Raw genomic sequence first — 56877 nt, forward strand, 5'->3', positions numbered from 1 at the left:
GTTCTCGGTCATCCCGTAGATCCAGCCGGACGCCCGGTAGGTCGGGGTGCCGGACACCGCCGAGAAGTTGACGCTGATGGACTCATCGGCGGCGTCCCCGCTTGGACTTCTTCCATTAGCTCCGGGATGGATGCCACAGCTACGCATCGATGAGAGTGAGATTGCCAGATTGTTTCGAGGCGTTCAAGAGGAAGCAGTCGATACGCGCGCGAAAGTCGTCTCATGAAGGCATGGGACTTCCGAAGTTCGCCATCGATAACACGTTCTCAACACGCATCTGAATAGTGGGCGCGTAAAGGGTCGCTACGTTTTCTGTTACGGAGCCGGCTGCCCGATGGTCGCGGCTGCTGGTCGCCACGACGACCTGTCTGAGTCAGGCCGCCGCGCCCGAGTTGGCGTAGCGCAGCCTGGCGGCCGGCGCCGCGTGCGCGCAGCGTGTCGTAGTAGGCGCGGGCGCCGGGTGATCCTTTCAGCGCGCAGAAGGAGCGTTGGTGCAGCACGCGGACTCAAACCTGAGCCGAGGCCCGCGGCAGCGATTGCCTCGCTGGCGCCTAGCGGGATGCGGTGCCTGATGGCAGACGCGCGGATGGTCGCGTACCGCGCTGGTATGCGACCGTCCGCGTCCAAACCTTCCGCGTCAAGAACTCTGCCTAGCAATCGCCCAAAGGCTAGAGGCAGATGCCCGGCGGCGTCGCGTTCGGACCGATGTTGAGGATCCACCTGTTGGCTGTGCCATCGGTGCCCGAGCCGGTGGTGCTGTCGCGGCAGTCGCGCATGCCGTTGTGGAGGGCGATGTTCGAGACCAGGCGGTTGCCCCCGTTGCCCCCGGCATCGATCCGGATGCCGTCGCCCGCGTTGCCCGTGACGAGGTTGCCGGAGATCTCGGAGTTCGTGAGGGAGTTCGCCGCCACGCTGATGCCATGGCCGACGGTGGTCGACTCAGAACCGCTGATGACGTTGCCGGAGATGGTGACGTTGACGTTGGGTGCAAGGCCGAAAGCGTTGGCCCGCACACCCAGGAATCCACGCTGGATGGTGTTGGAGACGATCTGCGTATTTGTGTTGCTGTCACCGAGGAAGATCCCGGGGGCGTCGACGTTGTCTCGGATGGTGTTACCCCGCACGACGGCATTGGTTGACTTGAAGATGAACGCGAAGGCCCGGTCTTCCAACGAGGTGTTCGTGTTCACCCGGACGTTGGTGACGCCGCCGGCCGCTGCAGCGTCCAGAAGCACACCGGCGTTCAGGTTTCCGTTGAAGGTGTTCTTTTCGATGTCGGCATTCCTCAAGCCCGCGTCCGAGTAGATCCCGTTACCGCTCGCGGAACCAGGTGCGTTGTTTCGGCGGATGCAGTTCCCTTCGACCTTGGAGAGTTGCGTCCCGCTGGCGTTGAGGTAGAGCCCGACCACATTGTCCTGGATCAGGTTCTGGCGGATCTGGTGACCCGAGTGCGCCGCGCTGGTCACGACGCCATAGCTGGAGGTGTTGTTCTGGACGGTGAATCCGGAGAACCGGATGCCGTTCTCCTGGAGGCGGACAGTGCCTGAACCGCCCGTCGACTGGATGATCGCCTGCCTGGAGGGGTTAGGGGCCCCGGCGCTCCGGCACGATGTTCCGAGGGGGGCGGCGGCCGGCCCGACCAGGCGTAGGTTCGCCTTGTTCACGGTGACGACCTCGTTGTAAGTTCCGGCACAGACCTTGATCGTGTCGCCGGGTGAGGCTGCCGTAATCGCTGACTGGATCGTAGTGAAGGCCGCGCCTGGACACTGCGCTCCGTTGTCATCCACAACGCGCACTGCCGCCGCCTGGCCGGGCGCCGCCGGGAACGCTGTTGCCATTGCAACGCACGCCGCGACAAGCATCGTCCTCTTCATACCGTCTCCTCGGCGCCAGGCGCCCCCGTGGCTTAGCTTACGAACCGTCACGATAAGGTAATTAGCTCGCCTTTATGGCGAAAACCGGCAAGGATCTCATAGGACGCCGCCCCGCCCATCCGCCCCCGCCGCGGCGTGCCGAGGCGGCCCCGTCGGGCACACCGTGCTTGGCCGGCCGCCCGGGTCGCCAGAGGACTGTAGCCACTCAAGCTCGTTGATCAGGTTCTCCAGCGACGGCTGAGATCGTCGATCTCAGTCGCGAGTTCCGCCATGCGGGCGTCTGATTGTGGGTCGCTGCGTTTGGTGCGGGGCCATGGCAGCGGGGAGGTAGGCCTCACGGGCGGGATCTCCAGTTGCCGTTGACGACGCAATCACCGACGGGCGGTGCCGCAATTGTCCTGACCGGCTTGATCATCGACGGGACCGACGCCGCGAAGCGTCGGATCATCTGACCACCGCCGCAACTATTGCGGCGTTTTGTCCGTTTAGTGAAGGACAGCCTGTGTGGTGGCTGTGAGCCGCCGCACGCCATACCCGCCTACCCGGTGTCGGGAACCGTGATCCGGCAGCCCCGGTAGGTGCTCACAGGAGGCACTTTCTGTTGTTCACGAGAATTCGTCACCTTCGACGGGATACGAAGCTCCGGCTTGCTGGGCTTGCTGGGTTGGGAACGGCTGCGACGCTGCTCGTCGTCAGCATTACCGGCGCATCGGCGGCGGAAGCGCCAGTGGGCTTGGGAACGGCGGCCAACTTCTCGGTGCTCGCCGCATCTACGGTCACCAACACCGGCCCGACCACGCTCGCCCAGGATCTGGGCCTCAGCCCGGGGAGCTCCGTGACGGGTTTTCCCCCAGGGCTCGTTGGCGGGGCGACCCATCTCGGTGACGGGGTCGCGATGCAGGCTCAAGATGACCTGACGACCGCGTACAACGACGCCGCCGGTCGGACGCCGTTCACAAACCTCGACGATGAGCTCGGCGGCTCCACGCTCATCCCGGGCGTGTACCGCGTAGCCGCCGCAGAGATCACCGGGCAGCTAACGCTGGACGCGCAGGGCAACTCGCAGTCGGTGTTCATCTTCCAGGTCAACTCCACGCTGGTCACGGCGGTGAACAGCAGCATGCGGTTCATCAACGGCGCCTCGCCATGCAACGTGTTCTGGAAGATCGGCAGCTCGGCGACGCTGGGCGTGGGCAGCACCTTCATCGGCACCATCATGGCCCAGGCCTCGATCAGCATGAACACGGGCGCACGCCTGCAGGGACGTGCACTCGCCCGCACCGGCGCGGTCACCCTTCAAAGCAACGTGATCATTCAACCGATCTGCTCGGGCCCGTCGCCCACGCCCACGACCGCGACCCCTACTGCCACGCCGACGGCCACGCCGACGGCCACGCCGACGGCCACTCCAACGGCAACGCCGACCGCCACGCCGACGGTAACGCCGACCGCCACGCCGACGGTGACGCCGACCGCCACGCCGACGGTAACGCCGACCGCCACGCCGACGGTAACGCCGACCGCGACTCCCACGGTGACACCGACCGCGTCACCAACCCCGACCGGCTACGGACACCACGACTACGGTGACGACTACGACGTCGAGCAACCCTGAACGGCTGTCGGACAACACTGGGATTTCACGGCACTGCCGATGTAGGTCTCATCTCGACGGCAGCACATAACGACGATCGCCCGGGCCGACCGCCCGGGCGATTCGTCGTTGGCAGGAGGTATGCGCCGTCGTCGGCGGTCCCCTCCGACACCGGATCGGATGTACGGGCACGCTGGCAACGAGCAGCATCGCCAGGCCTGGCTGACGACCGCGGGCGATGTCACCGGTCCGGCCGCGCGCCGTGCGACCGTCGCAAAAGGACGCCGGCAAAGCCAGGGTCAGGGCCCCAGCTCAGCGGCGGGTCGAGGAGGGAGGCGTGTCGCCGGAGTAGAGCGACGACGTCACCGTCGGCGCCCTCGGCGCGATGGGCGCCCTGGAACGACAACAGCCGGGTCGTTTACGGATCGTGACGCTGACCGAGCCGTCACGCGCTTGTGCGCAGGGCGCCAGGAGTACCGCGTTCCCCTTGGCGTTGTTGCCGATCGCACGGGTAGTCAATGCTGGCGCGACCAAGACCCGGCTGCCGCTGGACGCCCGAGAGCATCGCGAAACGCAGGCGGGAGCAGCAGGCCGAACGCGGCCGGGTGATTCGATCAAGCGGGTGACTCCTGAACCGACGCGGTCGTTGAGCTAGCGTGACCGCCATTGCTCTGCTGCGAAGAATGCCCTCCCGCCGTTTCGTATCCGTCGCCGCGATAGCCCTGGCTTTAGCCGCCGCCGGAATCGTCTTATGGTTCCAGCGTGCCGACAGCGGCGTCCAGGCCTGCGAGAGGATCGCCTCCGGTAACGCATCCTTGACCGCGATCCGCCCGATGTTCGCCGCCTCCCGCCACAACGACCTCCGCAACCACGGGACAAGGATGATCGATGCCGCTCACGCATACGCGAACCCGGAAACCGGGTTGGATGCCTGGGAACGGCTCGATTCGGAAATGAACATCGAGCGTCAGGCGGTCCAAGCGGCGTGCGCCGACCACGGGGTGACGGTCAAGCTGGTCTAGTAAGGCTTTCGCACGGACGTTCTACGTCATGCCATCGCTGATCACGGACACCGTCACCGCTGCCTGGCACGTGCTTACCCGAGTCGGTAGGGACTGTGGCGAGCATCGTGTCGGGCAATGCCGTTACCGGCGGTAGCCCAAACCGGCGGTCGAGTACCCGATGTGAGAGAAGAGGGCAGATTGCCAGCGCCGGCTGCGCGGCGGTCGAGTTCTGCGGCGCAGCGGTCCTGTGATCGCCGCGACGCCGCCGCACGCGGGACGGTACTACGAGTCGTGCGGCGGCGTCGGGGTCGGCTCGAGGATTACCAGCAGTGCTCGTGTATCGCATGCTGGACGCCTTCGGGCCTTGCCGTCTACATCGGAGGCTTCATCAAGACTCCTTTACTCGGCTGGTCTATGCTTTGCACGACCTGGGAAAACGTAGCCGAGCATGCCGCTCCCCCGTCCAAGAGCTGGGGGTCAAGGGGTCGTGGGTTCGAATCCCGCCGTCCCGACAGCGTGGAGGTTTCCGCAGTTCAGCGACTTGCGGAGGCCTTCGTTTCATAGCTCGGCATCGATGCGTGTCTGGCACGCCATTTCCAGAACCCTTGACCCGCTTTGTGTGATCATGTCGGCCATCGACATTCGTAAGATCACCGCTGGGCTGTCCCCCACCTGATCGCCCTCCATCGGCGACGCGCAGAGCACGTCGGCCAGCTGCCGGAGGTCGCGCGCATCACGGAGCTCGCCCGTGACGGGTTTGCTCAGCAGCAGCCAGGGCCCTGCTCCCCGGGTTTGGGTAGAGTCGCAGGGCGAGGATGTATGCTCAGCCGCGGCGCAAGCCGGGTTCCAGCACGCGCATGACCCAAGCGTGCACGCCCTGACGAATCGGCGACTTCAGGCCCCACCTCTTCAACAGAGTGTGTTCGTCGACTGAGCTCGCCTCCTTGATGAGGACGCGCCATCCACCGACCGTCCCCATCGGAGGCACAGAGCCGACGAAAGCCAGTGCCACCGCGACGACGATGAGGAGAGCTCCCGCGACGCCGCCGACCCGCGCACCCCGCGAGATCACGGCCAGCACCGGCAGCAGCACGAGGCCAAACCAGGCGACGAACAGGCCAGCGCGGCGGCGGTCGAGTCACCGGTTCGCGACAATTCGCGTATGACTCGTCGGGAAGCGGCGCCACGGCAGTCTCTCATTGACATCGTCACGCGTCGTCGCTGACGGCTCCTCATGCACGGCTCAGTACGAGGCCACATTACCGACGAGTTCCAATCACCTACAGGCGGGACGTCAGTCCTCGGGAGTTCTCAGTCAGTAGCAACCGGCGTCACCGCGCCGGGTTGGCAAGCTCAGCTGACGTCCTCGGCTTTGAGCCAAGCGCTCCTGGTCAGATCCCAGATGGAGTCGACCACCTCCAGGAACTCCGGGGAGCGCCGCATCTCCGGCACGCGCTGACGCTCCAGAGCGATCGGCACGATGTGCTTGACCACCGAACGCGGGCCTGCCGAGAGCACCACCACCTGATCGGACAAGAACACCGCCTCGTCGATCTGGTGCGTGATCAGCACCGCGGTCTTGGCAGTGGCCTCCCAGATGCGCAGCAATTCGCCACCCATGACCTCACGGGTCTGGCTGTCGAGCGCCGAGAACGGCTCATCCAGCAGCAGCACGTCCGGGTCAACTGCCAGTGCGCGAGCGAGGTTCACCCGTTGCTGCATACCGCCGGAGAGCTCGTGCGGGTAGCGGTCGACGAACTGGGTCAGGCCGACCATCTCGAGCATCTCGCGGGCGCGCCGGTCTGCCTCGGGGCGCGCGTGGCCATGCCCCTCAGCACCGTAAGCGGCGTTGCGCAGCACCGTGCTCCACGGCAGGAGCGCCGGATTCTGGAACACGACGGCACGGTCCCGCCCGGGGACGGTGATCGGCGAGCCGTTCCACGTGATCTCACCAGTGGTGTAGGGCACCAGACCCGCGATCGCTCGGAGCAGCGTCGACTTGCCACACCCCGTCGGACCGACGATCGAGACGAACGAGCCCGCCTCCACCGTGAACGTCGCATTCTCGACAGCACGAAAAAATGCCTGGTGCCGGTCGACGTAGTACTCGATGCCGACGTCCTTTACCTCCAGGCCTGAGCCGCTCTGCCGGTGGTCGGCCGCCTCAGGCACTGGCATGACGCTCGAAATCCCTTGCATGTGAACTCCTGTAGTCCCTTCGAGAGCCCACTGTAAGGACTCGTTATTCAGGACGCAATGCCTGATAGCCAGTACTTAGAGGTAGCCCTTGGCGGTCCAGTAGCGCAACGCGGCGGGGTGCAGCGGCACGTCCAGCGGGGCATCCTGGTGGTTGCCGCACATCCTCTCCAGCGGCAGGGGGCCGGGTCCGTCCCACGGAATCACTTCGCGCTGTTCGTCGAGGGCCGCGCAGAAGCGCTCCACGAGTTCGTCGCTGGCCTCCGCGTGGCAGAACAGTGGCCAGCCGCTGAAGTCGACGACTTCGACGGGACGGTCCAAGCCGGGCGCCAGCTCCGGTGTCACCGTGGTGGTGCGGTAGCCCATGGCGGTGAGCCGCGCGAGGGTGCTCTCTCGCAACGACAGGAAGGTCATTCCCTGTTGCAGCGCCTTCCGCCCCCACACCGGCCAGGCCTCGTCGAAGATGGCGGTGCGTTCCCCGGTCGCCACCGCACCCAGCCGGTTCGCGCCGCTCGCCATTCCGGCGTCGTAGAAGATCTCACTGCCCCACGACTGCATGTCCGCCATGGGAACGCCGGCGGCGGCCAGAATGTCGGCCATCACCAGGTGTACGGAGTGGTTCGTCTCCTCACCACGGATAGAAATCTTCAGTGGGTAGCGCCGGTCGGCGAGCTCCTCCACGTATTGCAGGCCGCTGTCAGCCGGCACCGCGAACATGAAGAAGTCGAACTGCGGCAACACCGTGATCGCTCTGACGGGAAGCGGGCGCCGGAAGACGCCCGCCCCGCGGTAGGCCAACGTCAGCACCGCCGACGGGTTGATGATCGCCAGATCCGCCTCACGGTTGGCGACCGCCTCGATGCCTTCCGGGGTGTCACTGGCCAGGAACCGGGCGTGCCAGCGGTTGTCTCCCTGCGGGCGCAGCGAGATCTCGACCTGTGTACCGAAGCTGGGACGCTTGCGACCGCGCATCATCGCGGCGGTCGCTTCCAGCATGACCAGCGAACGAATTGACGGCGGCCGCTCGAACCGTCCGGGCTCCGGCTTGTCTAGTGGCTGGGTCATCAGTCGATCTTGCCGACGATCGCCTGGTAGTCGGCGAAGATGCGCGGGTCCTCGATCTCGAAGTCGATGGAGGTGCCACCCTCACGGATGCTCGTGCGGGTCGGGACGATGTCCTTCGTCTCCGGTGTTTTGAATCCCTGCGCGAACCCGGCTGGGTTGTCCGAGCTGCCATACCGCACGGCGACCTGCAACGCGGCGTCGTCACCAGTGTTGAAATGCTGGTGGAACCACTGGTCGGGCGGGCAGAAGGTGGAACCCTCACGCCACTCGACGCGCACAACCTGGTCCTCGTGGCCGTCCTCGTACGGGCGCAGACCCGCCTGGCTCGGCCACATCAGGCTGTAACCGTGCGACTTCGCGATCAGCAGCACCGCACCCGGCGCGTGGTAGTGCGCCTTCTGCCGGCGACGCGGAGGCCACTCGGCGAGGTGGCCGGCGAGGGTGCTGTCCGCCATCTCGAAGACGGTGATCTTGGAGTTGACACCGCGCCGCTCGTCGGTGTCGATCGGCAAATTCACGACGTCCTGGATGATGTTCGTCCGCAGCGCGGCAACACCGGTGGTCGCGGCGTACCGCGCGGCCTGGCCGGCGTAATCGGCTGAGGGAGAGAAGCGCGACGTGAAGTAGTGGTCGTTGTTGAAGACGAAATCGTGGTCGTGGAACAGATCCATCACCATCGGCGCGGTGGTGACACTGGTGAACACGGCCGGGACGTCGCCGGTGTTGCGCATGACGTACCAGCAGTTCAGTGGAATGCTGAACAGCGAGTACTGCTGCCACTTGACGATCTCACGGGCGTTTGTCTCGCCAGGCGCCCAGATCTCGATCTCACCGGTGCCTTCGAAGATCATGACGACCTCTTCGAAGAGGTGCTTCTGCGGCTTGGTCTCCTGACCGGGGCCGAGGTCGGCGACGTACATGCCGGTGTAGCCCTCCATGCCGAACAGGTCGATGAACGACGCGTTGCAGCCGACCGCGTCCCACGGCTTGCGCACGACATCGCGGACGTTCGAGACGCCCCACGTCTGCAGGATTGGAATGTGCTGATCGGCCATCCACCGCTCGTACGGCGTCGGCGGGGTGAACGGTTTCTTGCCGTGGTCGTGCCCTGCGCTCATCTTTCGATCCTTCCGGGTTTGCTAGTTGTCAAGTCTCAGCAGCGCCGCGGCGCTGCCCCCGAGGATCGCGTCACGCTGCCCGTCGGTAATTGGCAGATCGCGAATGTGCGCCAACCGGCTGGCGAATTCCTCGCTGGTCTTGGTGTACGGGTAGTCGGTGCCGAACATCAGTCGATCGGCGCCGATGGTCTCCACGGCGCAGGTCAGCGCGGGGACGTGCCGGGTAGCGGTGTCCCACCAGAGCCGGGCCAGACCTCGGTGCGGGGCGTCGTCGGTGGTCAGCCCCTCGGCCAACCAACGCTGCTCGGCCAGCTGGATGTGCCGACGGACCCGGCCGAAGATGAAAGGCAGCGTCCCACCGAGATGCGGCACGATGAAATTGATCTTCGGATAGCGGACGACCACCCCGGAGAGCAGCAGCCGGATCCCGGCGATGGTGTCTTCGAACATCCCACCGATGGAGCGCTGCATGCCCAGGTCGTTGTCGCCGAAGCCGTCGAAGGCCATCGAGGGGTGAACGAACACCGTGGTGCCACGCTCGTCGAGAGCCTCGTAGACCGGGGACAGCGCTTCGTCATCCAGGTCGAGGTCGAGGACGCTGGTGCCGAACGTGACGCCGACACAGTTCGCGTCGCGTCCGATCCGGTCCAGTTCGGACAGTGTCGCATCGATGTGCGGCAGCGGCAGGACCGCCCAGGTCATCAGCCGCCCGGCCGAGTCCGCCGACGCCTCCAGGTAGGTGTCGTTGGCCTCACGAGCAAGGGACACCGCGGTGGCGGCGTCGTGGTGGTAGGGCTGCAGTACGCCGACGGACAACAGGCCGACGTCAACGCCGGTCTCGGCCATCAGCTCGAAACGCTCACCCAGCGACATGCTCTGCTGGGGCGCCGCGCTGAGCTGCGGCAGCCGACCTCCGGCCTTGCTGATGCTATCCATCAGGCTCGGCGGGAAGAGGTGGGAGTGGACATCGATGATCATCGGAGGTGAGATCCGTCAGTTCGTGAGGAAGTCGGTGACGATCCGCGCGTATTCGGCGGCATGCTCGGTGAGCACGAAGTGGCCGCTGCGGTCACCCCAGATCACTGCGCGAGAGCGCGGGATCATCTTCAGGGCGTCCAGAGCGGTGGTCACCGGGATCATGCCGTCGTCGTTGCCGCAGACGTAGAGCACCTCGGCCCGCAGCTTGGACAGCACGTCGGTCAGGTCGGAGTTCGCCGCGTTCGGAAACTCCCTGCGGGACGCCAGGTGATCCGGCGCCATGGCCTTCTCGAAACGGTTGTCGACCACCGACGCGGGCCGGAATTCCGCACGTGGGGTGAAGTATTCGAAGATGGTCTGCATCTTGTCGCGGCTGGGCCCCTGCGCGAAGGCGATCAGCGACTTGATGCCGGGGCCAGGGTCCGCCGGTAACGGTCCGAACTCGGACGACTGGACGACTATCTTGCCGACGCGGTCGGGGTATTCGATGCCGAAGCGCAGGCAGGCCGGCGCGAACTGGGATGAGCCGTACTGGTGCGCCTTGTCGATGCCCAGCTCGTCCATGAAGTCGCGCAGCAGCTTGGCGACGTAGACGTCCAGCGGGACGTCACCGCGCTTGACCAGCTTCTGTGACTCACCCCAGCCCGGCAGGTCCAGCAGAATGACCCGGAAGGTCTTGCTCAGATCGTCAATGACGTACTTGCTGTTGTCCCACGCATTCGCGCCCGGGCCACCACCGTGGGTGCAGATCAGGGCCGGACCACTACCCGCCTCGTTGTAGTGGAGCTCGATACCGTTGACGGTGACGAACCGATCGGTCTCTTCCTTAGTCAGTCCCATGTCCTTGCTCCGTTCACGCGAATTCGGTGGGCAGGTCGGCCACAAACAGCTCGTCGACGTCGTAGCGGCGGGCGACCAGGCCCTGGTCGGCCGCAGCGGTCAAGAAGCTTTCGAGCGCCGGACGGTTCGCGGCCAGACCGTAGGGCCATGGGTCGCCGAGCAGCGCGCGCAACTGTTCCACCGTGTGCCCTAGCGGCGGCACCGGCCACTCCGTCCGCGGATCGGCAACAGCGATCTGCTTGGCCTGGGCATATGCCTGCAGTAAGGCCGCCACGATCTCGGGGCGCCGCTCCAGCAACTCCTGCTTGATCACCGGCACGTGCATCAACGGGAACACACCGTCACGCTCGTAGTACGCGCGCTCGGCGGCGACGAGGTCCGGATAAGCAGGCACGGTCAGGTCGGCGAGCTCGGCCGGCAGTGGACGGCCGCCCTGCAGCATGCAGGCATCGATCTGACCGTCGCGCATGAGGCCGGCCAGATCGGCGCCGGGAACCGTGCGTAGCCGGACGTCGGCAGGCAGGCCGCCATCGAAGCGCTCCGCTTCGATGGTCACCCACTGCACCTTCGACGGAGCGACACCATGCATGCGCGACAGCAGGTGTCGCTGCCAGACGCAGGAGGAGATCCAGTACTGGGGCAGACCAATCGCCCGCCCGGCCAGCTCGTCTGCGGAGGACAGACCGCTGGCCCTTGACAGGTAGATGCCGGACTGCACGAAGCGGCGGCCGGAGGTGAAGACGGGGATCGCCTTCAGCGGCAAGCCCAACTCCAGCGCCTTGGTGTAGGCCGCGATCGACATCTCGGCCACGTCGAACTTGAGCTCGAGCATGGCGCGGGAGTTCTGGTCCGTGGTCTTGGGCGTGAAGATCTCCAACTCAACGCCCTCGACCTGAACCGCGCCTGACGTGATCGGGGCCGTGAGACCCGTCGGCATGACCGAGAACGTGACGCTCACCGGAACAGGGCCACGCACTTGGAGGAGTTGAACACGTAGGTCTCGGCGTAGCCGAGCACCTCGACGTCTCGGCCTTCCAACGCGCCGGCCAACGCCACCCAGTTGCGCATCTCGTGCTGGCCGCTGACCTGCATCTGCTCGGCAGACATGTCCCGCCACTTGGCGAACTGCCCGGAACGAAGTTCCTCGAGGTGCACGCGATCGGACTCCACATCGCCCCACAGGTATCCGTGCATGGGCGTCAGCGACGCGTGCGACCAACTTGCCGAACCGATGATCAGGGACCGATACGGGCTGGCCTCCAGGATCTGCGCCACCTCACGACCGATGTCATAGCAGCGCTTCGGCGTCGGCGAATCCGGCGGCGGGATGTCGACGTCATCCTGCAGCCGGCCCGGCGTGATCGGTCCCAGCGATGGCACCTTGAGGTTGGTGCCATAGCAGCTGACGTGGAACGGGATGATCGGGTACGGAAAGCCCTTGCGCTCCCAGTCCAAATAGTCAACTGAGTGGCTGAAGGCATGCCCCAGATGATCCATATGATGCAGCTTCCACGCACAGGCGACGTCGAAGTCGTTGCGCACCAGTGCGTTGGCCAGATAGGTGCCGATGGCCTTACTGCCCCGAACGGTCGGCTGCAGCGGCGGGTGCGGCAGCGGCTCGGGCGCCAGGCCACTGCTCACCTTCGGGGCGCCCTTGGCGAGGTCCGCCAGGTCGAACTCATCCGCCGCGTAGACACAGAACGGAGGCAGGACGTCTTCCTTGAAGTTCTCGTACTGGTCGTCGGCGAAGATCACCACGATGTCGGGGTTGAACTCGTCGACGGCCTTGCGCGCCTGCAGACAGGCGTCGATGGCGACCTCACGGTGCCGCCGCGCGGCCGCGACACCCTCGTCGGCGCCCCATTCCTCGATCAGGCCCTGCGGCCAGTTCGCCCGATCGAGGACGTCAGCGGGCGTCCGCGGATCCTGCAGGACCCGCTTGAAGTAGACGTTCGCCATGGTCTCGTCGGTGAGACCCGGGTGCGGACCGTGAAACATCCCCAGGCCCATGATTTCCGCCATTGTCGAACCGCCTGTCAGCACATACTTGGTGAACACATTGCAAATGGATCGTGGAAGCGTCCGCCCGGTCGGGGCTGTGCTCGCTTTCAGTTGCCCTGCAGCAGCACGAACTCGAGCTGCTCGTCGGGCTGCCCGGTGACCTGCCGCCATCTCCGCCGAACGATCGTCTTGGTCCGCTCGATGGCCTCGTCGGCTGAGTCGCCGACCTCGTTCGCATTAGGACACTCAGGCACTTCGGTCCAGTGCGCGACCCTGGCGTCGATCGCCGACGAGGTGTGCAGGATGATCCGGAAGACCGGGTCGGGTCCGGCCTTGGCGCCGTCAGCGCCGTCCGTGGTCTCACTCATGACTTCGCGTTGAGCCCAACCGCGTGCTCGGGCCGCGCGTAGTCGAAGGTGATGACGTCGTTCTTGGCTTCGTCCCAGACCAGGGCCATGGGCGAACCGCCCTGCTCGACCAGGTCGATCTGTTCGGCGAGCATCCGGCGCAGCATCGCGATGCCACGGTCGGTGGCGCCCAGGTGCTCCTTGGTGCGGTCGGTGATCCGGCCCTGCGTCTCCCAGGCCATCTGGTCCTGAACCGGGAACGTGATCATGTCGAAGCCACCGTCCGGGGTGCGGCCCTCCTCACGTGGCATGACCCGCGACTCGCGGATCTCCGCCTCGGGGTCGGCGTCGATGTCGTCGGACAGGTTCAACGTCATCTCGAACGTGATGGTGTTCTCGTCGTCGATCGGAACGCGCCAGTGCATCATCTTGTCTTTGACGTTGTTCCCGATCCGCAGGATGTTCGGGAAGATCAGCGGCGGGCGCCGCTCGACGCCAGGGTTGTCACCGCCGTACACGGCCGTCTTCTCGATGCCCCACTCGCACCGCTCGAAGTCAAAACTTTCGATCGGCCGCTCGTAGTAGGCGGCCGCGATGCGGTCGCGCTCGCCGTTGGGGTAACCCATCTCGCGCAGCATGCGCGCGTGCAGGTAGTAGGTGTGGATGGTGTCGGCGGTGTTCTCCTGGATCTGCAGCCAGTTGCACTCGATCGTCCGGTGCCAGAGCGCACGCCAGCCGTTGCGATCGACCAGCACGTCCCAGCGCGGCAGCAACGGCGCCGGGTCCGGGCCCATATAGGCGAAGATCAGGCCGCAGAGCTGCTGGACCTTGTATCCCTTGATGCCCGAGCGGTCGAGGAAATTCTGGTTCGGCGCCTCGAACGGCTGTTCCACACACTCGCCGGAGTACGCGAACTTCCAGCCGTGGTAGGGACAGCGCACACCGTCCTGCTCCAGGAAGCCGTAGAACAGCGAACAGGAACGATGCGAGCAGTGCTCGCTGAACAGTGCGTATTCGCCGTTCGGCTGCCGCGCGAGGATCAGGTCTTCGCCGAGAATGCGTACCTTGATCCTCGGCTTCTCCGGCGTGATCTGGCTGGCCAGCGCCACCGGATGCCAGTAGCGCCGTAGCAGTTCGCCGGCCGGGGTTCCCGGGCCGACGCGGGTGAGCCGCTCGTTCATCTCATGACTAAGCATCTGACCTCCACCGACGCTGACTGCCTTGTCCTGAATTGCGGGATAGGATTTCTATGTTACAGGATTGATTCGAGCACAGGAAGGGTTAGCGGGCCTCGGCGATCACCCGGTTGCGCACCGCGCCAAGCCCGTCGATCTCGATCGAGACCTCGTCGCCGGGCTTGAGGAAGACCTTCGGATCGCGGCGGAAGCCAACGCCCCCAGGGGTTCCGGTCAGGATGACGTCGCCAGGCAGCAACGTGGTGAACTCGGAGATCGTCGAGATCAGGGTCGGGATGTCGAAGATCATCAGCGACGTGTCGGAGTCCTGCATGGTGGAGCCGTTCAGGATCGTCCGCAGCCCGGCGGAAGTGACGTCGACTTCTTCCGGCGTGTAGAGGTAGGGGCCGATCGGCGTGGATGCGTCCCAGGCCTTGCCCTGCAACCACTGGTGCGTCTTGTACTGGTAGTCGCGCATCGTGACGTCGTTGGCTACCGAGAAGCCCATCACGTGCGCGATGGCGTCTCGCTTGGCGATCCGCCGGCCGGCACGGCCGATCACGACGGCCAGCTCCCCCTCGTAGTCGCACTGGGTCGATTCGGAGGGAACGCTGATCGGGTCGAATGCGCCGACGAGCGACGACGCGAACTTGTTGAACAGCACCGGATACTCGGGCGTCTCGCGGCCCGTCTCTCCAATGTGCGCTTTGTAGTTCAGCCCGACACAGATGATCTTGTCTGGCTGCGGTACGACCGCGCGTAGGTGCACATCGCTCACCGCGACCGCGGGTCCCGCCGCTGCCAGCTCGCCGAGCACATCGCTCGGAGTCTGGCGACCCAACTCACTGGCGCCGGCCAGCGGGACCAGGCTGTCCCCCTCGACGCGCCCGAGATAAGAGCGGCCGTCAATTTCATAAGACGCAAATGGCATGAGGCATTCCTCCAGTTTTGCTTTAAAGCGCCCGCGAGAGCCTTACAGGTCCACGGTCCAGGCGTCGTTGCCGCGGATGAGTGCATCGAATGCGGCATCGTCGGTGGTGGTCCCGGTGGCCGCCCCGGCGAGCTGGTCGGCCATCAAGGTGTCGTAGACGGGGCGTCGCACATCGCGGAACACACCCATGGGGGCATATCGAGCGTCGAAGCTGCTGAGCCGCGAAAGCGCGAAGGAGTAGGTGGGGTCGTCGCCGTGGGCGTCGTGGACGACGACGCGGGGTTCGTCGTCGCTGACGTCCTGCTCGACGGTCAGTGATCCGTCGGGATTGCGGATGACCGCCTTCGTGCCGAAGCGCAGCGGCGCGCCGTGTTCCAGGTTGATGATCCAGGCTTGCCTGGATTCGCTGTCTTTTATGACGTCGAACGCGCCGTCGTTGAAGATGGGGCAGTTCTGGTAGATCTCGATGAGCGCCGTGCCCGGGTGTTCGGCGGCGGCTCGGAGTGTGGAGATCAGGTGCTTGCGGTCGCTGTCCATCGTGCGGGCGACAAAGGTCGCCTCGGCTCCGAGGGCAAGGCTGATCGGGTTGAACGGGGCGTCGATCGAGCCCATCGGCGAGCTCTTGGTGATCTTGCCAAGTTCGGAGGCGGGCGAGTACTGGCCCTTGGTCAGCCCGTAGATGCGATTGTTGAACAGCAGGATCTTGAGATTCACGTTCCGGCGCAGCGTGTGGATGAGGTGGTTGCCACCGATCGAGAGGGCGTCGCCGTCCCCGGTGACGACCCAGACCGACAGGTCCGCGCGGGACGTCGATAGCCCGGTCGCGATCGCCGGCGCACGCCCGTGGATCGAGTGCATCCCGTAGGTGTTCATGTAGTACGGAAACCGGCTGGAGCAGCCGATCCCGGAGATGAACACGATGTTCTCGCGGGGGATCCCGAGCTCGGGCATGAACGCCTGGACACCGGCCAGGATCGCGTAGTCACCGCAGCCCGGGCACCAGCGCACCTCCTGGTCCGACTTGAAATCCTTCGCCTTGAGACCCAGGTCGGTCATGTCAGCGGTCCTTCACCAGCAGCGCGCGGACCTGAGCCGGGTCGTTCGAGGTCTGCCCGATCTTGCTGGCGCCGCCTGGTGAACCCAGTTCAGCGAAGAAGTCTGCGTTGAACTGACGGTAGTCAGCCCACTTCTCCGGCAGGTCGTCCTCGTAGAAGATGGCCTCAACCGGGCACACCGGCTCGCAAGCGCCGCAGTCCACGCATTCGTCCGGGCTGACGTAGAGCATCCGGTCACCCACGTAGATGCAGTCGACCGGGCACTCCTCGATACAGGCCTTGTCCAAAACATCGACGCAAGGCTCAGCAATTACGTAGGTCACGCGAGCACTCCGAGTTCAATGATCGATTGCAGTGACCGGGCTAGTTCATCGGCCCTGAACGGCAGTCCTTTGACCTGGGTGATCGACACCGCGTCAACGAGATACTTCGCGCGGATCAGGGTGGCGAGCTGGCCCAGGTTCATCTCTGGAATGACCACACGCTCGTAGCGACGCAGGATCTCGCCCAGGTCCTTGGCGAACGGGTTGAGGTGGCGCAGATGCAGTTGCGCGATCGCCGCACCGCGACTGCGGACGGTGCGGCAGGCGGCGCCGATCGGGCCGAAGGTGGAACCCCAGCCGAGCACGAGCACCTTGGCGTCATTGCCGGGGTCGTCCACCCGCAAGGGGGCAAGGCTGTCCGCGACCGCGTCGACCTTGGCCTGCCTGGTCCGGACCATAAAATCGTGGTTGTCCGGGTCGTAGGAGATGTTGCCCGTCTTGTCGGCCTTCTCGATACCACCGATGCGGTGTTCCAGCCCGGCGGTCCCGGGCACTGCCCAGGCCCGCGCCAACGTTTCCGGATCCCGTAGGTATGGCAGGAACTGCCCGTCCGGCCCGTTCGGCTCGGTCGCGAACTCCACTCTGAGGTCCGGTAGATCGGCCAGCGACGGGACCGGCCATGGTTCGGACCCGTTCGCGATGTATCCATCCGAGAGCAGGAACACCGGTGTGCGGTAGGTCAACGCGATCCGCGCCGCCTCGACCGCGCACTCGAACGTATCCGCGGGGCGACTGGCCGCCACGATCGGGACCGGTGCCTCACCGTTGCGCCCGAACATCGCCTGCAGCAGGTCGGACTGCTCGGTCTTGGTCGGCAAACCGGTGGACGGCCCGCCCCGCTGAATGTCCACGATCACCAACGGCAACTCGAGCGATACCGCCAGCCCGATCGTCTCAGCCTTGAGCGCGATTCCCGGGCCAGAACTCGTGGTCACACCCAACGCGCCGCCGAAACTGGCCCCAAGCGCCGCGCCGATGCCCGCGATCTCGTCCTCGGCCTGAAACGTCCGCACGCCAAACCGCTTCTGCTTGGACAGTTCGTGCAGGATGTCCGACGCGGGCGTGATCGGATACGCGCCCAGGAACAATGGCAACCGGCTCTTGCGCGACGCCGCGAGCAACCCGTAGGCCAACGCCAGATTCCCGCTGATGTTCCGATAGAGGCCCGCCGGCGCCGGAGCCGGCGCCACCTCGAAGCGCACCGCCAACGCCTCGGTCGTCTCGCCGTAGTTATAGCCGGCTTTGAACGCCGTCACGTTCGCCGCCGCGATATCCGGCTTATTCCGGAACTTCGCGGTGATGAACCCGATCGTCGCCTCCGTCGCCCGCGAATACATCCACGATAGCAACCCCAAGGCGAACATGTTCTTCGATCGGCCGGCGTCCTTGCGGGACAAATCCGAGCCGGCCAGCGCATCTAGCGTCAGCCGCGTCAGCTCGAGTGCAACCACCTGGAACGACTCCAGCGAGTCGTCCTCAAGCGGGTTGGACAACCACCCCGCCCGAGTCAGCGCACGCTGACCGAAGTCGTGGGTATCGACGATTATCATCGCGCCCTTCGGCAAATCCGGGAGATTCGCCTTCAACGCCGCCGGATTCATCGCCACCAGAACATCCGGACGGTCACCCGGCGTCAAGATATCGTGATCGGCAAAATGCAGCTGAAAGGACGACACCCCCGCCAACGTCCCCTGCGGAGCACGAATCTCCGCCGGAAAATTCGGGAACGTCGCCAGATCATTGCCGAACAGCGCCGTTTCCTGGGTGAACCGATCACCCGCCAACTGCATCCCGTCACCAGAGTCCCCGGCGATGCGAATAACGACCTGATCAAGCTGTTCGACATTCTTCATTGTGCTGCGTGGCTCCTCGACGCGCTTTCTCTCATACGACGGCCGGCGAGTGGATGGCTCCCCGCCGACCGTCGTTGCGAGCTTCTCAGTGCCGGTTGGTCAGCTCTTGGCGCAGACATCCGGGCAGTTGAGTTCCTTGAAGACCTCTTCGGTCAGGGTGGTGTCCCACGTCGCCTTGGCCTGCTCGGCGGTGATCGTCTTCTCCAAGGACACCGAGTCGTTCGAGGCGTTGGTCGCGAACTGCGCGTCGGTGGGAGTAGGGATCAGCACGATGAAGTCTTTGATCTGCTCGTAGGTCTCCTTGGCCTGATCAGGCGTGTCACCGAAGGCCTTCGCATAGATCGGCAGAACCTCGTCCTCGTGCTCGAGGGTGTATTTGGTCGCCTCCAGCGAGGCACCGATCATGGCCTTGACGGTGTCCGGGTGGTCCTTCAGGAAACTCTTGGACGTGCCCAGACCGGCCTGTGCGCCCTGCGGCAGGTTCAGCTGTGCCGGGGTGGCGAGGATCTTGCTGCCGCTGACCTTGCCCTGGGCCTTGATGACCGAGTCCAGGTTCAGGAACAGGCCATCGACCTGGCCGCTGGTGAAGGCGGTCTGTTGCGCCTGCTCTCCCTGCAGCGACACGATCTTGACGCTGTCCGAGAGACCGTGATCCGCGAGGTACTTCTTGGCCAGTACGGTCGGGGTCGAGTTGGCCGCCGCGGAGGCGATCTTCTTGCCCTTCAGGTCGTCGGGGGTATTGATGCCGGGACCGACGACCAACGCCGAGGTCGCGGCGGTCAGCGCACTGAGCACGTTGACGACGGGCTGGTCCTGCAGCGCGGCGCGCTCAAGCGTGCCGGCCTGTGGGACGAACTGGAACGAGCCCTTGACCAGGCCAGGAATCTGCGCGTTGTTGCTGACCTCTTCCAGCTTCACGTTCAGGCCGTACTTGGTGAAGATGCCCTTTTCCTGCGCGACGTAAAGGAAGCCGAAGGCCGAGGAGGTCCCCGGGATGCCGACGGTGACATCGGTCAGCGCCGTCGAGGTTGAGGAGGATGCGGTGTCATCGCCACCGCTCGAAGAGCAGGCGGCGAGGCCGGCGACAAGGGCCATCGCCGCGATGCCCACGACAGCGCGTCTACCGCGACTGATGAATGGTGCGGACGAACTCATTGATCCTCCAGGGGGGTGGAGACGCAAGGGGGTGAGATGGGGTGTGGCGTCGGATCAGCGGTGGAGAATTCACGCAGGCATCGACGGATGACGTCGGTGGGGGCGCCGCACGGCGCGGGGATGCTATCGGCGAACCGGGCGCCAGCGGTCGAACCGCTGTTCCAGCATCCGGGCAAGCTGGGTCAGGATCACGCCGATGAGTGCGACGATCACCACCCCGACGAAGACCTGCGCGGTTTTGAAGTTCGCGCCGGCGTTGGTGATCATGTAACCCAGGCCTTCGGTGGAGGCCTGGAACTCGGAGATGATGACGCCGATCAGACCGGTACCGACGGCGAGTCGAACGCCGGACATGATCGATGGGACAGCGCCGGGCAGCAACACCGTGCGGAACAGGCGCCAACCCTTGACGTTCATGGACGAGGCCATCTCCAGCAGGTTGTGGTCGATGCTGCTGATACCGCTCGTGGTGTTGACCAGAACCGGGAAGATGGTCATCAGGATGACCAGCGCGATCGAGGCGTGCGAGCCGATGCCGAACCAGACGATCAGCAGCGGCACCAGCGCCACACGCGGGGTGGCGTAGGCGAAGGCCACCACGTATTCGGCCAGCCGGCCGATGCGGGTGTACCAACCGATGATCAGTCCGGCGACGATGCCGCCGACCACACCGATGCCGAAGCCGAAGAGGAAGTCGCGCGCCGAGGCGCGAAGGTCGTCGAGGAACTCGGGCGTGCGGACGTAGTCCCAACCGGCCTGCGCGACATCCCAGGGAGAACTCGCGTAGAGCTTGTCGACCCAGCCGGCGGACGTGGCGATCTGCCACGCGGCGATCACGATGACGATGCCCAGGGTGCCGAGCAGCGGGCGCTCGTAACGGGAGAAGAACGAGCGCCTACCCCGTCGCTCCATGCCGGGCGGCAGAGAGGACTCGGTCCGCCGGGCGCGGACCGGGTTGCGCCGGGCTATCACTTGCGTCATTGTTCGGCTGCTCCTTGAAGAACGGGGCCATGTCCTGCCATGTGAACTAGACGACCTGAATCGTGACACGACCTAAAGTTTGAAGCAAGACTTTCCCAGGCTCGCTTGCGCCGAATTGACCTAATTCAGTAGACCGATTCGGCTCACCGAGAGCGACCGTCCGACTGCTCAGACAACGGGCTGATAGGCAAGGCCGCCGTCGTTCAAAAGGCGCTCAGCTTCCGCGTAGACAGCCTCGGGCTCCTGATCGAGGTTGATCGTCTTGCGGAATGGCTGCCGCACGTCCCGCTTGATCTGCAGGTAGACCTCGTTCCGGTTTCCCTCCGGATCGAAGAAGTAGATGCCGAACGCGTTCCCGTGGGTGACTTCCTGCTGCACGCGGACGCCTTCTTCGGCGAATTTGCGGTGGAAGTCGCGCAGATCCTCCAGCGACTCCACTCGCCAGGAGATCTGATGCGTCAGCTTGACGTCCGGCGGCGCGTTACGACCTCGCTGCAGGACGAACTCGTGGTGTTCCTCTTCGGGGCGGGCGCTGAGAAAGACGATCCCTTGATCGGGGTCTTCGTCGGTGACCGTCAACCCGAGCAACCGGGTATAGAAGTCACGCATCTTCTCGAGGTCGTCGACCCACAGGCCGGTGTGTCCCAGACCGGTAATCATGATTCGCTCCAATCAAAAATCGCTACGTCGCCTACAGGCTCGAGGCGAACAGGTCCATCGCCAGGCCCCAGGCCTTCTGCGCCTGCTCGGCGCGGTACATCGCCGGCCGGGCGTCGCAGTGGAAGGCGTGACCCGCACCGGGGAAGACTTCGATCCGCACGTCCTTGCCCGCCGCCTGCCCGGCCGCCCGGATGGCGTCCAGGTGCTCGGCCGGGATGGTCGGATCCTCGTCACCGGACAGGTGCAGCACCGGGCCAGTCACCTCGCCGAAGCGGTCCAGCACCGCGTGCTGGCCGGCGGCGACACCCGGGCCGTAGAAGGCGGCCGTGGCGCCCAGGCCGGGCAGCGCCGTCGCCGCGGTGATCGCGGCGCGTCCCCCGAAGCAGAATCCCATCAGGCCGATCTGCGGCAGTGCGATCCCGTCAGCGCTCGCGAGGTGGTCACACACCGCGGTGATGTCGGATGCGATCTCCTCGCGGCCCAGCGCACCGATCAACTCCATCGCGGCGGGGTGGTCGGAGTATTCGACGGTGTCCGTCCCTGTCCGGTGGAACAACTGCGGTGCGACCGCTACGTAGCCGGCGGCTGCGGCACGGTTGGTGACGTCCTGAATGTGTGCGTTGACGCCGAATGCCTCCTGCAACACCACGATCGCGCGCTGCGGTTGCGCACCCTGCGGCACCGCGCGGTAGAGCCACATGACGCCCTGTGGCGTCGCAAGCTCGTGCCAACTGGTTGCGACGGGACGGTTCGATTCCACGCGACATCAGTCCTTCGTTCGGGAGACGGTGAGAAGGCCCTTGCGCAGCCGGTCCACCGGTCAACACACACACATCGATCAGATCTCCAGAGTGCGAGTAGCATACGGCAGGACATGCAACCTGACAATCGCGAACGACGACTGGAGGGCGACGATGCCGGAGCAGCTCGACGAACTACTCACCGCCTGCGATGTCCTGGGTTGGTACGGCCACGAAGACCTGATCTGGGGACACGCGGCGGTTCGCGACAAAGGCGGGCGCGGGGTATGGATGAAATCCTCGGGCTTCGGATTCGAGGAGATGTCCCGCGATCTGTTGGTGCTGGTCGATGACGACGGCAACATCCTGGCCGGCTCCGGACGTCGGCACATCGAATTCCCCATCCACACCGAGATCCTGCGTGCCAGATCCGATGTCGGCGCTGTGGTGCACACGCATTGGCCCCAGGTGGTGGCGTTCGCCGCGACCGAGATGCAGCTCCGGCCGATCTCGCATGACGCGACCCTGTTCGTACCGGACCGCCTAGCGCGCTATGAGCACGGTGACCTCATCACCACCCGCGAACAGGGCGAGGCCGTGGCCGTGGCACTCGGCGACCGCCCAGCGATCCTGCTCGCCCATCACGGCATGGTCACCGTCGGCGCGGATCTGGCCGAAGCGGTGGTCACCGCGGTCATGCTCGAGCGCGCCGCCCGATACCAACTCCTCGCCGCCGCCGCGAACCCCGATTTCACCTACTCGGACGACCACGAGGCCGTCAGCAAACGCGAGCAGCACTTCACCCGGGGGAACATCGAAGCAGCTTGGCAGTACCTGCAGCGCCGGCTACACCGCGAGCGGCGCCGCGCCTGACCGCGGCCTGCGCTCACGCAGGCTCGAGACGAACCGCGGTGGCGTCAGCTGTTGATGCGGTTGCCGTCCCAGGCACGTCATCCGTAGTCGGGGTCGGTACCCGCAGCCACCGCGCCAAGTCCGCCGCGACACTCTCGGCCTCATCGGCGGCGAAGACGGCCGCGACGTGTCGGTCTGGCTTGACCAGCACAAACCTGCCGCTGACGCTGGAGAACAGGCTCTCCAGCGTTCCGTCCGCATCGGCGATGCCGGTCCGCTGCCCGCTCGCCGTCGGCAACCGATCCGCCAGCACAACGTCGACAGCGCGCATGTCCGTCAGCCCCGCTCGCGCGGCGGCCGCGTGCACGAGCTCCCAATCCCGGTTCTCCACGTCCACGCCGAGCAATGCCAGCCCGCTGCCGAGCACTTCGTCCAGCCGCTGCGGACGCAGGCTCGGTTCGGCGATCACGAACGGTTGCGGGAGCAGCGTGCCCACCAGATGCTGTCCCGAACGGCCCAGCCGGGAGACCACGCCGGTGCTGTGCAGTGCCTTCGGCCGGAAGCGCATCTCGGTCAGGTAGCGCCGTCCAGCCGGCGCGATCAGCATGATCCGTACGAGAAGATCACGCGCCAGCGCACGCCACCGGTTGGTCGTCATCACCACGTCCCCCAGACGTTCAGAGAACTCCACCATCGCGGTCGCGTGCGGACGCCGTTCCTGTTCGTAGCTCTGCAGCACCTCCTCGCCCAGCGTCCCGTGCCAGACCATGGCCAGCTTCCACGCCAGATTGGCAGCGTCGCGAACCCCGGAGTTCAATCCCTGTCCGGCGAACGGCGGCATCATGTGGGCGGCGTCCCCCACCAGGAAGCACCGTCCGATGCGCCACTGGTCGGCCACGATCGCGTGGAAGCGGTAGACCACGCTGCGCTCGATCTGGTCATGGGTCAACGTGCGGTAGGGCGCCAGCAGTTGCGCGATGAACGCCGGCGTCGGCGGCAGACCCGGAACACCCTCGCCATCCTTGAGCCGGAACTCGTACCGGCACCGGCCGTCCCGGCCCGCGACAATCACAGCCGGGCGATTCGGGTTGCCGTGGTGCATGCCGTAGCGCTCCCGGTGATGGTCCCCCACCGTGTCGATCACCAGCCAGGTCTGGTCGTGACTGCGACCGCTCATCTCGATACCCAGCAGTTGGCGCACCGTGCTGCGGCCGCCGTCGCAGGCGACCACCCAACTGACCTCGACATCGTGGTCCTGCCCGCTGGAAAGGTCCTGCAGGCGAGCGGTCACACCGCCCTCGTGCTCGGTGAGGTTCACCAGCTCGGTGGAGAAGCGCACGTCGGCCTGTCGCCGTACGAGTACCTCAGCCAAGACGTCTTCCAACTCCGGCTGCGCGAACTGGTTCTTGAAGGCGAAGCCCAGCTGATACGGCCGCCCACCGTTGGCCTGGAACAGCGACCGGTCGCGGCGGTCGTAGTAGCGCGTACCGGTGCCGGGGACGATCACCTGCTCGATCTGCTCCGAGAGTCCGGCTGCCTGGAACGCCCGCAGTGACTCCGCGTCGAGACTGATCGCCTTGGCCTCGTTACTGGTCTCGCCGTTCCGCTCCACGACCAGCACCGAAACGCCCAACGAGACGAGGAGGTTAGCGACGGTAAGGCCTACCGGTCCGGCGCCGACCACCAGGACTGGCGCGGACGACCGACTCGCATTCGACACGTCTGATCCTTACGTTCCGGGGTGCGCTCCCGCCGGGCCGCGGGGTCGCTCACAGTTCAAGTCCTGCAGCATGAGACTTGACTCCTGAATTCTGGCACACGCGGAATCGCGTACACAACCAGGGCATATGCCGGACTTGGCAACAGTTGATCAAGGGAGTCGAGGCTCCCGGCAAGGAATCCCCCCGCATGGGGACATCCAGAGCGTCGGCTGAGGAAAGATCGTGAGCGGAGAGGTCCTTGGAATGGGACTGCTTGAGCGCTGCACGCGCGGGCTGCCGCAGGGCGGGCAGGTGGCGAGGTGACGCCGGCGGACCGCGCCGATGTGTCGCATCGCGTGCAGGGAAATGTGCGGACTCGACCAGCCAGAGCAGGTCCGCGCGGGCTTCCGGTTAGAGGTGAAGCCGAGGGTTCCCGGATCGGATTGATGACGGCGTCGTCGGTCGGGAAATGGCCGCGGTTTTGGTGATCTTGCGGAGCTAGCTCATGGATCCGATCGCGTTGGTCGTGTAACGATCTTGCGCCGCTCGACTGAGAAGGCAATCGACGAGATGAACGGCTCTACGGCGTTGCGCCTGGTGCCCGCCTTGGGCAGCTCGGCACAGACTCCAGCCCAGAACGCGATGGTCACCGCTTTGGCGAACGGCCGGCGCTCGCAGCCCGCACCGCTGGACGCCGCCGCTTGCGCCCGCCGGCCAACGCCGCCACCGCCGAACGCCTGCGGCAGGTCGTGCAGTGGCTCGAGACCTTGGCCACGCCCACCGAAGCCGACTTGCTCTGGCGCGAATTCCTACGCAGGTTCGACATCGAGCAGACCTAAGGCATGCTCAAGGCGACGGATCGGCGATACGAGAAAGACGAAGAAGTTGAACGACCCAAGGCCACGCCGGACAGATTAAAGATCAAGTTGGAGACTAGAGGCCCAGATCGATAACGCGATCGGTGATCGCCTTGGCCGCCTCGATCACCGCGGTTGTCATTGCCTTGGCCTGCTTTTCCGATACCCGCGAGGAGAGCGCAGCAACACTGACCGCAGCGCGCACCGAGTCGTCGTAGCCGCGAATCGGTGCGGCGATCCCAAGGACGTCGGGGTCGATCTCGCCGCGAGTCATGGCATAGCCGTCTTTGCGAATCTGCGTGAGCCGCTCGCTGATCATCTTCGGATCCACCAACGTGCTGGGAGTGAAACGCTGTAGTGGCGCATCTCTCAGCAGTTGGGCGACCTCGTTGGGTGGCAGCCACGCCAACAGCGCCTCCGCGGCCGCACCGGCATTGATCGGCAACACGTGCCCGACCTCGTAGGAGAGCCGGATGGTGCGGTGTGCTTCCACCCGCTCCAGGCAAACCACGACGGTTCCCGACCGCCGGGTCAGCAGGACCGTCTCCTCCACTTGGCCGGCGAGTTCCTGCATCACCGGCATGGCGAGCTCAACCAGGCCGATCCGGCCGCGCGCGACCCGGGCGAGCTGGAAGATCCGCGGGCCGAGCTGATAGCCACCGTCGCCTTCAGCCATGAACCCGGACTGCACCAGGCTCGACAGGTAGCGATAGCCCGTGGACCGCGCAACGCCCAACTCCTCGGAAATCTCCGCGCCCGACCAGACTGGCCGCTCCTCCGTGAAGAGAGTGAGCACATCCAGGGCGCGGTCAGCCGTTGAGTTACGCTCGCGGTAGCCGCTCGATTCAGACTTCCGTCCTGACACGTAGGACATTTTAGCCAGCAGTCGGGCGGTTTCACAAGTCTCAATCTAAGGGCGCGCCGCCCGAACCGAGCGGAGACGGCTCGCGAAGTCCCGACACAAAACCCCGCCTGCTGCCATCCACGATCGGCGGCGCAGGCGGGGTCCGGTGTGAGAGTTATCCGTTGGCCGATCCGGCTCGCGCGGCCTGCAGGTCGAGGGCGATGTCGACGATCATGTCCTCCTGGCCACCGACCAGACCGCGACGACCGACCTCCAGCAGGATCGTACGGACGTCGATGCCATACCGCTGCGATGCGGCCTCGGCGTGGCGCAGGAAGCTGGAGTAGACGCCGGCGTAGCCAAGGGTGAGGGTCTCCCGGTCGACCTGCACCGGGCGGTCCTGCAATGGGCGGACGAGGTCATCGGCGGCGTCCTGCAGCGCGAACAGGTCGCACCGGTGCTTCCAGCCCTGCAGGTTGGCTACGGCGACGAACGGCTCTATCGGGCAGTTGCCGGCGCCGGCGCCGTGCCCGGCAAGGGATGCGTCGACCCGCGTGACGCCCTCCTCGACGGCGACGACCGAGTTGGCCACAGCTAGGGAGAGGTTCTGGTGGGCGTGGATGCCCAGCTGTGTCTCCGGCCGCAGGACGTCCCGGTAGGCACGGATGCGCTCCCGGACACCGTCCATGGTCAGCCGGCCGCCGGAGTCGGTGACGTAGACGCAGTGCGCCCCGTAGGACTCCATGAGGGCCGCTTGCCGGGCGAGCTCGGCGGCCGGGGCCATGTGGCTCATCATCAGGAACCCCGAGACGTCCATGCCTAGATCCCGGGCGGTGGCGATGTGCTGTGCAGAGACGTCGGCCTCGGTGCAGTGGGTGGCCACCCGTACCGAACGGACCCCGAGCGAGTAGGCGTGTTTGAGTTCGGCGATCGTGCCAATCCCCGGCAGCAGCAGCGTGGTCAGCGTGGCTCGGCGGATGTTCGCCGCAGCGGCCTCGATCCACTCCCAGTCGGTGTTGCTGCCGGGGCCGTAGTTCAGACTGCCGCCGGCCAGGCCGTCACCGTGGGCGACCTCGATGGCATCGACGCCGGCGGCGTCCAGGGCGGCCACGATCCGGGCGACGTCGGCGGGGGCGATCCGGTGCCGGATGGCGTGCATGCCGTCCCGCAGCGTGACGTCCTGGACGTACAGGTCGGGCGTTGGTGTCGTCACCGGGCCACCTCCGCGGGCGCTCGACGGGCGCCGCTCGTCGCTACTTTCTCGCCCACGCGCAGCGCGGCCGAGGTCATGATGTCCAGGTTGCCGGCGTAGGCCGGCAGGTAGTGGGCGGCGCCCTCCACCTCGAGGAAGATCGACACCTTGGTGGTCACCGATTCAGAGCCCTCGCGCAGCAGGGTGTGCACCGGTTCGTCGGCGGAGACCGGGGTGAACTGCACCTGCTGCTTGAGCCGGTAGCCGGGCACGTACTCGGCCACCTCCGCGGCCATCTTCTCCACCGAGGCCCGGATCGCGTCGTGGTCCGCGTCACCGATCAGGCAGAGGACGGTGTCGCGCATGATCAGAGGCGGCTCGGCCGGGTTGAGGACGATGATCGCCTTCCCCCGCCCGGCGCCGCCGACCGTCTCGATGGCGTGCGCCGTCGTTTCAGTGAATTCATCGATGTTGGCTCGGGTTCCTGGCCCGGCGGACCTGGAGGCGATCGAGGCGACGATCTCGGCGTACGGCACCGGGGTCACCCGCGCGACAGCGGCGACCATCGGGATCGTCGCCTGGCCGCCGCAGGTCACCATGTTCAGGTTCGACGCGTCGCCGGCCAGGTGCTCGTCGAGGTTGACCGGCGGCACGACGTACGGTCCGATCGCCGCCGGGGTCAGATCGATCAGCTTCTTCCCGTACTGCGCGAGCTTCTCCGCGTTGGCCAGGTGCGCCTTCGCGGAGGTCGCGTCGAAGATGATCTCGATATCGTCGAAGCCGTCCATCGCGATCAGCCCGTCCACGCCCTCCGCGGTGACGGGAACCTTGAACCGTCGGGCCCTGGCCAGTCCGTCGGAGGCCGCGTCGATGCCGACCAGTGCCTGCATCTCGAGGACGTCGGAGTGTCGCAGAACCTTGATCATCAGGTCGGTGCCGATGTTGCCAGACCCGATGATGGCGACCTTGGTCTTGCTCATTGCTCGTCCTTTCCGGAGAACGTCGCCGTCACCGAACCCAGACCGCTGATCTCGGCACGCACCCTGGCGCCTGCCGACACCGGCACCATCGGGCCTAGCGCGCCGGACAGCACCACCTGTCCGGCGCGCAGAGGCTCGCCAAGCTCCCGAGCGGTGCGCGCCAACCAGGCCAGCGCCACGAGCGGATCACCCAGGCAGGCCGCGCCGGTGCCCTCGGAGACGAGTTCGTCGTCGAGGTACATCCGCATAGTCGCCTCGACGGGCTCGAACTCCGCGAGGCTGACCCGCCGCTCGCCCAGGACGAACAGGCCGCTGGAGGCGTTGTCGGCCACGGTGTCGCCGAAGGTGATGTCCCAGCCCTCGATCCGGCTGTCGACGATCTCCAGCGCGGCGACCGCGCTCGCCACCGCGCCGCGCACCTGCTCGGCGTCGAGGGGGCCGTCGGCCAGGTCCGCGCCGAGGACGAAGGCGACCTCCGCCTCCACCTTCGGCTGCAGCAGCCGACCCGACGGGACCATCTTGTGCGCGGAGACATCCATGTCGTCAAAGAGCACCCCGAAGTCCGGGCGTTCGACGCCGAGCTGCTTCTGGACCGCCGGAGAGGTCAGCCCGATCTTGCGGCCGACGACCCGCGCGCCGTCGTCAAGGCGAGCCTCGCCCAGCCGCTGCTGGACGGCGTAGGCGAGCGCGACGTCGGAGTCGCCGATCAGGTCACGGACCGGCCGACACGGTACGCCGCCGCGCGCGGCGGCCCACAGCCGCTGGGCGGCCGCGGTCACGGCGTCGTCTTGCGTGGTTGCTTGTGTCATCGTCTTCCTCAAAGTCCCGATGGGATCTCCGACGATGACAGGCCGAGCCATCGCGGAGGTAGGGGCAGCGTTCCAGTCACCGGAACGCCGAGACGATTGACAGAAACGCGAGACGATCTTTCTCGCTGCGGTCAGGTCAGAGCAGTGCGACGGCCGAGAGTCGCCGCCACGCCCGCTGCCGCCGCCTTCACCGAGGATGCGTGGCGCTCGGGGCGGAAGCGGGTGACCGGTCCGGTGACGCTGATCGCGGCGATCGGTTGGTCGTCGGCGTCGAGCACGGGGGCGGCGACACAGGCGATGCCGATGGCCGATTCCTCGTGTTCGAACGCCACCCCGGTCTCGGCGATGCGCGCGAGTTGCTGGCGCAGAACCCCGGGGGCGGTGATCGTGCGCGGGGTGCGGCGGGACAGGCCTGCGGCGACGACCCGGACGGCCAGTTCCGGTGGCGAGTACGCCAGCAGCGCCTTACCGATGCCGGTGCAATGCAGCGGCATCCGACCGCCGATGCGCGACGGGGCGGCCGCCTGGTGGTGCCCCCCGATCTTGGCGACATAGACGACGCCGTCGCCGTCGAGTACCCCAAGGTGCACGGTCTCGTGGGTGCTCTCGTAGAGGTCCTCCATGAACGGGGTCGCCACCTCCAGCAGTCCCCGCTCCACTGACGCCCGCATGCCCAGTTGGAAGACCTGGCCGCTGAGGCGGTAACAGTCGCCGGTGCGGTCGAGAAGCCGGACGTCGACGAGGTCACCGACCACCCGGTGCAACGTGCCCTTAGCCAGCCCGGTACGACGCCCGAGTTCGGCCAGGGTGATCCCGTGGTCCTCGGCACGGAAGGCGAACAGGACGGCCACCACCTTGCCGAGCACGGTGTTGAGGTTCACGGCGGGGCCGGTCTCCGGCAGCTCGCTTCGAGAACCGGGCTGGTCCGCTGCTCGTCCCACCTTCAGCCACAATCTGGGACAGCGTGCAAGCGAGCGTGTTGGCCAGCAGGCCCGGAACCGGCAGCGCGACCTCGCACAGAAGGTCCTGCACGTACGCGGCGAGGGCGGTCGGGCCAGCGCCCGCCTGAAACCTCAAATCGGGCAAACGAGTCACCAGATGGCAGTCCACGGTCCAGAGTCTGCGACCCGACGTTCTTCCACGCGACCGGCCTTTCCTTCGCGGGCATGGTCATGCCTGAAGGGTAGCGATTGATCAGACACCTGCTGTTAATCGTGCTGGGTTGCGGGCCGGGCGGGCGGTTCGCGTGGCGGGCCCCTGGGTGGCGGTAAAGATGTCGAGCCTGCACGACGAATGCACGACGACCGCCGGATTCGCACCCGCATCACGGTCACAAACTGGCCGTGAGCTGCAGGAATGCGGTCGGTCTGGCCCAAGACGGCGTGTAGGTGTGCACCTCGGCCGTCGCTGGGGCCAATGGACGTCGACGCCCAAGGCTAGAGCACGGTACAAACCGCGCAAAGCGCGGCCACCTCGTCCGGGTCGGTCTTGAAGTGGTCGTAGCCGGGCGGGACGCCGACGCCTGCCTAGGACACGTCGCTGGCTCGGGAGCGCTGGCTCCGCCGATCGCGGCCCTAGGGATCGCGGGCTCGACCCCGGTGATCAAGGCCCTGCTCGGCGCGGTTGCGACCGCCATGGCGGTGGAACCTGGCGCCCTCGGTCTACACCCCCAGGGAGTCGCCGGACGATCTGGACCGACATCGCGTCGCACCCGCGACTATCCACGTCGGACCATCGCGAAGATGGCTCCTTTACTCGACAGGTATACGCTTCACCCGACCTGGACAAACGTTGCCGAGCATGCCGTTCCCCCATTCATGAGCTGGGGGTCAAGGGGTCGTGGGTTCGAATCCCGCCGTCCCGACGGTGTGAGGGTTTCCGCAGGTCAGCGACTTGCGGGAGCCCCTTTTCTTAGCTCGGCATCGATGTCAGGTCCCGCACGGCGCTGCTGGACCCCTTTGACTCGGAGTAATTTCACCATGTCAACCATCGATCGCGGGCCTTGCGCACGGCAGACCATCCCGGGACCACCGCCCCAACTATCTGCTCGCTACCGTCCAGCTGGGCCGCTACCTCGCGCAGGAGTGCGGCGCCGCGGAAGCGGCCGATGACCTCTGTCTGGTGGGGCTGGGCCACGCTGAGGGTTTCCAGGCATGGCTGGCCCGCACCCGGTCGGCAACCACAAGTCGCCTCGGAAAGCACCCGGCGTCGCTGACCGGCGTAGCGGGCAGCTCAGCGGCCCGGCACCGGCGACGCGACGCCAGCGCTGCCAGCACGGCGCCGGCGGTGTTTGAGCAGTAGGCCGTCCACGGAGGACAGCCGGTCCAGCCGCAGCGCGTACTGCGCGCCCTATGTTGGAGGTTCGCTGCAGACGTGCGCCCGGCCAACCACCTACGTGCTCGACCGGCGCACCGAGATCGGTCTTCGGTGACAGAAGCGCTGTGCCTGACCGACGCAGCCGGGCCCCCGCGCGTCAGACCGCGGGGCAGCCGAGCGCGCGGGCGTCCCTGTCCGTATTCGCGGCCATCCCAGACGTACCGATCATTCCATCTGGCCCGACCATTCCACCTGTGTCACAGGCGAGTCAGGGCTACCCGGTTCAGGCATACCGTGGGGTTGGGTGGGCGCGATCACCGAGCTGGCGTCGGTCTGCCCGCCCCACGGGCGCGCGATCGCCCGTCGTGAGGAGTGCTGATGACCGGAGCCGAACCCGCACCCAGCCTCTGGTCGGCGTCGGCCGGTGCGGGCCCGCGCAAGCAGGATCGGGACGAGGTGTTCGTCGAATACACGAAGTCCATCTGTCCGGTGTGCAAGGTCGTGATCGACGGGCAGGTCAACATCCGCGACGGAAAGGTGTACCTGCGCAAACGCTGCCCGCAGCATGGCGTCTTCGAAGCGCTGGTGTACGGCGACGCGCAGATGTACCTGGACTCGGCCCGGTTCAACAAGCCCGGCACGATCCCGCTGGCCTTCCAGACCGAGGTGGTCGACGGCTGCCCGTTGGACTGCGGGTTGTGCCCGGAGCACAAGCAGCATGCCTGCCTGGGCATCGTCGAGGTGAACACCGGCTGCAACCTGGACTGCCCGATCTGCTTCGCTGACTCCGGTCACCAACCGGACGGATATTCCATCACTCTGGATCAATGTGAGCGCATGCTCGACGCGTTCGTGGAATCCGAGGGCGAGGCTGAGGTGGTGATGTTCTCCGGAGGGGAACCCACCATCCACACGCAGATCCTTGAGTTCATCGACGCTGCGCAGGCTCGGCCGATCCGGTCGGTCAACCTCAACACCAACGGCATCCGCCTCGCGTCCGACAAGGCGTTCGTGGCCGCGCTCGGGCAGCGTAACCAGCCTGCGTGGGCGGTCAACATCTACCTACAGTTCGACGGCCTGGAGGAGCGCACCCATCGGGAGATCCGCGGGCGGGACCTGCGCTTGATCAAACAACGGGCACTGGACAACTGCGCCGAGGCCGGCCTGACGGTCACCCTCGTCGCCGCCGTCGAGCGGGGTCTCAACGACCACGAACTCGGGGCGATCATCGAGTACGGCCTTGCTCACCCCGCGGTGCGGTCGGTGTCGTTCCAGCCGGTCACCCACTCGGGCCGGCACGTCGAATTCGACCCGCTGACCCGGCTCACGAACTCCGACATCGTCCATGGCATCGCGGCACAGCTCCCGCAGTGGTTTCAGGTCAAGGATTTCTTCCCGGTGCCGTGCTGCTTCCCCAGTTGCCGCTCGATCACCTACTTGCTGTCCGAGGGCACCCCGGGCACGCCTGGCTTCGCGGTGGTGCCCATCCCGCGTCTGCTCAATGTGGAGGACTACCTCGACTACCTCTCCAACCGGGTCGTTCCCGACTTCGCCGTCCGGGAGGCGCTGGAGAAGCTGTGGTCAGCCTCGGCGTTCATGGGCACAGACACCACCCGTGACCGGCTCGCTCAAGCCGCTGCGGCCCTGGATTGCGCCGACGCGTGCGGGATCAACCTGCCCGACGCGGTCGCGAACCTCAGCGAACGCGCGTTCATGATCGTCATCCAGGACTTCCAGGACCCGTACACCCTCAACGTGAAGCAGTTGATGAAGTGCTGCGTCGAGGAGATCACCCCGGACGGCCGGCTGATTCCGTTCTGTGCCTACAACTCCGTTGGCTACCGCGAACAGGTCCGCGAACACATGTCGGGGGTGCCGGTCGCCGACGTGGTGCCCAACGCGTTGCCGTTGCGCCCGACGATCACCGATTCCCCCTATGGCTCGAAGGTCGCGCAGGAGGGTGGCCGCGTCCGGCCGTCGAGTGCGCCGGACGCCACCAACATCGGCCGGAGGGTCCGGTGAGCGGCCCGATCCCGCCCGCCTCGGCCGCCGAGACAAAGGCATGCTGCGCCGCCGCGTACGGCTCGGACGTGATGCCGCTTCTGCTCGGCGCGTCCTACCATCCGGGCGGCCTGGCGTTGACCCGGCGGCTGGCCGACCAACTCCGCCTGCGTCGTGGTGACCGGGTCCTTGACGTGGCCAGCGGCCGGGGCACCACCGCGCTACTGCTTGCCGGTGAGTACCACGCCGATGTCACCGGCGTGGACCTGTCGCCCGCCAATGTCACCCTCGCCAGCGACGCGGCCCGGTCGACCGGGCTGGTGGACCAGACCCGGTTCCAGGTGGGTGACGCCGATCGCTTGCCCGGTGAGGATTCCGGCTTCGACGCGGTGGTGTGTGAGTGCGCGTTCTGCACGTTCCCCGACAAGCCCTCCGCTGCCGCCGAACTCGCCCGGGTGCTCCGCCCCGGCGGCCTGCTGGGCATCACCGACGTCACCGTCGACCGCACCCGGCTGCCACCCGAACTGTCCGGGCTCAGCGGGTGGATCGCCTGCCTCGCCGACGCTCGCCTTCTCGGCGAGTACACCGACGTCCTGACCGCCGCCGGGCTCGCGGTGACCCACACAGAACGCCACGACGCCGCCATCACCGCCATGCTCGACCAGATCGAGGCCCGCCTCACACTGGTTCGGATGACTGCCCGCGACCGAGCCGAAGACCTCGGAGTCGACTTCGACCAGGCCCCCGCCGTGGTGGCCGCGACCCGCACCGCGATCGGCGACGGTGTGATCGGCTATGCCCTGATCACCGCCCGGAAGCCCGCATGACATGTGCGTGTCGCTGGGCATGGATGGCTGGGCCGCTCGGCCCTGATCGGATCAGCGGCGTGCCCTGCGCTCCGCCTCTGACTTGACCGCCGCCACGGTATCGGCAACCACGCTCTCCCACCGGCGGGCCACAAGCTCGCCCCAACGCGCCCCGACTGCCCCGCCATCTGCACCGAGTTCGCCGACGTACTCCAGCACGCAGCCGCCCTCCCACTCGCCGAGCAGGAACTGCTCGACCACGTGCGGCACCGGACCCCGAACGAGCCGGAAGTCGACGCGGTCCGGCCGAGCGAACCGGACAGTCTCCACGGTCACCGCGACCAGGCCGGCACCCAGCCGTGTGCGATGCGCGGCCAGCACCATGTCACTGCCCCGCTCCAGCACCGTGATCTTCTCGGCTGTCGCCCGGGTCTGGCGCCCCAGGTAGGGTTCGGCCAGCACCTCGAACACCACCTCCTTACTGGCCCGGATCTCCGTCGGCTTCACATTCAGCTTTCGCACGCGCCGCCCGATGCCAGCATCCACAGTGATCACGCCGGTAGCCACACCGAGGTAACCCAAAGCCGCCACGCCCGCACCGACGACAATCGCGGCTCCCCATCGCCAGACCCGCACCCTCGTCCTCCTTCAAATGCCTGATCGCGGCGCTTCCGCGGAGGTAGCGCTGGAGTTGCACCGGGCACCAGCGGATCCGGGCCAGGCCGCTCAAGGTGCGGCGACAGCGTCGCGGACCTGCGCCGAGGCGACGCCCTCGACCCGGTCCGCGGCGGGCTGCGTCACCTGGATAACGACCGCCACCTGGTCCGTCTCATCCTCAGGTCGACGGCACCAACGGGCCATCCGGCTGCCGCACCCGTCCGGGTGGATCGCCGAAAGCATACGGCAGATTTGTACGGGTTGTACTTTAGGGAAGCTCTGCACGGCGCGTCGCGCTGGGGCTCGACAAGGTCGAGCGGAACAGAGGCTACGTCAGCGGGCGTACGGCGGAGTCAGCTCGCGGGCGGACGTCGTGCTGTCGATCGCCAGCAGAATGAACGGGTGGTAGGCAATCGCAACGACGACGTCCGGCCGACGAGGCTGAGCGCCAGCGCACGCAGAGTTCTCCTCGTCGTCCACATCGGATCCGCCGGGGCCTGGATCGGTGTTGACGTGGCCATGGCGGTGGTCGTCTTCACCGCGGTGCTGAGCGACGACGACCGTACCCGGGCGGTGTGTTTCCAGGCTCTCGAGCTCTTCGCGGTGTGGCCACTGTTCCTCGCCGGCCTGCTGTGCCTGGTCAGCGGGGTCACATTGGGCGTCGGCAGCAGATACGGGCTGGTGCGGTACTGGTGGGTGGCCACGAAGCTGGCCGTGAGCATCGTGCTCATCACGCTCGTACCCTTGGCCCTGCGCCCGGGCCTTGCCGGGTTGAGCGAGCGCGGCCGGGAGTTGGCCGCCGGGCACCTTGGCACGGTGTCGGTCGGCGACATGATCTATCCCCCGATCGTTTCACCTGCCGCGCTGCTGTTCGCGCTGGTCCTCGCGGTGTTCAAACCCTGGGGTCGGATCCGCAGCCGTTGGGGCCGCGCATGACCGCATCGGCGGAGCTGGCCGGGCCGCGGGTGATTCTCGTGTTGACCGCCGACACCGGCGGCGGTCACCGCGCGGCCGCGGAAGCCATTCGGCAGGCGGTGCACCGCCGGTACCCCGACGAGCTGGCCACTGTCACCTGCGACCCGCTGACCGGCGCGGAAGCCAACCGGAGCGTCGCTTGGGTGTGCGGGCGCTATGGCCCGCTGGTGCGGGACGCTCCGTGGCTGTGGTCCATTCTGTTCCACGCGACCAACGCCCGGCCGCTTCGGCCAATTCTGGAAAGTCTGCTGAGGCGCTTCGTGTCGGCACCGATCGCCGCGGCGGTGGCCCGTCACCAGCCGATGGCAATGGTCGCGTTGCACCCGCTGCTCGCGGCGTCCGCGGCGGCCCTCCGCAGCGAAGGCACAGCCGCCCCGGCGTTGATGACCGTCGTCACCGACCTGGGCAGCGCCCACCGCAGCTGGTGGCAGTCGCCGGCGGACCGAGTGGTGACGCCGACCGCCGAACTGTCGCAGCAGGGTCGGCGATTCGCCGGTACCGCGCCTGACCGGTGCGACGTCATCGGGATCCCCGTACGTGCGGAGTTCCGGCCGGGTCCGGCGGATCCGACCGCCAAGGCGGCGTTGCGCCGCTCCTTGGGGCTCGACCCGGCCCGCTTCGTCGTCCTCGTCATCGCCGGCGCCGAAGCGGCACGTGGCATGAGGATGTGGACCCGCACGATCGTGAACGGCGCCGCGGACGTCGACGTCGTCGCGATCTGCGGCCGCGATCAGAGATTGCGGAAAGACCTCGAAAGGCTGGCTGCGCGCAGCCCCCGGCGGCTGACCGTGACGGGGTTCGTCGACAACATCGCGGACTGGTTGCGCAGCGCGGACGTCCTGGTGACCAAGGCCGGTCCCGGGACCATCGCCGAAGCCACCTCTTGCGGAACCCCGATGCTCCTCGCGGGGCACCTCCCGGGGCAGGAAACCGGCAACACCGAGATCGTCGTACGCGCGGGCGCGGGTCGAGCCGTCCACGGTAGACGCGAGTTGCTCAGGCTGATCGAGGACCTGCGTGCCGACCCCGCCCGCGTCAGCCGCATGCGCGCCGCCGCGGCGCGGCTCGGCAGACCCACCGCCGCCGCGGAAATCGCCGACCTCCTCGCCCAACAGGCTCTGCGGAAGGAGTTCCGATGACCTGGACCTCGGCCATGGGCCGTGCCCTGGTCACGGCGGGAGCGGCCGCCTTGGCCGTCCCGGCGCTCACCGAACTGCGCATCGCGCCGTCCACCCGCGCGCTGACCCGGCGGTGGCGCGAGGTGCCGGTGGGCCGGCGCGGCAACACCGCCCTGGGCATCAGCTTCCGGCCCCGCCAATGCGAGGACTTCGACCTCGACCCCCGCGAAACATTGACCACCCTGCTGTCCTACCCGTTCGACCTGGTGCGCCTCAGCGCCTACTGGGATCGCATCGAGCCGGAACCGGGAGAGTTCGACACCGACGAGGTGGACTGGCAACTCGAAGCGGCCGAGCGTGCCGGCAAGCGGGTCGTCATGTGCCTTGGCCCGATCAAGTCCTTCGGCTACCCCGAATACTTCGTGCCAGGCCACCTCCTCGACGAAGCCCTACCGGAGGGGCGCCTGGTCGACCCGGTGTCGCAGCCCGCACTGCTCGACGCAGCCACCCGCTACCTGGCCCGGATGGTGAAACGCTATCGGGACCGTGAGTCGATCGTCGCCTGGCAGATCGAACACGAGGCGGTCGACCCGCTCGGTCTGGAGCACTCCTGGCGACTCGCGCAGACCTTCCTGCGACACGAGGTGGCGACCGTCAGAGCCAACGACCCGGCCCGGCCGATCGTGCTCAACGGCTTCCTGCCCACGTCGACCATCGTCCTGGCACATCAGTGGTGGCGGACCCGCGACCAGGGAGACTCCGTGGCCGCCGCCGAGCAGATCGCGGACATCGTCGGCATCGACTCGTACGCACGGTACGCCGTGACCAGCGTCGGCCGCTGGAGCGTCTACCTCGACGGTTCCACCGGTGTTCTCCCCGCGTTACGCCGGCGCCGGCTGCTCGCCACCGTCGCCGCCACCGGACGAAAGGTGATGGTCACCGAGGGGCAGGCGGAGCCGTGGGAGGCGGTGACCGTCCCGCCCAGCCCCACCGCCCGGGCCGCGTCCAGCTGCCCGCCGGAGCGAATCATCAAGAACTACAACGACTGGCTCCGCTGGGCCAGCCAGGCGCGCACCGAACTGAGCGCGTACCTGTTCTGGGGTGCCGAGTACTGGGTCATGCGCGACCGGCAAGGCGACAGCAGCTACCTCGACGCCTTCACACGCCTGTTGGAGCAGTCGTGACAGTCAGGGCAGTCCTGCGAAGATGTCCCGCGACACCGGCCCACGGTGGTCGGGGTCGATGAACCACTCCCATCCCGCCACCAGGTCGTAGACGGGACGGGGGATCCGGAGCAAGGCGGCCAGGGTACGGTCGGCGCCGCCCTTCGCGGCCGTCTGGCTCGCGTGTGCGCGTAATGACGCTCGCTTCCGCGACACGTACCGATGGACCGGGATCCGGTGTGTGATGTCCGATCGTGCGCTGTAGGCGCGGTCGAGTTCGCCCGCGTCGAAGGGCCCGAACCTGGACGCGAGGCCGACGGCCCAGCGGACGGTTTCCCGCGGGATCGTCGCCTGCAGGCAGCGGGCCGTGCCCGCGAGCCTGACCGCGAGGGCGCCAACCTCGTGCACTCGGATGTGGTCCCGGTGACCGTACCCGCCGTTGCGGTCGTTGCTGAGCAGCACGTCGGCACGCTCCTCCCGCAGAATCGCGGCGAGCCGCTCCGCGGCCTCCCCCACCGGCGCGCTGACGAAAGCGGCCCGGCCGGCCCGGCCCGGCCCCAGCCCGCTGTCGGCGTAACCCAGATGTTCGACGCGTGCCACCCCGAGCACGCCGGCACTCCGCCGGGTCTCCGCCAAGCGGATCGCTCCGAGCCCGCCGGCGCCGCCCGGGTCTCCGTCCGTGGCGACGACCATCACCACCCGGTGTCCCGCCGCGGCCGCCCGCGCCATGGTGCCCGCGGTGAGCAGTGCCTCGTCGTCCGGGTGAGCCTGGAACGCCACGACCGTGTGCGTCATCTCCCCGTCCCACGCGTGACGCGCAACCGGCGGTAGTGCCCTCCCGCGCCGAACAACCCGGCCACCCGGACGATCGCCCGAACCACCAACCCAACAACGCCGGCGAAGTACGGCGCTCGAACCTCCGAACGGAACTCGTCCATGAACAGCAGCAGGTCGACCAGGCCGGGCAGCCGGCGCGCCCGACCATGCCGGCCTCTCGCGAGTTCGGCGGCCACTTCGAGCAGCTCTTCCATCCGCATGGCCGGCCGGGTCTCCACGAGCACGAAAGCCTCGTTCGGGCCGGCGTTCGCGAAGTGGTGACGCGCACCGGGCGCCACCGTGACGGTCTGGCCGGGACCGACCACGCGGCTGTGACCGTCGACGCGGAACCGCATGCGCCCTTCCACGATGGTGAAACGCTCCTCCTGGGCCGGATGGACGTGGCCACTCGGCACCCGACCGCCGGGCGCCAACCTCAGCTCCCACGCCAACACCTCCCCGCCGGAGTCGGCGGCCGACGTGCGGATCCTGATGCGCTCACCGCTCGCGGGGTTCTCGATCCACGAACCCCTGACGCTGGCAGACTCGGACATGGCCCCAGCATGGGAACCCACGCCTCACCCCGCGTCAGCCAACCGACGGCAATCCGGGTGAGGCGCAGAACGTAGTCACACGGCCGCCGCTACGTCCACGACCGTAGCGGGAGCGACGCTTGCTTCGCGGCATCGGCGAGACCGGCGTCGCGCTCGAGTTCGCGCACCGCAGCTTCGAGTCGAAGCAATGCGCCGAGGCCAAGCGGGCACGGCCGGGTCAGTGGAGATCGGGGCCAGCCGCAGCGGTCCCGTAGGGGGAAGATCAGGGTACGAGCTATAACCTTGGGTTATACCCCGGGGTTATAGTCGCGGTCATGAGTGTTGCCGCAACGTTGCTCGGGTTGATCGAGCCGCAGCCGAGTCACGGTTACCAGCTGAAGCGGGAGTACGACGAGCTGTTCGGTCAGGAACGGCCGTTGCCGTTCGGGCAGATGTACACCGCCCTCGGGCGCTTGCACCGCGACGGACTGGTGGTCGTCGAAGGGCCGGCGCCGGGTGGCGGACCGGACCGGAAGTACTACGAGATCACCGAGTCGGGCGTGACGCATCTCGAGGAGTGGCTGCGGCAACCGGAGCGACCGGAGCCGCACCTGCAGCCGGTGCTGTGGGCCAAGGTGGTCATCGCGCTGGTCTCGAACCGGCCCGCCGAGGAGTATCTCGACGCGCAGCGCGCGGCCCATCTGAAGCGGATGGCTGAGCTCACCGCCATGCGGCGCAAGGGTCCGCTGCGGCAGTCGCTGCTGGCCGACTACGGCCTCTTCCATCTCGAGGCCGACCTGCGCTGGATCGACACGGCCGTGGCGCGGCTCGCCCAGTTGGCCAAGGACGTCGCCCGGTGAGCGCGCCCCTCCTGGCGGCGACCGGGCTGACGAAGTCGTTCGGGCCGACCGCCGCCCTGCGCGGGGCGAGCGTCGCCGTGGACGCCGGTGAGGTCCTCGCGGTGATGGGACCGAGCGGCTCGGGCAAGTCCACGTTGCTGCACTGCCTCGCCGGCATCCTGCCGCCGGACGAGGGCGAGATCTGGTTCTCCGGGCAGCGCGTCAACGACCTCACCGAACCGCGGCGCAGCCGGCTGCGCCGCGAGCGGTTCGGGTTCGTCTTCCAGTTCGGCCAGCTGGTGCCGGAGCTTCCGGTCGTCGACAACATCATGCTGCCGGCGCTGCTGTCCGGCGGTCGGATCAGCGCGGCCCGCAGCTCCGCGCTGGCCCTCTTGGACCGTCTCGACCTGACCGGGCTGGGCGGGCGGCGGCCCGGTGAGCTGTCCGGCGGGGAGGCGCAACGGGTCGCACTGGCACGGGCGTTGATCACCCGACCCGCGGTGATCTTCGCCGACGAGCCGACCGGTTCACTGGACTCCGTCGCCGGCGAGCTGGTCATGGACCTGCTGGTCGATCGGGCCCGGGAGCAGGGCGCCAGCGTGGTCCTGGTGACACACGACGCCCGGGTCGCCGCCTTCGCCGACCGGCACGTGACGGTCCGCGACGGGCGGGTCAGCGCCTTGGCCGCGGCATGACCGGCCGGCGTCAGGTGCGCGGCGTCGCCTGGGTGGCCGTCCGGATGGCGGTCGGCGGCCGCGACCAACTGACCCGCCTGCTGGTCATGTCGCTGGGTGTGGCGCTCGGCGCCGGGCTGCTGTTGCTGGCGGCGGTCACGCTGCCCGCCATTCACGCACACGAGATGCGCGACGCGTGGACGCGTACCTCCGCACACAACGTCCGGCCGGCGCAGGACGAGGCCATCACCGATCCGCTGCTCTGGCGGACGCGCACCGACTCCTTTGCCGGTCAGGAGATTCTCCGGGTTGACGTCGCCGCGCTCGGGCCCCGCGCACCCCTGCCGCCCGGGCTGTCCCGGCTGCCCGGCCCGGGTCAGAGGTTCGTCTCACCCGCGCTGCGCCGGCTGCTCGCCCGGACGCCGGCGGACCAACTCGCGCTGCGCTTTCCAGGTCGCGACGTCGGCAGCGTCGGTGACGCCGCGCTGCGTTCACCGGACGCGCTGGTCGTCGTGGTCGGCTACGACCCGGCCGTGCTGCGCGGGCAGCCCGCGGTCGAGCAGGTCCGCTCGATCGAGACGCAACCGGCCAGTGTTTCGCTGACCCGGTTCGGCCGGGTGGTCGCCGCGATCGCCGTCGCGGCCCTGCTCGTGCCGATTCTCGTCCTGGTCGCCACCGCGACCCGGCTGTCCGCGGCGCGCCGGGAACGGCGGCTGGCCGCCATCCGCCTGATCGGCGCCACGCCCCGGCAGACCGATGCGGTGGCGACGGCCGAGGCCGTGCTCGCCGCAGTGGTCGGCACCGGACTGGGCTTCGTGCTGTTCGCGGTCGCGCGGCCGTTCGCGGCCCGGTGGAGTGTGGATGGTTCGCCGTTCTTCCCGGCCGATCTGCGCCTCACCGGGGCCGCCGCGGTGGCGGTCGTGCTCGGCGTGCCGGTCCTGGCAGCGGTGGCCGCTCTGGTGGCTTTGCGCCAGGTGCGGATCTCGCCGCTGGGTGTCAGCCGCCAGGCCCGGACCGGAAGGCCGACCGTACGCCGTCTGATTCCCTTGCTGGTGGGTTTGTCAGTCCTCGCTGTCGCGATCCCGGCAGCGGCGGCCAGCCGGGCCGAGAGTCCGCTGTGGCTGCTGGCCGCGGCGATGACAGCGGTCATCGTCGGCATCGTGGTTGCGGGCCCGTGGCTGACCATGGGAATCGGGCGGCTGGTCGTGCGAACCGCACGCGGCGCGCCGACCCTGCTGGCCGGCCACCGGCTGGCGGGCGATCCGGCCGCCGGCTTCCGGTCGATCAGCGGGCTCGTTCTCGCCGTGTTCCTCGCGACGATCACGATGCAGGCGGCGGCCAGCGCCGCCGACCCGGCACCGGGGCCGGATCAGGTCCTGGTGCCCGCGGGAGCGGTCGGCGCCGAGTTTCTCTACCGCGGCACTCCCCCGCTGCCGGCCGCGGCGGCCACCACCCTCGCCGGCCGGGTCCGTCGCCTACCGGGCGTCCGCGCCGTCGCCGACCTGCGCTGGGCCGACCCGGCGCCGCCGCGGCCCGACGCCGGCACCCTGCCGGTCGTGGCGCGCTGCGCCGACCTGCGGGCCACGACGTTGGTCGCGACGTGCCCGGACCCTGCCGCCACCGTCGGCCTCGACGCCCGCGGGCTCGGCAATGGCGTCATGGAGGACATCCAGGCGACCACCGGTGCGGTCGACGGGCTGCCGATGTTGGCGCTGCTCGTCACGACCGATGGGACGCAGGCGGCGATCGAGCGGGTCCGCACCCTGATCGAGGCCTCGGCCGACCAACTCGCATGGCTGCCCTGGACCACCGCCGAGGTCAAGGCCCACGCCGACAAACAAGCCGAGCAGACCGACCGGATCGCGATCGCGATCCTGCTGGCCACTTTGGTGGTTGCCGGGTTCAGCCTGGCCGTCGCCACTGCGGACGGCCTGCTGCGCCGGCGGCGCCCCTTCGCCCTGCTGCGGCTGACCGGCATCCGTGTCGGGGACCTGCGCCGAGTGGTCCTGATCGAAACCGCGCTGCCGCTGCTGGCCGCGACCGGCATCAGCGCCGGCATCGGCCTGGCTGTCGCTGCCGACGTCACCCACGCCAGCCATCTGCCGTGGCGGTCGCCGCCGGCCGGTTACTGGTGGTTGCTGGCCGCAGGCACCGGCGCAGCGCTGGTCATCACGCTGGCACTCAGCCTTCCGCTTCTGGGCCGACTCTCCTCGATCCAAGCTCCGCACGACGACTGATTCCGGGCCCCGACCTTGAGCGTCCGCGCCCACCTCCCACAGTGCACAAACGGCACTGCGAGCACGCGACTCCGTAGCGCCACCGCCATCGGCTGGAGCTTTTCTCGCGTTTCGGCAGCTCGCCATGGCGGGTAGAAGGGGCCGGCCATCGGTCCACCCACATAGGAGAGCGCCATGTCGGTCCAGGCAGTCCTGTACGTTCTCGCCATCATCCTGATCGCGCTGGGCGCTCTGCCCCTGCGGCCGCGGGGATTCTCGCCGGCTCTGCTGGGTGCGGCGTGCGCGTTGCTCGCCTATGCCTGGCCGGTGATCACCGGCTGACTGTGCGGTCCGTTGCCGCCCGCGATCCCGGCCCGGCCCGGCGTCGCGGGCGCGGACGATGGCTGCGGGCAAGTGCCACAGTCCAGCGCGGCATCGCCGCACGCCCTGACCGACCGGAGAGCTCCACCCCACCGCAACCATCCGGTTGCAATATCGGTATCGCAACCGTATGGTTGCGGTAAGGAGGTGGGCATGACATTCCCGGATCGGATAGAGCGGACGCTTCAACTGGCCCATCCGCCCGAGCGCGTGTGGGCGGCGCTCACCACCGCGGAGGGTCTGGGCACCTGGTTCGGCAACCGGGCCGAGATCGATCTGCGCGTCGGTGGCCAGGCTCGGCTCGAGTGGGACAGCGGTGACGTCAAAGTTCTCACCATCGAACGTCTCGAACCGCCGCGGGTCTTCGCGTACACGTGGTCGATCTACGGGCTTCCCGACGACGATCCGCGACGCACCTATGTGGAGTTCACGCTCGAGGCCACCGACGGCGGCACCACACTGACCGTGGTGGAGACCGGGTTCGGGCAACTCCCGGACGCCGGACAGCATGACACGGCCTACTCGGGCAACACCCGGGGTTGGGCGAACGAACTGGGCGAGTTGCGGGCCTACCTCGATGGACAAGCCTGACCCGGAAGCGGTGGCCCAGGACGTGTTCGCCGCGCTGGCCGACCCGACCCGGCGCAGCATCCTGGCCGCGCTGGCCATGAACGGGCCCGCCACCGCGACTGATCTCGCCAACAGGTTGCCGATCACCCGCCAGGCCATCGCGAAACATCTGACCCTGCTGGCCGAGGCCCGGCTGGTCGTGGCCGCACCGGGCGAGCGGCGCCGAGTTCGGTATCGCCTGGACTCGGCGCCTATGAAGATCGCCCAGAACTTCCTGGCCGCGCTCGCCCGTGACTGGGACGGTCCGCTGGCCGCACTACGAGACCACCTTGGAGACCAATCGTGAACGACCAGACACCCAACCCGGCCCTGCCGCCCGTGGTCGACAGAAAGACCTGGCAGGAAGCGCGGGAAGCACTGTTCGCACGGGAGAAGGCGCACACCCGCGAGGGCGACGCGATCGCCGCGGCGCGGCGGCGCCTGCCGATGGTGGAGGTCGACGCCGGCATCGAAGTCATCGGTCCCGACGGACCGGTCCCGATTCTCGACGTCTTCGAAGGCCGCAAGCAGCTCATCGCCTACTTCCACGCCTGGTGGCCCGGCCGGCCCGCCGCGGGACAGTGCGAGGGCTGCACCTTCTTCAACAGCCAGGTGCGCGAGCTGTCCTACATCCACTCGCGCGACGCCACGTACGCCGTGCTCTGTAAGGGCCCCTACGAGGAGAGCATCCGCTACCGGGACTTCCTTGGCCTGGAGATGCCGTGGTATTCGGCCGCGGAGACCGCGCCGCAACTCCTGGAAGGCCGCGACTGGCAGCGCCACCACCTGGTCTGCTACGTCCGCGACGGCGACAGGGTGTTCGAGACCTACTACACGGGCGGCCGCGGCGTCGAGATCATGTCACCCACGCACGGACTGCTGGACATGACCGTGTACGGACGCCAGGAGACCTGGGAGGACTCCCCCGACGGCTGGCCGCAGCCCTGGGGTGACGCCAGGAATCCCGAGGTCTGGCGCGCGAACGGACGCCCGATCGCCCAGTGGTCCCGCATCGAGGCCGGCCGCTCCGACGACCTGACCTGAGCCGCGGGTGGAACGGTGCTCGAAGGGTGCATGACATGCAACCTTGCATTATGTGCAGCGAGTGCCTAGGGTGAAGCCGTGGGAGCCGATGAACCCGTGGCGAACCGGCGCGAACGCCGGAAGATGGCGACCCGGCAGGAGTTGAGCAGGGTGGCACTTCGCCTGGCGATCGAGCGCGGCCCGACGCACGTGCGCATCGAGGAAATCGCCGCCGAGGCGGACGTCGCGTTGCGGACGTTCCACAACCACTTCGCCAGCAAGGAAGAGGCCATCATGTCCGTTGGCGTCGAGCGGGCGGCGGCTATCAGCGACGCGCTCACACGTCGCCCGGCCGGCGAACCGCTCGTCGATGCACTGGCCGCGGTCTTTGCCGAGCACTACGGCTTCGACGGCGACCTCGACGACCGTTGGTTGGCCAGGGCCCGGTTGGCCATGTCCACTCCGGCGCTGCGCGGTGAATACCTGAAGACACTCGAGTCCTCGGAGCAGGCGCTCGCGTCGGCCATCGCCGAGCGGCTCGGCGCACCCGCGGATGACCTCCGCCCGCGGGTTCTCGCAGCGGCCGTGTCCGGCGCGGTCCGCGTGGCGGTCGCGCACTGGCTCGACCACGGCCCGGTCAACGGCCTGCCGTCGATCCTGCGCGGCGCGATCCGGTCCGTCGTCGTGGACCAGTCCTGACCATCCTGCGAAAGGGCCGACCATGCACACCCTCGTGGAGGGCACGCATGCCGTGCCCGGGGCCAGCTTGCACTACCAGGTTCGCGGCGCGGGTCCGGCCCTGCTGCTGATGTCGGGCGGGCACGGAGACGCGAACAGCTTCGACGGCATGGCCGCTGTCCTGGCTGAGCACTTCACCGTCGTGAGCTATGACCGTCGCGGCTACGCCCGAAGCCCCTTGGTCGATCCGGCGGCGCCGCAGACCGTTGCCACGCATGGCGATGATGCCGCGGCCCTACTCCGTGCGGTGGCCAACGGCCCGGCTTACGTCTTCGGCACGAGTGCGGGCGCGGTGGTCGGACTCGATCTGGTCGCCCGCCATCCAGGCCTCGCGCGTACCCTCGTCGCGCACGAACCGCCGGTTGTTCGGCTGCTCCCGCCGACCGAACGCCCGGCGCCACCCGTCGAACTGTTGGAGCAGTTGCGCGTCGCCGGGCCGGTCGCGGCGATGGACACGTTCCGGGCGATGCTCGGCGTCGACCTCGACGACGGGGAGCCCGACGCTGAACCCCAACCCCAGGATCCCGCTCGCGCCCGGGCCAACGCCACGTTCTTCTTCACCCGCGAGGCGCCCGCCCTGGATCAGTTCACACCGGACCTAGCGGCGCTCAAGGCATCACCGGTGCACCTGATCCCGGCCGGCGGTACGACCGGGCACGAGGCCTTCCCTTACCGCTGCGCCGTCGCCCTCGCCGAACGACTCGGCCTCCCGCTCACCCCGTTCCCGGGCGGCCACGCCGGATTCGTCACACATCCGCGGGCGTTCACCCGACAACTCCTCACGGTCCTCGCCAACGGCCCGGCCCGTTAGCTCGCCTGGGTCCAGCGCGGTGCGACACCCGGTTCCAGGACCCGGGCGTCCGGTAGGCCGTCCAGCGCGGTCTCGGCGCCACCCGGTGTGTAAACGACGACCAGTCGCAGCGGGCGCCAGGTGGTGTTGTAGGTCGAATGCACGGTGTTGGCCGGGATGTAGACGGCGTCGCCCTCGCGGATGGGGAACGGCGCGCCGTTGTCGACCATCTGCTCGCCCTCGCCGGAGATCACGTAGATGACCTCTTCCTCCGCCGGGTGCACATGTGGGGCGTGCCCCTGGCCCGGATAGACGATGACTTCGCCGGTCGTCAGTCCCGCGCCGTGGTCCAGATGCGGTGTGACCAACCATTTGATGGTGCCCCAGTCGAACACGCGGGTCGCCACCTCGTCGGGCCGGCGCCCGGTAAAGGCCGTGGTCATGGTCGAGCTCCTTCGGGTTGGACGGTCGTCAGAACGTGATGGCCTTGAACGCCTCGGCCTGCTGCCTGATGGCGACCTCGGTGGGTAGCCGCTCGATGGAAGACGCGCCGAAGAAGCCCACGACGCCGTTCGTCTGGCGCAGCACGTATGCCGCGTCCTCGGGTTCGGCGATCGGGCCTCCATGGCATAGGCAGATGATGTCGGGGTTGACGGACTTCGCGGCGTCCGACATCTCCTGCACCCTGGCGACGGCCTCATCCAGGCTCAGCGCCGTGGCCGCGCCGATCGAACCCTTCGTGGTCAGGCCCATGTGTGGCACCAGGATGTCCGCTCCGGCCCGGGCCATGTCACGGGCCTGCTCGGCGTCGAACACATAGGGCGCGGTGAGCAGGTCGCGTTCGTGGGCCAGGCGGATCATCTCCACCTCCAGGTCGTAGCCCATCCCGGTCTCCTCCAGGTTGGCCCGGAACACCCCGTCGATCAGCCCGACCGTCGGGAAGTTCTGCACGCCGCCGAAGCCCGCCCGGCGCAACCCGTCGAGGAACGGGCCCATGAGCCGGAAGGGATCGGTGCCGTTGACACCCGCGAGGACCGGCGTGTCCTTGACCACGGGCAGCACCTCGTTGGCCATGTCCATCACGATGGCGTTGGCGTCACCGTAGGCCAGCAGGCCGGACAGCGACCCGCGGCCGGCCATCCGGAATCGGCCGGAGTTGTAGATGATCAGCAGGTCGATGCCACCGGCTTCGGCGGACTTGGCCGAGATCCCGGTGCCGGCGCCGCCGCCGATGATCGGTCTGCCCGCGGCGATCTGCGCGCGGAATCGCTCGAGGACTGCCTGGCGTTCCATCGGTTCTCTCCCTCGCTAGCCGGCGTGCGTGATCAGTCGATGCAGGGCATCGGCCATGGCGGCGCCGAACCCGGCGTCATTGATCGCCTGGTCGCGTTCGTGCACGACGACGGCGCTGCCGGCGACCCCGTCCCGCAACGCGGCGAAACACGCGGCGTCGGCATCGGCATCGCGGAACGGGCCACCCTCGACATCGATCGCGCTGACCCCGCGCAGCGGGATGAACACCTCGGTCGGCGCCACCGCGGCCGCCAGCTTGCCGGCGATGCGGCTGCCGAGTTCGGCCATCTCCGCGCGCGTCGTACGCATCAGCGTGACCGTAGGGTTGTGGACGAACAGGTTGCGGTCGGCGAACCGCTCGGGGACGGTGTCCCGTGGCCCAAAGTTGACCATGTCAAGGGCACCGACGCTGACGACCTGCGGCACGTCCTGTCGACCGGCCATCTCCAGCCGGTGCGGGCCGGCGGACAACACGCCGCCCACCAGATCGTCGGCCAGCTCGGTGGTGGTCAGGTCGCAGACGCCGGCGAAGAACCCGGACTCGACCAGCTTCTCCATCGCACGCCCTCCGGCGCCGGTGGCGTGGAAGACCACCGTCTCGTAGCCCAGTTCCTCCAACCGGGCCCTGGCCTCGTCCGCGGCCGGCGTGGTCACTCCGAACATCGTAATACCGACCAATGGCCTCTTATCGGCAACGGGCGCCGCGAGCCCGGCGACGTAGCGTTCGGCCATCGCGGCAACGGCCGCGGCCGCGTTGCCGAGAACCTGGCGGGAGATCGAGTTGATCCCGGCGACATCGACGACGCTGTACATCAGGGTCGTGTCGACCTCACCGACGTACGGCTGGACGTCGCCCGAGGCCATCGTCGAGACCAGCAGCTTCGGCACCCCGACCGGCAACGCCTGCATCGCCGGCGCCGCGACGGAGGACCCGCCCGAGCCGCCGACGGCCAAGAGCGCATGAATGTCACCGGCCGCGAACAGCCGTGCCGCCACGGCGGCCGCGCCGGCCGCCATCACCGTCATCGTCTCGCCCCGATCCCTACGCGTACGCAGGGCTGCCAGGTCTCCCCCGCCGGCGGATGCGACCTCCGCCGAGGTGACATCGGCCAGATCCGAATCGGAGAACGGGCCGACGTCGATCAGCAGCACGGCCACGCCCTCGGCGACCAACTGATCCCGCAACCAGAGGTACTCCGCCCGTTTTGTGTCCAACGTTCCGATCAGCCCGACAGTCGCCATCGACCACCACTCCCTCAGCACGCCACTCACCGGCGACGCTAGTGCGGGCGCACGCCGAGCGGTGGACCAATCCAGGGCGATTGGTCCACCACAGGAGTACGTTGTCGGCCACGGCTCAGGCGAGCGGAAGGGCTGACGATCATGGCCGACGACACCCGCGTCCAGGCGGCCGACGTGTCACGCCTGCTCGGATCCTGGGCCGTACCGGGCGAGCCGTTGCCCGCGTCGCTCGCCGCCGCCTTCATCGCCCTGATCGATGCGGGCCTTCTCGCACCCGGCACCAGACTGCCACCGCAACGGCTCCTCGCCCAGGCTCTGGGTACGGCCCGGGGAACGGTGGCGACGACCTACGACGCGCTCGAGGCCCGGGGCTACCTGACGGCCCGGCAGGGCGCCGGATCCTGGGTACGGTCTTCCACGAGCGACACCCGCGCGCCGACGACCGGGCGGCTGTTCTCGTTCACGACCGCGGCCGACGGTGTTGTCGACCTGTCCAGCGGTGCCCTACCGGCGTCCACCCCGGTCCGGACGGCCCTCGCCGGACAGGCCGACGTCGACGTGCGGCCCTACCTGAACACCGACGGATACTTCCCCGCCGGCCTGCCCGCCCTGCGCGACGGCATCGCGACGATGAACACGCGGGACGGCATCACCGCCACCGCGCAGCGGGTCCTGATCACGGCCGGCGCCCAACAGGCCACCTGGATCGCCGCCGTGGACGCCGTCGGACCGGGAGACCTCGTCCTCATGGAGGAACCCACCTACCGCGGCGCCATCGAGTGTTTCACCGACATCGGCGCGACCATCCAGGGACTGCGGATGGTCCACGGCGGCATCGACGTCGGCCATGTGCGACAAGGGATCAAACGGGGAGCACGCGTCCTGTACTGCCAGACGGGCATCCACAACCCCACCGGCCAGACCATGACAGCGGCGGCCCGCCGAGAGTTGGCGGATGTCATCAACCGGGCCGGGCTGCTGACCATCGAGGACACCAGCAGCTGCGCGCTGACCCTCAACGGCACCCCGACAGCGCCCACCCTCGCCGGCCTGGTCGACCCGACCCTGCTCGTCACCATCGGCACCATGTCGAAGCTGTTCTGGGGCGGCCTGCGCATCGGCTGGATCATCGCCGAACCGGCACGGGTCAACCGCCTCACCGAGCAACGCAAGGCCATCGGCCTCGCGACCTCGGTCGTCGACCAACTCCTCGCGATCAACCTGCTCACCACGGTGGACGCGGCTCGCCGGGAACGCCGGGAGTTCCTCGGCGCCGCCCTGGCCGACACCGAGACCGTCGTATCGGCGGTCTTTCCGGACTGGACATGGGAAAGGCCCGCGGGTGGCTCGGGACTGTGGGTCGACACCCACACCGACGCCGTCCGGCTGGCCGAGGCGGGCAAACGCATCGGAGTGAAACTGGCGCCAGGGCCGGGCTTCTCCACCTACGACGGGCTACGGTCCTACCTGCGCCTTCCGATCTGGCACCAGGTCGACGTCCTCGACCGCAGCCTCGCGGCGCTGCGCGGATCCCAGCGATCCGCCTGATAGCCCGGACCGAGCACCGCGGCCTGCGACCTGGTGCCCACTGGCCCGTTCCTGTCGTGCGCGTCGGCCGGTGCGGCGGCAAGGGCGGAGACCTCGCGGCGCCACGGATGGTGTTGGGCGCCGGGCGTGAGCGTCACTCCTGTGCCTTGCCGCCGGTGATCCGGGAGACGACGAGAGCGATGAGGATGATCGCGCCGTTCAAGGCACCGATCCATTGCGCCGGCACGCCGGCGAGCGTCAGCACGTTTTGAATCATGAACAGCAGCAGGATGCCGGTGAAGGCGCCGAACATCGTGCCCTTGCCGCCGTTGAGACTGACGCCGCCGATGACCGCGGCGGCGAAGACGGTGAAGATGGCGCCGTTGCCCTGTGACGCGGCGACGGAGGCGAGCCGGCCGGAGAGCATGAGCCCGCCGAGCGCGGCGAGGACACTGGCGCTGACCAGAGCGATCCACAGCACGCGGTCGGTGCGGATGCCGGCCGCCTTGGCGGCGTCGACGTTACCGCCGATCGCGTACAGCGAGCGGCCGAAGCCGGTGTAGCCGAGCAGCACGATGCCGGCCGCGAAGAGGGCGACACAGATCCAGATCGAGGCCGGTACGCCGAGCCAGACGGCGGTGCCCAGGTACATCATCGACCCGGGCAGGTTGAAGAACGTCTGGCCGCCGGAGATCCCGGTGAGCAGGCCGCGCAGCACGATGAGCATGCCCAGCGTCACGATGAAACCATGCAGTCCGAATCGGACGATCAACGCGGCGTTGGCGATGCCGATGAGCGCACCCACCAGCAGGGTGATCGGGATCGCCCAGGCGCCGGGCAGCAGGCCGGTGCCATGCCCGGTGCCGACCGCGACGGTCATCCAGGCCGCGACGCCCGGCGCGAGCCCGAACGTCGACTCCAGCGACAGGTCCATCTTGCCGGTGACCAGCACGATGGTCTGTGCCAGCACGAGCAATGCGACCTCGGACATAGTCTGTGCGATATTGATCAGATTGTCGGGCTGGAGGAAAACCGGGTTGACGATCTGCCCGACCACGGCGATGAGCGCGATCGCTGGCACCAGGGCCAGGTCGCGTAGCCGTGCGATGGCCAGTCTTCCGACCAGTCGGCGAGGTGGCCGCCCGGCCGTCGCTGAGGAGCCGTCAGCGCCCGCGGTCGCGGCGGTCATGGTCTTAGGCATCGACGGTCAGTCCTTCCATGGCGGCCACCAGGTCGTGGTCACGCCATCCGCGGGGCATTTCGGCGACGATCCGGCCCTGGAACATCACCAGGACGCGGTCGCAGACAACCAGGTCGTCGAGCTCGTCGGACGCCACGAGCACACCGGTGCCGCCGGCCGCGACCTCGTCGACCTTGTCCAGGAGGAACTCTTTCGAGCGCACGTCGACACCCGCTGTGGGCGTGACGAGCACGAGCACCTTCGGATCGTTGGCCAGGGCACGTGCCATGACGACCTTCTGCTGGTTGCCGCCGGACAGCCCGGCGACGGGCAGGTCCGGTCCGGGCGTCTTGATGGCCAGGGCATCGATCAGGGTGCTGGCGATGGCGTCGCGGCGGCGGGTGTTGAGGAACCCAGCCGTACCGAGCCGTTCCGGGATGGTCATGGTGGTGTTGTCGGCGACCGACATACCGGCGACCAGACCCTGGTGATGGCGGTCCTGGGGCACGAAGCCGACGCCGCTGGCCAGGGCGTCACCGACGTGGCCGGCACGCGGCGTGCGGCCGTCGACGGTGATCGCGCCGCCGTCGGCGGTCCGCAGCCCCACGATGGTCTCGGCCACCTCCGTCTTCCCGCTTCCGCCGGCGCCCGCCAGCCCGATGACTTCTCCGGCACGCAGCTGGAAGGAGATGTCGTCGAATACGCCGTCCAGCCGCAGCGCGGTGACGTCGAGGACCACGCCGGTGTCGCCGCCCGGCGCGGTTCGTGATCGGGGGACGTCGAGCGCGGTGGCCTCGCCGGTCATGGCCGCGACGAGCTCGCCGCGGCCGAGGTCGGCGACCGGCGCGGTGACGATGTGGCGGGCGTCGCGGAAGACGGTCACCAGGTCGCAGATCTCGTAGATTTCCTGCAGGTGGTGGCTGATGTAGAGGAACGTGACGCCTTGCGCCTGCAGGTCGCGGATGTGGCTGAAAAGCCGGGCGATGGCGCCGGCGTCGAGCTGGGCGGTCGGCTCGTCGAGGATGATGAACCGGGCGCCGAACGACAGCGCCCGGGCGATCTCCACGAACTGGCGCTGCTCGACGCTCAGGTCGTTCGCCTTGGTGTCGACGTCCACGTCTACTGACCAGACGGCCAGCAGGTCGCGGGCGCGCCGGCGCAGCGACCGCCAGCTGATCAGCCCGGCGCGACCCCGGTCGTAGCGGTTGAGCAGCAGGTTCTCGGCCACGGTGAGCTGCGGGATGATGGTGGACTTCTGATAGACGCAGGCGACGTGCCGCCGCCAGGCGTCGCGGTCGGACAGCCGTGGCGCTAGCGTGCCGTTGAACAGAACCCGGCCCGCGTCCGATGCCTGCAGCCCGGTGAGGATCGACACGAGGGTGGACTTGCCGGCGCCGTTTCGCCCGACGAGGGCGTGGGTCTCCCCCGGCAGCACGCGGATGTGGGCCTGGTCCAACGCCACCGTCGATCCGTACCGCTTGGTGATGTCGATCGCCTCCACGGCGGGCAGGTCCGAGCGGACCCGCCCGCCGTCGCTGTCGTTCATCTGATGTCTTCTTCCGTCGCCGATCAGCCGATGTTGTTGCCCCACAGGGACTTGTCGTCCGGTTTGAGGCTGGGCACGCCGCCGTATTCGCCGCCGTCCATGGTGACCAGTGGCGCCGAGAGCTGGTCTTCGAGCACCCCGTCGCGTACCTGGATGATGGTGCTGTCGTGGTCGGTCGGGCCGGGCTGGAAGGTCTTGCCCTCGATGGCCGCCTTGAGGTAGTAGAGCGCGTACTTGGCGTAGAGGTCAGCCGGCTGGGAAACGGTGGCGTCGATGTTGCCGGCGGCGATGTCCTGCAGCTCCTTGGGGATGCCGTCGTTGGACACCACGAAGACGTGCTTGGGGTCGCTCGGCGGCACGAGCAGGTTGCGCTGCTTGAGCAGTTGGAGGGTGCCGGCCAGGCCGAAGCTCGACTGCATGTAGACGCCCTTGACGTCCGGGTGCTCGGTCAGCCGGATCTGCAGTTTCTGCGAGGCGATCGCGCCGTCCCAGTTCGTCGCCTCACCGAAGACGGTGATCCCCGGATAGTTCTTCTTCATGCAGTCGTTGAACGCCTCGGTGCGGTCGCGGCCGTTGATCGACGCCAGGTCACCCTGCAGCATGACCACCTTGCCCGCGCCCTTGAGCTTGGCGCCGAGGAACTGGCACGCCTTCTCGCCGTAGGCGCGGTTGTCGGCGCGCACGACCATGAAAACCTGACCCTGGTCCGGGCGGGTGTCGATGGTGACGACCGGGATCTTCTTGGACGCGAGCGACTGCAGCGCCGGGGCGATCGCGGCGGTGTCCTGCGGAGCCATGGCGATCCCCTTGACGCCCTGGCTGATGAACGACTGCACGTTGGAGGTCAGCTTCGCCACGTCGTTCTGCGAGTTGGTCGTCTTCAGGTCCAACCCGAGCTCGGAGGCGAACTGGGGCGTGTATTTGATGTAGGAGTTCCAGAAGTCGGTGTCGGACCGCGGGTAGTCGACGCCGACCACCGGGGCCTTGGTGCCGCCGTCTCCGGTCCGGGAATCATCGTTGCCGCATGCGGTCAACAGAGCGGCGGCTGACATCACGACTGCCGCTGTCGCGGCAAGGCTACTCAGTCTCATCATTGCTCCTATATGGAGGATGCGAGGTTGGAGTTCCACTTTGGTCCGTCGGGGAACCGGTATGCGGCGACTGATTCGGGATGCATCCGCGCCCCGATACCGGGCCCTTCGGGAGGCATGTAGCGCCCGTCCCGGATGACGACGGGCTCGACGAAGTGCTCGTGCAGGTGGTCGACGTACTCGATGAACCGTCCATCGGTGCTGCCGCTGACCGCCACGTAGTCGAACATCGCCAGATGCTGCACCATCTCGCAGAGCCCGACCCCGCCGGCGTGCGGACAGACCGGCACCCCGAACTTGGCGGCCAGGAGCAGGATCGCGATGTTCTCGTTCACACCGGCCACCCGGGTGGCGTCGATCTGGACGACGTCGATCGCCTCCGCTTGCAGCAGTTGCTTGAACATGACCTGGTTGTGGCAGTGCTCGCCGGTGGCGACCTTGATCGGTGCGACGGCCTGGCGGATGGCGGCGTGGCCGAGCACGTCATCCGGCGAGGTCGGTTCCTCGATCCAGTAAGGGTCGTACGGCGCCAATGACGTCAGCCAGGTGATCGCCTGCTCGACGCCCCACGCCTGATTGGCGTCGATCGCGATCCGGGTGCCGGCGCCCACCGCCTCGCGAGCCAGGGCCACCCGGCGGATGTCGACGCTGTTGTCGGCGCCGACCTTCAGCTTGATCAGGTCGAACCCGTCGGCGACCGCCTCCTTGGCCAACCGGACGAGCTTCTCGTCGGTGTAGCCGAGCCAGCCGGGCGTGGTGGTGTACGCCGGATAGCCGCGCCCGAGGAGCTCCTGCTGCCGCTGTTCCCGTCCGGCGTGCGCCCGCTGGAGGATCTCCAACGCCTCTTCCGGGGTCAGCGCGTCGCGCAGGTACCGGAAGTCGACGAGGCCAACCAGCCGCTCCGGCGACATCTCGGCCAGCAGCCGCCACAACGGCTTGCCCTCCCGGCGCGCGTACAGGTCCCAGGCCGCGTTCACGATCGCGCCGGCGGCCATGTGGATGGCACCCTTTTGCGGTCCGAGCCAGCGCAGCTGGCTGTCGCCGGTCAGCCGCTCGGAAAACCCGCGCAGGTCGCCGAGGACGTCGGCGACCGGCAAGCCCACCACCAGCGGCGCCAGCGCGCGGATCGCCGCGACCTGCACGTCGTTGCCGCGACCCACGGTGAAGGCGAGGCCGAAGCCCTCCGCGCCACCGCTGGTGCGGATGGTCACGTACGCCGCCGAGTAGTCGGGTTCCGGGTTCATCGCGTCCGAACCGTCGAGCTCACGGGACGTCGGGAACCGGACGTCGATCGCCTCGACCGCGGCGATCACCTCGCCGGTCAGATCGGGTGCCATGGGATGTCTTTATAGTCGCCGACCGTCTCGACGTCTAGACACAAACGTGAAACATGGCTCTGCGGCGGGATTTCCCGCGCGCAGGCTCGATCGAGCAGCGACCGACGTGATGCACAAGGTTTCGAGACATGGGATCTCCTGTTACGGTTAGGCTCGCGCAACTACCGACCCCCGGCTGATCCAGAGGCGGGGCGAGTCCAGAGAGAACCCACGAGATGTCGCAGACCGACAAGGCGATGACGCGCCTCCGCGAGATGATCCAGTCCGGCGAGCTCCCGCCCGGTTCCAAGCTGCCGCCCGAGCAGCAGCTCGCCTCCGATCTCGGCGTCGGGCGGAACATCATGCGAGAGGCCGTACGCGCGCTCGTGGCCGCCCGAGTGCTCGAGGTGCGGCGGGGCAACGGCACCTTCGTCACCAGCCTCGAGCCACGCGTCCTGCTGGACGGCATCAGCGCCGCGGTCGAACTGCTGCGCGGTGAGACCATGCTCGAGCTCACCGAGGTGCGCCGGCTGTTCGAGAGTGCCGCCACCGGCCTGGCCGCCAGCCGCATATCACCCCAGCAGCTGGCGGACGTCCGGGCACATCTGGAGGCGATGCGCGCGGCGGCCGACGACGTGGAGCTGCTCAACCAGCACGACGCCGCGTTCCACCGCGCGGTGGTCGCCGCCGCCGGAAACGAAACGCTGTCGACGGTCCTCGAAGGCATCTCCAGCCGCACCCTGCGCGCGCGGGTGTGGCGCGGGCTCGTCGACGCCGACGCGGCCGACCGGACCCTGCGCGAGCACGAGGCGATTTACATGGCGCTGGTCGCCGGCGACGCCATCCACGCACAGGCCGCGGCCCTGATGCACATCACCACCACCGAGACCTGGTTGCGCGCCC

General features: G+C 67.8%; 55 protein-coding genes (1 of these 55 only partly in view). 19 read left to right on the top strand and 36 right to left on the bottom strand.

The window, feature by feature from the left end; translation table 11 throughout:
* Window positions 1–668 precede the first annotated feature (668 nt).
* A complete protein-coding gene (locus AB0J74_RS35395) occupies window positions 669–1874 on the bottom strand; it encodes a right-handed parallel beta-helix repeat-containing protein (protein ID WP_363456454.1) in 1206 nt (401 codons plus the stop codon).
* Window positions 1875–2538: 664 nt separating this feature from the next.
* Here AB0J74_RS35395 and AB0J74_RS35400 point away from each other — a divergent pair.
* Together AB0J74_RS35400 and AB0J74_RS35405 are read left to right on the top strand one after the other, a co-directional pair.
* Window positions 2539–3489, top strand: a complete 951-nt coding sequence (locus tag AB0J74_RS35400; protein ID WP_363456457.1) for an ice-binding family protein — start codon at window positions 2539–2541, stop codon at window positions 3487–3489.
* A 635-nt stretch (window positions 3490–4124) separates the two neighbouring features.
* Window positions 4125–4490: a hypothetical protein gene (locus AB0J74_RS35405; RefSeq protein ID WP_363456460.1), complete on the top strand. Its 366-nt coding sequence runs from the start codon at window positions 4125–4127 to the stop codon at window positions 4488–4490.
* A gap of 805 nt (window positions 4491–5295) precedes the next feature.
* On the opposite strand, the gene AB0J74_RS35410 is transcribed toward AB0J74_RS35405, so the two are convergent.
* The 18 genes from AB0J74_RS35410 to AB0J74_RS35495 all read right to left on the bottom strand — a co-directional run bounded on the left by AB0J74_RS35410 (window position 5296) and on the right by AB0J74_RS35495 (window position 21910).
* Window positions 5296–5565 carry a hypothetical protein gene (locus tag AB0J74_RS35410; RefSeq protein WP_363456463.1) on the bottom strand — a complete coding sequence of 90 codons (270 nt, stop codon included), beginning with the start codon at window positions 5563–5565 and terminating at the stop codon, window positions 5296–5298.
* A 260-nt stretch (window positions 5566–5825) separates the two neighbouring features.
* Window positions 5826–6671 (bottom strand): ABC transporter ATP-binding protein, encoded by an 846-nt coding sequence (locus AB0J74_RS35415; RefSeq protein WP_363456466.1) that lies wholly within the window; start codon window positions 6669–6671, stop codon window positions 5826–5828.
* Window positions 6672–6746: 75 nt separating this feature from the next.
* Entirely contained in the window at window positions 6747–7664 is a 918-nt protein-coding gene (locus AB0J74_RS35420; RefSeq protein ID WP_363456469.1) for a TAXI family TRAP transporter solute-binding subunit, read from the bottom strand.
* A gap of 68 nt (window positions 7665–7732) precedes the next feature.
* Entirely contained in the window at window positions 7733–8851 is a 1119-nt protein-coding gene (locus tag AB0J74_RS35425) for a hypothetical protein (RefSeq protein WP_363456472.1), read from the bottom strand.
* A gap of 21 nt (window positions 8852–8872) precedes the next feature.
* Window positions 8873–9829 (bottom strand): amidohydrolase family protein, encoded by a 957-nt coding sequence (locus tag AB0J74_RS35430; protein WP_363456475.1) that lies wholly within the window; start codon window positions 9827–9829, stop codon window positions 8873–8875.
* 15 nt (window positions 9830–9844) lie between these two features.
* Window positions 9845–10669 carry an alpha/beta hydrolase gene (locus tag AB0J74_RS35435; protein ID WP_363456478.1) on the bottom strand — a complete coding sequence of 275 codons (825 nt, stop codon included), beginning with the start codon at window positions 10667–10669 and terminating at the stop codon, window positions 9845–9847.
* Window positions 10670–10682: 13 nt separating this feature from the next.
* Window positions 10683–11627: a hypothetical protein gene (locus tag AB0J74_RS35440; protein WP_363456481.1), complete on the bottom strand. Its 945-nt coding sequence runs from the start codon at window positions 11625–11627 to the stop codon at window positions 10683–10685.
* Complete coding sequence (locus AB0J74_RS35445) at window positions 11624–12727, bottom strand: hypothetical protein (RefSeq protein ID WP_363456483.1); 1104 nt, start codon at window positions 12725–12727, stop codon at window positions 11624–11626. The genes AB0J74_RS35440 and AB0J74_RS35445 overlap by 4 nt, the downstream gene beginning before the upstream one ends.
* Window positions 12728–12777: 50 nt before the next feature.
* Entirely contained in the window at window positions 12778–13038 is a 261-nt protein-coding gene (locus AB0J74_RS35450) for a hypothetical protein (protein ID WP_363456486.1), read from the bottom strand.
* Entirely contained in the window at window positions 13035–14213 is a 1179-nt protein-coding gene (locus AB0J74_RS35455) for a Rieske 2Fe-2S domain-containing protein (RefSeq protein WP_363456489.1), read from the bottom strand. Before AB0J74_RS35455 ends, AB0J74_RS35450 begins: the two co-directional genes overlap by 4 nt.
* Window positions 14214–14298: 85 nt before the next feature.
* Window positions 14299–15123, bottom strand: a complete 825-nt coding sequence (locus tag AB0J74_RS35460) for a fumarylacetoacetate hydrolase family protein (protein WP_363456492.1) — start codon at window positions 15121–15123, stop codon at window positions 14299–14301.
* A gap of 42 nt (window positions 15124–15165) precedes the next feature.
* Window positions 15166–16179, bottom strand: a complete 1014-nt coding sequence (locus AB0J74_RS35465) for a 2-oxoacid:ferredoxin oxidoreductase subunit beta (RefSeq protein ID WP_363456495.1) — start codon at window positions 16177–16179, stop codon at window positions 15166–15168.
* 1 nt (window position 16180) lies between these two features.
* A complete protein-coding gene (gene fdxA, locus AB0J74_RS35470) occupies window positions 16181–16501 on the bottom strand; it encodes a ferredoxin (protein ID WP_363456497.1) in 321 nt (106 codons plus the stop codon).
* The gene (locus AB0J74_RS35475) at window positions 16498–18354 is read right to left on the bottom strand and encodes a 2-oxoacid:acceptor oxidoreductase subunit alpha (protein WP_363456500.1); all 1857 of its coding nucleotides are present in this window, start codon (window positions 18352–18354) and stop codon (window positions 16498–16500) included. The genes fdxA and AB0J74_RS35475 overlap by 4 nt, the downstream gene beginning before the upstream one ends.
* 99 nt (window positions 18355–18453) lie before the next feature.
* Window positions 18454–19464 carry an ABC transporter substrate-binding protein gene (locus AB0J74_RS35480; RefSeq protein WP_363456503.1) on the bottom strand — a complete coding sequence of 337 codons (1011 nt, stop codon included), beginning with the start codon at window positions 19462–19464 and terminating at the stop codon, window positions 18454–18456.
* Window positions 19465–19632: 168 nt separating this feature from the next.
* Window positions 19633–20490 (bottom strand): ABC transporter permease, encoded by an 858-nt coding sequence (locus tag AB0J74_RS35485; RefSeq protein ID WP_363456506.1) that lies wholly within the window; start codon window positions 20488–20490, stop codon window positions 19633–19635.
* 168 nt (window positions 20491–20658) lie between these two features.
* Entirely contained in the window at window positions 20659–21150 is a 492-nt protein-coding gene (locus AB0J74_RS35490) for a VOC family protein (protein ID WP_363456509.1), read from the bottom strand.
* Window positions 21151–21181: 31 nt separating this feature from the next.
* Window positions 21182–21910: a dienelactone hydrolase family protein gene (locus AB0J74_RS35495; protein WP_363456512.1), complete on the bottom strand. Its 729-nt coding sequence runs from the start codon at window positions 21908–21910 to the stop codon at window positions 21182–21184.
* A gap of 154 nt (window positions 21911–22064) precedes the next feature.
* Here AB0J74_RS35495 and AB0J74_RS35500 point away from each other — a divergent pair, with 154 nt between their 5' ends.
* Window positions 22065–22763 (top strand): class II aldolase/adducin family protein, encoded by a 699-nt coding sequence (locus AB0J74_RS35500; RefSeq protein ID WP_363456515.1) that lies wholly within the window; start codon window positions 22065–22067, stop codon window positions 22761–22763.
* A 13-nt stretch (window positions 22764–22776) separates the two neighbouring features.
* On the opposite strand, the gene AB0J74_RS35505 is transcribed toward AB0J74_RS35500, so the two are convergent.
* The 6 genes from AB0J74_RS35505 to AB0J74_RS35530 form a co-directional block, all read right to left on the bottom strand.
* Window positions 22777–24462, bottom strand: a complete 1686-nt coding sequence (locus AB0J74_RS35505) for a bifunctional 3-(3-hydroxy-phenyl)propionate/3-hydroxycinnamic acid hydroxylase (RefSeq protein WP_363456518.1) — start codon at window positions 24460–24462, stop codon at window positions 22777–22779.
* A gap of 913 nt (window positions 24463–25375) precedes the next feature.
* Entirely contained in the window at window positions 25376–26164 is a 789-nt protein-coding gene (locus tag AB0J74_RS35510; RefSeq protein ID WP_363456522.1) for an IclR family transcriptional regulator, read from the bottom strand.
* A gap of 154 nt (window positions 26165–26318) precedes the next feature.
* Window positions 26319–27356 (bottom strand): 4-hydroxy-2-oxovalerate aldolase, encoded by a 1038-nt coding sequence (gene dmpG / locus AB0J74_RS35515; protein ID WP_363456525.1) that lies wholly within the window; start codon window positions 27354–27356, stop codon window positions 26319–26321.
* A complete protein-coding gene (locus tag AB0J74_RS35520) occupies window positions 27353–28315 on the bottom strand; it encodes an acetaldehyde dehydrogenase (acetylating) (protein WP_363456528.1) in 963 nt (320 codons plus the stop codon). Before AB0J74_RS35520 ends, dmpG begins: the two co-directional genes overlap by 4 nt.
* A complete protein-coding gene (locus AB0J74_RS35525; RefSeq protein WP_363456531.1) occupies window positions 28312–29124 on the bottom strand; it encodes a fumarylacetoacetate hydrolase family protein in 813 nt (270 codons plus the stop codon). The genes AB0J74_RS35520 and AB0J74_RS35525 overlap by 4 nt, the downstream gene beginning before the upstream one ends.
* A gap of 131 nt (window positions 29125–29255) precedes the next feature.
* The gene (locus tag AB0J74_RS35530; RefSeq protein WP_363456534.1) at window positions 29256–30005 is read right to left on the bottom strand and encodes an IclR family transcriptional regulator; all 750 of its coding nucleotides are present in this window, start codon (window positions 30003–30005) and stop codon (window positions 29256–29258) included.
* Window positions 30006–31818: 1813 nt separating this feature from the next.
* Here AB0J74_RS35530 and AB0J74_RS35535 point away from each other — a divergent pair.
* Window positions 31819–33462 (top strand): radical SAM protein, encoded by a 1644-nt coding sequence (locus AB0J74_RS35535; RefSeq protein ID WP_363456537.1) that lies wholly within the window; start codon window positions 31819–31821, stop codon window positions 33460–33462.
* Complete coding sequence (locus AB0J74_RS35540) at window positions 33459–34268, top strand: methyltransferase domain-containing protein (RefSeq protein ID WP_363456540.1); 810 nt, start codon at window positions 33459–33461, stop codon at window positions 34266–34268. Before AB0J74_RS35535 ends, AB0J74_RS35540 begins: the two co-directional genes overlap by 4 nt.
* A gap of 51 nt (window positions 34269–34319) precedes the next feature.
* Here the strand turns inward: AB0J74_RS35540 and AB0J74_RS35545 are convergent, their stop codons facing one another.
* A complete protein-coding gene (locus AB0J74_RS35545; protein WP_363456543.1) occupies window positions 34320–34883 on the bottom strand; it encodes a hypothetical protein in 564 nt (187 codons plus the stop codon).
* Window positions 34884–35237: 354 nt separating this feature from the next.
* Window positions 35238–35384, bottom strand: coding sequence for a hypothetical protein (locus tag AB0J74_RS35550; RefSeq protein WP_363456545.1), 147 nt, complete (start codon window positions 35382–35384; stop codon window positions 35238–35240).
* 39 nt (window positions 35385–35423) lie between these two features.
* Between AB0J74_RS35550 and AB0J74_RS35555 the strand changes: the two genes are divergently transcribed.
* The 3 genes from AB0J74_RS35555 to AB0J74_RS35565 are packed head-to-tail and all read left to right on the top strand — an operon-like array spanning window position 35424 to window position 38181.
* Window positions 35424–35840, top strand: a complete 417-nt coding sequence (locus AB0J74_RS35555) for a hypothetical protein (RefSeq protein ID WP_363456626.1) — start codon at window positions 35424–35426, stop codon at window positions 35838–35840.
* Window positions 35837–37018: a glycosyltransferase gene (locus tag AB0J74_RS35560; protein WP_363456548.1), complete on the top strand. Its 1182-nt coding sequence runs from the start codon at window positions 35837–35839 to the stop codon at window positions 37016–37018. The genes AB0J74_RS35555 and AB0J74_RS35560 overlap by 4 nt, the downstream gene beginning before the upstream one ends.
* Window positions 37015–38181 carry a beta-galactosidase gene (locus AB0J74_RS35565; protein WP_363456551.1) on the top strand — a complete coding sequence of 389 codons (1167 nt, stop codon included), beginning with the start codon at window positions 37015–37017 and terminating at the stop codon, window positions 38179–38181. The genes AB0J74_RS35560 and AB0J74_RS35565 overlap by 4 nt, the downstream gene beginning before the upstream one ends.
* Window positions 38182–38184: 3 nt before the next feature.
* Here the strand turns inward: AB0J74_RS35565 and AB0J74_RS35570 are convergent, their stop codons facing one another.
* Both AB0J74_RS35570 and AB0J74_RS35575 read right to left on the bottom strand, forming a co-directional pair.
* The gene (locus tag AB0J74_RS35570; protein ID WP_363456554.1) at window positions 38185–38955 is read right to left on the bottom strand and encodes a PIG-L family deacetylase; all 771 of its coding nucleotides are present in this window, start codon (window positions 38953–38955) and stop codon (window positions 38185–38187) included.
* Window positions 38952–39530 (bottom strand): cupin domain-containing protein, encoded by a 579-nt coding sequence (locus AB0J74_RS35575; RefSeq protein ID WP_363456557.1) that lies wholly within the window; start codon window positions 39528–39530, stop codon window positions 38952–38954. The genes AB0J74_RS35570 and AB0J74_RS35575 overlap by 4 nt, the downstream gene beginning before the upstream one ends.
* A gap of 314 nt (window positions 39531–39844) precedes the next feature.
* Between AB0J74_RS35575 and AB0J74_RS35580 the strand changes: the two genes are divergently transcribed.
* The 9 genes from AB0J74_RS35580 to AB0J74_RS35620 all read left to right on the top strand — a co-directional run bounded on the left by AB0J74_RS35580 (window position 39845) and on the right by AB0J74_RS35620 (window position 46800).
* On the top strand, window positions 39845–40369 hold the full coding sequence (locus AB0J74_RS35580; protein WP_363456560.1) for a PadR family transcriptional regulator: 525 nt from the start codon (window positions 39845–39847) through the stop codon (window positions 40367–40369).
* A complete protein-coding gene (locus tag AB0J74_RS35585) occupies window positions 40366–41043 on the top strand; it encodes an ABC transporter ATP-binding protein (protein ID WP_363456563.1) in 678 nt (225 codons plus the stop codon). Before AB0J74_RS35580 ends, AB0J74_RS35585 begins: the two co-directional genes overlap by 4 nt.
* On the top strand, window positions 41040–43259 hold the full coding sequence (locus AB0J74_RS35590; protein WP_363456566.1) for an FtsX-like permease family protein: 2220 nt from the start codon (window positions 41040–41042) through the stop codon (window positions 43257–43259). Before AB0J74_RS35585 ends, AB0J74_RS35590 begins: the two co-directional genes overlap by 4 nt.
* 174 nt (window positions 43260–43433) lie before the next feature.
* Window positions 43434–43580 carry a hypothetical protein gene (locus AB0J74_RS35595; RefSeq protein ID WP_363456568.1) on the top strand — a complete coding sequence of 49 codons (147 nt, stop codon included), beginning with the start codon at window positions 43434–43436 and terminating at the stop codon, window positions 43578–43580.
* Between the two features lie 192 nt (window positions 43581–43772).
* Window positions 43773–44210 carry an SRPBCC domain-containing protein gene (locus tag AB0J74_RS35600; RefSeq protein ID WP_363456571.1) on the top strand — a complete coding sequence of 146 codons (438 nt, stop codon included), beginning with the start codon at window positions 43773–43775 and terminating at the stop codon, window positions 44208–44210.
* The gene (locus AB0J74_RS35605) at window positions 44197–44535 is read left to right on the top strand and encodes a metalloregulator ArsR/SmtB family transcription factor (RefSeq protein WP_363456574.1); all 339 of its coding nucleotides are present in this window, start codon (window positions 44197–44199) and stop codon (window positions 44533–44535) included. The genes AB0J74_RS35600 and AB0J74_RS35605 overlap by 14 nt, the downstream gene beginning before the upstream one ends.
* Window positions 44532–45272 (top strand): DUF899 family protein, encoded by a 741-nt coding sequence (locus tag AB0J74_RS35610; RefSeq protein ID WP_363456577.1) that lies wholly within the window; start codon window positions 44532–44534, stop codon window positions 45270–45272. Before AB0J74_RS35605 ends, AB0J74_RS35610 begins: the two co-directional genes overlap by 4 nt.
* A 78-nt stretch (window positions 45273–45350) precedes the next feature.
* On the top strand, window positions 45351–45950 hold the full coding sequence (locus tag AB0J74_RS35615; protein ID WP_363456580.1) for a TetR family transcriptional regulator: 600 nt from the start codon (window positions 45351–45353) through the stop codon (window positions 45948–45950).
* Between the two features lie 22 nt (window positions 45951–45972).
* Window positions 45973–46800, top strand: a complete 828-nt coding sequence (locus AB0J74_RS35620; RefSeq protein WP_363456583.1) for an alpha/beta hydrolase — start codon at window positions 45973–45975, stop codon at window positions 46798–46800.
* Here AB0J74_RS35620 and AB0J74_RS35625 read toward each other — a convergent pair.
* The 3 genes from AB0J74_RS35625 to AB0J74_RS35635 are packed head-to-tail and all read right to left on the bottom strand — an operon-like array spanning window position 46797 to window position 49314.
* On the bottom strand, window positions 46797–47222 hold the full coding sequence (locus tag AB0J74_RS35625; RefSeq protein ID WP_363456585.1) for a cupin domain-containing protein: 426 nt from the start codon (window positions 47220–47222) through the stop codon (window positions 46797–46799). The genes AB0J74_RS35620 and AB0J74_RS35625 overlap by 4 nt on opposite strands.
* Window positions 47223–47250: 28 nt before the next feature.
* Entirely contained in the window at window positions 47251–48072 is an 822-nt protein-coding gene (locus tag AB0J74_RS35630) for a phosphoenolpyruvate hydrolase family protein (RefSeq protein ID WP_363456588.1), read from the bottom strand.
* A gap of 15 nt (window positions 48073–48087) precedes the next feature.
* Entirely contained in the window at window positions 48088–49314 is a 1227-nt protein-coding gene (locus AB0J74_RS35635; RefSeq protein ID WP_363456591.1) for a Tm-1-like ATP-binding domain-containing protein, read from the bottom strand.
* Window positions 49315–49455: 141 nt separating this feature from the next.
* Between AB0J74_RS35635 and AB0J74_RS35640 the strand changes: the two genes are divergently transcribed.
* A complete protein-coding gene (locus tag AB0J74_RS35640; RefSeq protein ID WP_363456593.1) occupies window positions 49456–50862 on the top strand; it encodes a PLP-dependent aminotransferase family protein in 1407 nt (468 codons plus the stop codon).
* Window positions 50863–50995: 133 nt separating this feature from the next.
* On the opposite strand, the gene AB0J74_RS35645 is transcribed toward AB0J74_RS35640, so the two are convergent.
* The 4 genes from AB0J74_RS35645 to AB0J74_RS35660 are packed head-to-tail and all read right to left on the bottom strand — an operon-like array spanning window position 50996 to window position 55995.
* On the bottom strand, window positions 50996–52042 hold the full coding sequence (locus AB0J74_RS35645) for an ABC transporter permease (protein ID WP_363456596.1): 1047 nt from the start codon (window positions 52040–52042) through the stop codon (window positions 50996–50998).
* Window positions 52035–53567, bottom strand: coding sequence for a sugar ABC transporter ATP-binding protein (locus AB0J74_RS35650; RefSeq protein WP_363456599.1), 1533 nt, complete (start codon window positions 53565–53567; stop codon window positions 52035–52037). Before AB0J74_RS35650 ends, AB0J74_RS35645 begins: the two co-directional genes overlap by 8 nt.
* 23 nt (window positions 53568–53590) lie before the next feature.
* Complete coding sequence (locus AB0J74_RS35655; RefSeq protein ID WP_363456601.1) at window positions 53591–54619, bottom strand: sugar ABC transporter substrate-binding protein; 1029 nt, start codon at window positions 54617–54619, stop codon at window positions 53591–53593.
* 47 nt (window positions 54620–54666) lie between these two features.
* Window positions 54667–55995, bottom strand: a complete 1329-nt coding sequence (locus AB0J74_RS35660; RefSeq protein ID WP_363456604.1) for an enolase C-terminal domain-like protein — start codon at window positions 55993–55995, stop codon at window positions 54667–54669.
* A 215-nt stretch (window positions 55996–56210) separates the two neighbouring features.
* Here AB0J74_RS35660 and AB0J74_RS35665 point away from each other — a divergent pair, with 215 nt between their 5' ends.
* Window positions 56211–56877, top strand: the 5' portion of a protein-coding gene (locus AB0J74_RS35665; RefSeq protein ID WP_363456606.1) for a FadR/GntR family transcriptional regulator. Its footprint extends 41 nt past the window's final position; 667 of the gene's 708 nt are visible here — the first part of the coding sequence; its start codon is at window positions 56211–56213; the stop codon falls past the right edge of the window.

Source organism: Asanoa sp. NPDC049573 (assembly GCF_040676615.1).
Taxonomy (GTDB): domain Bacteria; phylum Actinomycetota; class Actinomycetes; order Mycobacteriales; family Micromonosporaceae; genus Asanoa.

Bases quoted from the DNA above. Each gene is read 5' to 3' on its own strand.
- AB0J74_RS35395 (WP_363456454.1), bottom strand. From the start codon at position 1,874: ATGAAGAGGACGATGCTTGTCGCGGCGTGCGTTGCAATGGCAACAGCG.
- AB0J74_RS35415 (WP_363456466.1), bottom strand. From the start codon at position 6,671: ATGCAAGGGATTTCGAGCGTCATGCCAGTGCCTGAGGCGGCCGACCAC.
- AB0J74_RS35420 (WP_363456469.1), bottom strand. From the start codon at position 7,664: ATGCTGGAAGCGACCGCCGCGATGATGCGCGGTCGCAAGCGTCCCAGC.
- AB0J74_RS35425 (WP_363456472.1), bottom strand. From the start codon at position 8,851: ATGAGCGCAGGGCACGACCACGGCAAGAAACCGTTCACCCCGCCGACG.
- AB0J74_RS35430 (WP_363456475.1), bottom strand. From the start codon at position 9,829: ATGATCATCGATGTCCACTCCCACCTCTTCCCGCCGAGCCTGATGGAT.
- AB0J74_RS35435 (WP_363456478.1), bottom strand. From the start codon at position 10,669: ATGGGACTGACTAAGGAAGAGACCGATCGGTTCGTCACCGTCAACGGT.
- AB0J74_RS35450 (WP_363456486.1), bottom strand. From the start codon at position 13,038: ATGAGTGAGACCACGGACGGCGCTGACGGCGCCAAGGCCGGACCCGAC.
- AB0J74_RS35455 (WP_363456489.1), bottom strand. From the start codon at position 14,213: ATGCTTAGTCATGAGATGAACGAGCGGCTCACCCGCGTCGGCCCGGGA.
- AB0J74_RS35460 (WP_363456492.1), bottom strand. From the start codon at position 15,123: ATGCCATTTGCGTCTTATGAAATTGACGGCCGCTCTTATCTCGGGCGC.
- AB0J74_RS35465 (WP_363456495.1), bottom strand. From the start codon at position 16,179: ATGACCGACCTGGGTCTCAAGGCGAAGGATTTCAAGTCGGACCAGGAG.
- AB0J74_RS35475 (WP_363456500.1), bottom strand. From the start codon at position 18,354: ATGAAGAATGTCGAACAGCTTGATCAGGTCGTTATTCGCATCGCCGGG.
- AB0J74_RS35485 (WP_363456506.1), bottom strand. From the start codon at position 20,490: ATGACGCAAGTGATAGCCCGGCGCAACCCGGTCCGCGCCCGGCGGACC.
- AB0J74_RS35490 (WP_363456509.1), bottom strand. From the start codon at position 21,150: ATGATTACCGGTCTGGGACACACCGGCCTGTGGGTCGACGACCTCGAG.
- AB0J74_RS35500 (WP_363456515.1), top strand. From the start codon at position 22,065: ATGCCGGAGCAGCTCGACGAACTACTCACCGCCTGCGATGTCCTGGGT.
- AB0J74_RS35520 (WP_363456528.1), bottom strand. From the start codon at position 28,315: ATGAGCAAGACCAAGGTCGCCATCATCGGGTCTGGCAACATCGGCACC.
- AB0J74_RS35525 (WP_363456531.1), bottom strand. From the start codon at position 29,124: ATGACACAAGCAACCACGCAAGACGACGCCGTGACCGCGGCCGCCCAG.
- AB0J74_RS35535 (WP_363456537.1), top strand. From the start codon at position 31,819: ATGACCGGAGCCGAACCCGCACCCAGCCTCTGGTCGGCGTCGGCCGGT.
- AB0J74_RS35555 (WP_363456626.1), top strand. From the start codon at position 35,424: ATGGCGGTGGTCGTCTTCACCGCGGTGCTGAGCGACGACGACCGTACC.
- AB0J74_RS35560 (WP_363456548.1), top strand. From the start codon at position 35,837: ATGACCGCATCGGCGGAGCTGGCCGGGCCGCGGGTGATTCTCGTGTTG.
- AB0J74_RS35565 (WP_363456551.1), top strand. From the start codon at position 37,015: ATGACCTGGACCTCGGCCATGGGCCGTGCCCTGGTCACGGCGGGAGCG.
- AB0J74_RS35570 (WP_363456554.1), bottom strand. From the start codon at position 38,955: ATGACGCACACGGTCGTGGCGTTCCAGGCTCACCCGGACGACGAGGCA.
- AB0J74_RS35575 (WP_363456557.1), bottom strand. From the start codon at position 39,530: ATGTCCGAGTCTGCCAGCGTCAGGGGTTCGTGGATCGAGAACCCCGCG.
- AB0J74_RS35580 (WP_363456560.1), top strand. From the start codon at position 39,845: ATGAGTGTTGCCGCAACGTTGCTCGGGTTGATCGAGCCGCAGCCGAGT.
- AB0J74_RS35590 (WP_363456566.1), top strand. From the start codon at position 41,040: ATGACCGGCCGGCGTCAGGTGCGCGGCGTCGCCTGGGTGGCCGTCCGG.
- AB0J74_RS35595 (WP_363456568.1), top strand. From the start codon at position 43,434: ATGTCGGTCCAGGCAGTCCTGTACGTTCTCGCCATCATCCTGATCGCG.
- AB0J74_RS35600 (WP_363456571.1), top strand. From the start codon at position 43,773: ATGACATTCCCGGATCGGATAGAGCGGACGCTTCAACTGGCCCATCCG.
- AB0J74_RS35605 (WP_363456574.1), top strand. From the start codon at position 44,197: ATGGACAAGCCTGACCCGGAAGCGGTGGCCCAGGACGTGTTCGCCGCG.
- AB0J74_RS35620 (WP_363456583.1), top strand. From the start codon at position 45,973: ATGCACACCCTCGTGGAGGGCACGCATGCCGTGCCCGGGGCCAGCTTG.
- AB0J74_RS35625 (WP_363456585.1), bottom strand. From the start codon at position 47,222: ATGACCACGGCCTTTACCGGGCGCCGGCCCGACGAGGTGGCGACCCGC.
- AB0J74_RS35630 (WP_363456588.1), bottom strand. From the start codon at position 48,072: ATGGAACGCCAGGCAGTCCTCGAGCGATTCCGCGCGCAGATCGCCGCG.
- AB0J74_RS35635 (WP_363456591.1), bottom strand. From the start codon at position 49,314: ATGGCGACTGTCGGGCTGATCGGAACGTTGGACACAAAACGGGCGGAG.
- AB0J74_RS35640 (WP_363456593.1), top strand. From the start codon at position 49,456: ATGGCCGACGACACCCGCGTCCAGGCGGCCGACGTGTCACGCCTGCTC.
- AB0J74_RS35645 (WP_363456596.1), bottom strand. From the start codon at position 52,042: ATGCCTAAGACCATGACCGCCGCGACCGCGGGCGCTGACGGCTCCTCA.
- AB0J74_RS35650 (WP_363456599.1), bottom strand. From the start codon at position 53,567: ATGAACGACAGCGACGGCGGGCGGGTCCGCTCGGACCTGCCCGCCGTG.
- AB0J74_RS35655 (WP_363456601.1), bottom strand. From the start codon at position 54,619: ATGTCAGCCGCCGCTCTGTTGACCGCATGCGGCAACGATGATTCCCGG.
- AB0J74_RS35660 (WP_363456604.1), bottom strand. From the start codon at position 55,995: ATGGCACCCGATCTGACCGGCGAGGTGATCGCCGCGGTCGAGGCGATC.